Here is a 57,671-nt window from a genome sequence, read left to right on the forward strand (position 1 = left end):
TGCAGCTTTAACTCTCTTGGCTAGGCTCTCCCCTTCCTGATCACCATCTACCAGCACCACATCGGCACCGGCTTCCAGCATTGGCTCGATCAGTGAGGATCTGCGAACTACATTGACTACCTTCAGACCACGAATTTTTGCCAGACTTGTCAGATAAGTTCCTACCGCAGAGTTTGCTGCGTTTTGAATCACCCAGTCTCCCTCTTTCAGATCGACAAACTCACTGAGTAGGAGATAGGCCGTTGGGGGATTAATGGTAATCATCGATAGCTGTATGGGGTCTACTTCATTCGGCAGAGGGATAAGTCCCTTAGCATTTGCCACCATGTGCGTGGCCCAGGTGCCACTGCCAACGGGCAACAGAACAGTTTGGCCAATATCAAGGCCTGACACATTCGGACCCTGCTTAACTACCTTGGCAACACCTTCGTTCCCGCCAATGGCAGGCAGAGGCGGTAACATGCCATATTCACCGGTCAGCGTGAGTACATCTGAGGGGTTGATAGGTGTAGCCAGCATTTCCAGTAATACCTGCCCCTCTTCCAGTTCCGGCTCATTAAACGGAACCGCCTCAATCACATCCTGCGGCACAGGGCCGCGCTCACGATACTCTGCCTTTAGCATATCGACATATCCTTTAAGAAAAATAGCTTTCACTAAGCCGTAAACAATTTCTCTCACCGCCTCTAGAGTAACACTCGTATTTACCGGCCATTTCGAATTGTTCAGTCTACTCACCATGGGAGAGAGTTCAAGAATATCCACCAAACAGCTGTAGGCTAACTGTAACCGTGCGATAGGAACAGGACTGAATCGTTAAGTCAAAGAATCTCTTGAAAGCAAGTTGCTTTGCAAAAGCTCACTGATCACTCAAACAAATATCTTTGGCACCCTGTATCTACTAGGTTGAATTTTTTAAAATTTAATAAAGGCCTCTTATCTCCTCAGACCCTTACATAATCTTGTATCAGGAACGCAACAAACACTCCAAGATTAAAAAGAAATAGAGGTAAGCCTTAGAGAACATTACCGGAAAGCAACTCACCAGCAACTTATCCAAATGTCAACATGGAACCGGTTGCCCCTCTATCAATAACTGACAAATATTGAATATGGATAGGGCTCAATTACTTACGCAGAAAAATACTCTTCTATCTTTTTGATGTACAGAATCTCGATGAGCCGCTATTATCAGCAGTGGCTCTAGTTGCGCTCATAGCAAACTTGGTGACCTTTACACCATGACTAAGAAATTTAATTTGAAACAACCCTTTAGCTCTATAGATGTTTACCTACACACTGATTAAGCATACCCATATCACAGCCGCAGTACTTAGCCTCTCTCTTTTTCTGTTGCGAATGGGGTTGGAGTTCTCAGGAAAGCCTCACTGGAGAAAAACCTTCCTCCGCTGGATGCCCCATGCCAATGATACCCTGCTGTTATCTGCGGCTGTAGCGCTGGTTGTTATCGGAAGCTGGAATCCGGCTGTTTTTCATTGGCTTGCGGTAAAGGTTGCACTGGTATTCGGTTATGTGATTGCCGGATTCTTCGCACTGCGCCAATCCATGCCTCAACGCACACGCATCATTGCGGCTCTTTTGGCCATGGTGCAGGTTGGCTTTATTTTTTATCTGGCAATTCAAAAGCCTACTCTCTAATACAACTTTTTATTCAATTTGCCCACAAAGCCAGTGCTCACAACTCAGTGGGCAGCGAGCTCAATTCCGATCCCATACTGTGTGATCTATCCCTTTAATATCGTATTTTCTCGCATCAAACACCGGCTCCTTAATTCCTTGATTAAGCTGTGCTTCATAGTCTCCCAGCACTTTGAAAGCGACACCGGAGAGCAAGGTAATAGCCAATATATTGGTAGAGGCCATAAATCCCATCGCCACATCTGCCATGCGCCAGAGCAAGGTAAAATTCTCAGTACTTCCACTGTAAGAAACCCAGGCGCCAAACAGGATAAAAATTAAAAAAATTATCCGATAACAAAATATAGAAGTGGGAGTATGGTAAAGATAAAAAATATTGGTTTCACCGTAATAGTAATTACCAATAATCGAAGTAAAGGCAAAAAACAGCAGTGCAAACGCCACGAAACCACTTCCCCAGGAACCCACCACGCTAGACAGAGAATCCTGAGCTAATTTAACTCCCTCCACATTGCCCACCATATACACATCAGCAACTAGAATAATTGCCGCGGTACAGGTACAGATAACAATGGTATCCAGAAAAACGGAAGCCATTTGCACATAGCCCTGCACCAGTGGATGCTTAACATCCGCTGCTGCACCCACATTCGGTGAAGAGCCAAGCCCCGCCTCATTGGCAAATAGCCCACGCTTTATTCCATTGGAAACTACCGCCCCCAGGGCTCCTGCGCCAGCCTGTTCCAGTCCAAAAGCATTCCTTAATATCATACCCAGAATCTTGGGCAACTCCCCCAGGTTCATCAGCAAAACCATAAACGCCACTGTTAAATAGGCGATAGCCATAAAAGGCACCACCACTCCGGCAAAGCGCGCGATAGAGCGGATACCACCAAACACAATAATGCCCGCAATCACAGCTACCACAATCCCGACCAGCATGGGGTTGATTTCCCAGGCGTCGTTTAGGGCCGTGGCCATAGCGTTCGATTGAATGGAGTTGAAGACAAAGCCGTAGCACATCAGTAAGAAGATGGAAAAACTTACTGAAAGCCACTTCCAGTTAGGGCCTAGGCCTTTTTTGATGTAGTAAGCCGGTCCTCCACGGAAGGTCCCAGGTTGCTCACCTTTCTCTTTATAAACTTGCGCGAGGGTATTTTCGACCATGCTGGTGGCCATACCGAGCCAAGCCACCATCCACATCCAAAAAACCGACCCAGGACCCCCAGCAGTAATTGCCACGGCAACACCCGCCAAACTACCGGTGCCAATCCGTGCTGCGGCACTGGTGGCAAACGCCTGAAACGCGGAAATTGAGCCCGGATGATCCTTATGAATACCGCGCACCATTACCATCGCCATATGACCAAAGTGGCGGAATTGAATAAAGCGGCTGCGAATGGAGAAGTAAAGGCCAATAGGCAGCAAAGCGATAATCAGGACACCGAGCCACCACTGCCCTTCAATCCCCCCCCACAAAAGCCGGTTGGCCCAATCAATCGCCTTGATTATTCGGTCCAACAACTCTTGCATCCACCGCTCCCTGGCACAGCCTATATTTATGCATAGATCAACCGCTGGAAACGGCTATCCCCACTAAAGACTAGCAGCCTCTACAGTGCTAACGGGTAGGTAACCAAACGGACCTTTTGCAAGAAAAGTAAGAATCACTTGGTTCTACGGCGCTTAAAAAATCCAGACCGGCTGGAAAGGGAGGCGAAAAGGATTCTCGGCTCTTGGCACCCAAGCAAGATAGAGCAGGCATAAAAAGGGGAAAAATCGACAGAAGGTGGGCTCTGAGAGGTAGACCAGTGACACTGAGGGCCCACTGGTCTATGCACTGAAAAGAATTAGCAGAAGATTTCCCGCGCCCGCTCTGGAGACACCACCTTACGACCACACTCTTCTGCGATCACGGCCAAAGCCTCAATCAACTGGCCATTACCAGAGGTGCGCTCGCCACCGGGCAAATAGAAAGTGTCCTCTACTCCAGAGCGTAAATGGCCGCCCAGCTCCGCGGTCTTGCGGTGCACCGGCCAGATTTCCTCGCGCCCAATCACAGTACTCTGCCACAAGCTATCTGTACGCATATATTTAGGCAGCAACTCCAACAGCTCGGGATCCGCTGGCATACCAGAAGCCACCCCCATCACCAGGTTATAGTTGGGCTTATCTACCATACCCACATCGGCATACATACCAACGGAGCGGACAATACCTACATCAAAGCACTCAAACTCAGGCCTGGTACCCGTTTCACGACATACCGCCAGCAGCTCCTCCACCTTGTCTACCGGATTATCGAACACCATCGGCGGCCAGGCCCAGGTACCGTTGGAACGGGCTTTTAAGTAATTCAAGCTGCCCGCATTGCAGGCGGCGATTTCCGGCTTACCTGCGCGCACACACTCGAGAGGTCCGCGCTGGTCCCGACCGATAGTGCCGGTGGAAAAATTTAAAATAACTCCGGGGCACTTAGCCCGGATTGCATCGGCAATTTCCAACGCCACTTGCGGTTCCCAGCTGGGAAGATGCCCCTTGCTCGGCTCTTGAGCCCGAAAATGTACATGCATTACCGAAGCCCCGGCATCAAAGGCTTCACGGGCTGAGTTTGCCATTTGTTCCGGCGTTACCGGAACCGGGTGTTGTTGCGGATTGGTGAGCACCCCGGTTAGGGCGCAGGTGATTACCACTTCATCGGACATCGCAGGCTCTCCTGAATTATCTTTATTTGGGCCGCTTTAGGTTCGGCACACTAGGCTTTGCCGAATTCCGCTGATTGCCATGCTCTCAGTACCTGCGCCTCATCCGTGCGCGAAATACCCTGAGCCGCATCCATACTTTGGGGTTAATGAAGGAGGTATCAAACCCCGCCACCAAGCGCTTGCTTGGTCACCAAAGACTAACACAGGCTTTAACCCGTAAAAAGGCACCTTGTATCGCTAAAACAGGCCCGGCAGAATGCAAAAAAATCTAATTTAGGGAACCGGTATCCGATGAGTGATCACTCCATAACAAATTCCACCCCTTATGGCAGCTGGAAATCTGCAATCAACGCAGAATTATTGGTTGAAGGCAGTGTTCGCCTGGCGGAAGCCAGCTTGGTGGATGGGCGTTACTACTGGTTAGAGTCGCGTCCTTCAGAAAAGGGGCGTAATGTTCTGGTGCAGTATTGCCCGCAAAATGGCCGGTGCGATCTCACCCCCACCCCGCTGAGTATTCGTTCCAAGGCGCACGAATATGGCGGTGGTAGCTACCTTGTCCACGGCGACACCCTGTACTTTGTACTTGCGGAAGATCAGCGTATTTACCGGATGGAGATCGGTAGCGACCTGCCTGAGGCCATTACTCCAGAAAGTGAATCCCGCTATGCAGACCTGCACCTCGACACAAAAAGAAATCGTCTGATTTGTATTGAAGAAGACGACAGCGGCCACGCTCAGGGTCAGGAAGCACGTGCGCGAATTATCGCCATCGACCTACAGTCTCCGCTGACTACCCCCCCAAGGGTTTTGGTTGAAGGCGCAGACTTCTACTCAAACCCCACCTTGAACACCAGCGGAGACCAGTTGAGCTTCTTGCGCTGGCATCACCCCAACCTGCCTTGGGATGGCACCGAACTGTGCCTGGCCACTCTGAGTGAGCAAGGAGAGGCCATTGAGATCACTCAAGTGGCCGGTGGAGATAACGAATCCATCTTCCAACCCCAGTGGTCACCGCAGGGGGAGCTTTACTATGTCTCTGACCGCAACAACTGGTGGAATTTATACAAGCTGGGGCAAGATACTCCGCTATGGAAAAAAGAGGCTGAATTCGCCACACCGCAGTGGGTGTTTGGAATGTCCACTTATGGCTTTATCAGTACAGAGGAAATTCTCTGTACTTACACCGAGAATGGTCTTTGGTATTTGGCCAGCGTAAATACCCTTACTGGTGAACACCAGCTGATCCAGCAGCCCTACTGTGATATCGAGAGCCTGCGCTGTGAAAATGGCAAAGCGATTATGATTGCCGCCGCAAGAGACAGCTTCCCTGCAATAATCACTTTTGATCTGGCAAGTGAGGCCCTTGAGACAATCGCCAGCAGTAACAAACGCTCACTGGCTGCCGAACTCTTCTCCAGCGCCCAGGCCATTACTTTCAATGTCGATGAGCGAGAGGTACACGGTTTTTACTATCCCCCGCACAACCCGGACTTCAAGGCACCAGAAGGCGAAAACCCCCCACTTATTGTTTTTAGCCATGGCGGCCCCACTGGAGCCACCTCTGCCGGCCTCAATTTGAAAGTACAGTACTGGACCAGCCGCGGCTTCGCCATTCTGGATGTAAATTATTCCGGTAGCACCGGTTATGGCCGCGAGTACCGCGATCGCCTTACCGATAAGTGGGGCATCTATGATGTGGAAGATGTCTGTGCAGGCGCCGAATACCTGGTCAATCAGGGTTTGGCCGATCCGGAGCGGCTGCTGATCAAGGGTGGCAGCGCAGGCGGTTATACCGTGTTAGCAGCACTGACTTTTCACAACACTTTCAAAGCCGGGGCCAGTCATTATGGAATCGGTGAATTGAGCAGTCTCGCTAAAGACACTCACAAGTTTGAATCCCGCTACCTGGACAAATTAGTCGGCCCCTGGCCATCCGCCGAAGCAATCTATCAGCAACGCTCTCCTATTCATCATGTGGAGCAACTGAGTTGTCCGGTGATTTTCTTCCAAGGTTTGGAAGACAAGGTAGTACCACCAAACCAGGCGGAAACTATGGTGAGAGCCCTGAAAGAGCGCGGTATTCCGGTTTCCCATATCACCTTTGCCAATGAAGGGCACGGCTTCCGTAGTGGAGACAGCATCAAAATGGCCCTGGAGGGAGAGCTGGAATTTTACAGCCGTATTTTCAATTTTCCCCTGGCTGAAGCCGGCCCCGGAATTACTATTGAGAATCTGTAATCAATCATCCCAAACCTTTAGAGGAAGCCATTAATACCATGGGAAGATGGAGACCACCGCGCCCGCGCGGCTCCCGCTATATCACTGCGGAGGGCGCGCAACGTATGCGCGCCGAAGTTAAGCATCTATGGGAGGAGGAGCGCCCCAGAGTCACCCAGGCGGTAAGTGATGCCGCTAAGCTGGGCGATCGCTCGGAAAATGCCGACTATATCTACGGTAAAAAGCGCCTGCGTGAAATAGACAGCCGTGTGCGTTTTTTGACCAAACGCCTGGAGGAAATCACCGTAGTAGATCAAGTGCCTGAAGACCGTGAAAAAGTCTTCTTCGGTGCCTGGGTCACGTTGGAAGATGAAGAAGGTGTAGTCATAAGCTACAGAATCGTTGGCCCAGATGAGTTTGATGTAAAAGCCGGCCTGATCTCTATGGATTCTCCCGTAGCTCGTTCATTGCTAGGGCGCAGACTCGACGATGAGATAGATATTCGTCAGGGGGAAAAATGGCAGACCTATTTTATTACTGAAATCCGTTACGAAGAGTAGAGGCCAACTCCTCATAACCCTAAGCATAACAGCAGGAAAAATAGATAGATTTTTTAATTGATAAATAAAAAAGGCTTATTTCCCTCGAAATAAGCCTTTGAATCAATATTGCGTTATCTATTTCTAGAGGCTGTTGTAGTACTGAATTACTCCAACCGCATTGCCACCGGCAAAAGCAGACTGAACCTGATCTGAGCTCATGCCAATTGTCAGATCTGCATCATTCACATTAAGCTCAAGATACAAGCTGCCCGCCTGGGAATAGGCATCATCCCATTCAGTAATCGCATCATTGAGGTCATTGATTACGGCCGAGAAGTTAGCGCCCTCCTCGTCAGAAATGGCTGTCTGAATGTCACTAATGGCTCCAGATACATCACTTTCAAGAGTTTGCCACTCTTGCAATACAGCCTGCAAATTATCTTCTACCTGCTGGGTCTCCTCAGCGAGCTGCCCAAAGCTTTGCGACAACATCTGAAGAGTTGATACATCTGCAGTTACCAGATTCATTTCTGCTTGCTTAGCCTTGATGCTCTTTTGGTCTGCAACAATTTTGGCAGCATCCAATGCAATAAAGGTGCTTGCCACTGCAGCCACTGGCCCCATAACGAACCAGGTTAACAGGCCTTCAGGGAAGGCTACTATAGAAGCGACAGTACCCAAAGAAATAGCCGTAGCATCCGCAATACCAAGAGCAACAATACTTGTTGTCAGTGATTTGATATCTGCCTGAAGATTTTTTATTTCTTTCTTTAAATCAGCAATTTGCTGTTCATCAGCCTGCGCATCCTGAACAGACTTATCGGCAATTGACTGCAATTGAGTCGCCATATCAGGCAATTTATCCTGAAAACCTTGAATTGCCTGAACTGCGCCGCTGATAAAGGTCGAAACAATACCCAGTTGAGAGGTGATTGAATCCAGGTCGTTCTTCAATATATTAAGAGCCGATGTATTACCTGGGTCACTATTGAGTGTATTCGCCTGGGTTAAAGCATCCTGCAACAACTGACTGATAATACCGTTGTAACTTTGCACCTCACTGGGCACATCCAGAAGCCTGGCCAGTACATTATTTACCCAATCGAGCGCGTCGGTATTGGCCTGTGTATAGGCCGCTACAAACTCACTCCAATCCGGCGGATTTCGATTTAAGGTAGGCAAGCTTGAGGACAAAACGCTAGTCACCAGAGTGTTTATTGCAACTACATTCTGCTTGTACGTATTCTGAGTTTCGCGAATAGATTGAGCACTATGCTTGAAAGCTTTTGCTAATGAAAGTTTCACCACCACTGGACTGGAACTTTTCTCCGCCACCAAATCTACGTCATCACTTACCTGTGACATATTTATTTCTCTCTTAATGAATATTTAAGATGAAACCTGAGATCTCCAAGAAACACCTTGATTAAGGCGCAGCCCAATATAGCAAGCTTTAACTATAACCAATATGCCACCCCTTATAATGAATCGGAAATAGAAATAAATTTATATTCACATCTCAAATAAAGAGCGCCAAACCCAGCGCAATGAGCACCTCAATAACCAGTGAAAATTGAAATAAGGGATGGATTTCTCAACAGTATGCCTGACGGGAAGCTCATATGCTCAGACCTATAGAACTATAAATACCGCACCCATTTTTCAATCCAATAAAATCGTTGAATTAAAGGGTTTTTAAAATACCCCCTGAAAACCTAAAATTTTAAACTTAATCAGACCGACCTATCTTTATATAAGCCCCAACCCCAAGTAAGCATCAAAGCAAATAAGCCGCCGAAAGTATATCCGCTCAACAATTTACTATGCTTAATAACATGCCAAATAGAAAAGGTTGCAATTCCGCCAATAGTAAATATTGAGCCACCCATCGCATCCAGGAGACACCGATGCCAATGGCCAATGAAAGCCCCTACCCACTCAAAGATGCTTTAAAGCGTGCCCGGTTTGATTTACTCCCTGCCTTTAACAAACAGCCTACTGAATTGTTGAAACTCTTTCGCGAGGCCCTGACTCTTCAACAGCCGATATTATCTCACTCATGGAAAGAACTAGACCAACAGGCACGACTCTGTATAGGGTTGGGCTATGGTGAGTATCGCAATCTTCAAGGCCACTTAGAAAGCACCAACTATCTGCACACTCTGCATCACCGTATGGGTTTAGAGTTTCTGTTTGTGCTGCGTGGCATTGCTATTGGTGAGAGTCGAAACCAATGGTCTGAAAACCTTGAGCGGCGAATTCGCAGCATGGACCCCGAAGATCGGTTAAATAAGATTCTCGTTAAAGCAGAAGAATTAGCTGGTAATAAGCTCTCAGAACAGACTCTCACGCGTTTACGCAAAAAAATTGCAGGCCTGGACGAGAGAATTAACCTGCAGGAATCCATGGCCAGATTAGCTAATGGGGAGATAAAAAATATAGACTTGTTAAAGGCTTATTTTCCAGAAAATACATCTTCAATGGCCCTGAGATTAAACAGTGCCGCTGATGCTGTCATCATGTGCCTAAGTCGAGGGCTACTCGCGCTAACACATGCTCAATTCAATATTGCTCTAGATACTGAAGCAGCTAGTACCGACTTTTCCAAGCGCAATATACATTCCATTAAAACGATTATAAAAGTATTTTCCAACCTACTTAAAAGTGGTCACAAGCATATTTACAGCGCCCTACTTCTTGGAAAATCAGTGGAGATCAAACAGGCGTGCTTGTTTCTGGCCGGAGATATTGAGAGCAAACTCCCCCAGTTCGCAAGCGCTCAAGCTGTAATACACAACACAATCACCGAATTATTGCGACGTGGTAGTGGCGGCCTGGCGGAGAGGCTTGGCGATCTCGCGGTGGATGCGCACTTTCTCACCCGCATCGCCATCGCTAGTCAGGCTGCCTGTTATCGACTTGCGCTTGGTTGCGAGGGCCTTAATTCCGATAGAGAGATCAAAAACCTTCAGAAAAATATCTACACCATGCCTTTTTCGACAACGCTTCCCAACGGTAAAAATATAGAACTATCGAAGCTAGAAGCCGGTCCAGAGGGAGAGTTTGTTGAAATCAGGGGCTTTGTCGAAGAGGTCACCTCCCCACCTCAGGAGGGCGGCATGCTATTAAGCCACCTGATATTGAAAGATCCCTCCAGTAATGCCGAGGCAAACGCCGTGGTACGCTTTGCTCACCTACCACATGCCGGTATTTGTCCAGGAGCTTTCTGCAGACTCAGTGGCACTTATAGACATCACTCAAGCCTGTTCGATGGTAAACCCGCCGTTGAGGTCGATTCCCTGGCCCTGGCCGAGATTGGTAAGTCCAGCTTCGAAGTAAGCTTTATAAGGCTCGCCAACCGTTGGTTCCAGCCCTGGCGTAGCAACGCCAATCTCTACTGGTCTCTTGGTGCCCACCAAGTTGATGAGCACTCTGAGGCCACCTTGGGGGCCGGAGAGCTACTATTTACGCCCCTAATTCGTCCGTAGGAGGGCTACTATGCCACCAGATGATGGATGCATGACAGAACTGGACAGAGTCCACGACCAGATTGCGGAATTAGATGTACTTCTGGCGATGGCACAGCTGGCAAAAGCGGAGTGGCACGCCGCCAAAGAGACAGTGCGCAGCGAATGCCTGGAGACAGCGATACCCAGCCTGCCCAACTTACATCAAAAGGATGAAATGGATTTTCCCATAGAGCCAATGGATCACGCAGTATCCGAGTGCATTGAAACTCACCCAGACGTGCTCGCTGCCTGGGACCTGTTCGAACAGATAGCCCTGGAGCTCGAAATTGAGCTGGAAGTAGCCCACGCACTACTCGATGAATACAAAGCCTGCTCCCACGCACTGATTTGAGGAGACTTTTACTGGCTAATGACCAGCATGCGATTTATCGCCAATTTACGCCGGCAGACACTGGATGCCTTTGCCAACCATATGATTACCGCCGAAGGCTACCTGCTATCTGCCCACCGGATTACCAATTCCAATCTGCAAATGGCGGCAGAAGTGCGCCGCAGAGGGTTGCCCCTGCTTGCCGATAACGGCACCAAACAACTGATTGATGCGGTCATCTCGCAGTTCTCTGAAGAAGCCCGACAAGTAACCCTGCGGGTAAAAGCTCTGCGCCGTCAACTGGGTCAACTGCCCCGCGGCAATGAAGTCCCAAAAGATTTGCGCATATTGGCAGATACACTGGCGGAGAGAGTACTGGCCAACTGTAATGAGCGTTCAAATAGCATTGATACCAATCTCCTGCTGCAGCGCCAGCTGTTAATGCACCCCACCCACCTGATCGCTCAGGAGGACTTTGCCACTACCTGCCTGGTGGCTTTGGACCTGGAGCGGGAAATTACCGGCTGGCGACCAGAGCGTATCGCCGCGCGCAATCGTCAGAGCCTGAGACTATGGGAAAAAATCGCTGAACACCCACTAAGCCAGGGCTTGACTGTTTATGCAGTACTAAGCGCAATGGATTACAACACCGGCCGGGACGCCGGTCGGCTAGCCGCACAAAGCGGGGTGCGTTCAGCTGCCATAGGACTGGCCAGTATTTGCGGGGATTTAAATGCGACAGACTTCTTTGTGCTCAACCGAGCCTCTTTCAAACTGGATAGGCCTGTACCACGCCGTTATGTGCGCTTGGCACAAGTGCTTAAAGGCATTACAGATGGCTACCAGGATCACAACATACCCTTGCAAAGATTCCACTGCCTCGGACTCGGTGCTCCATCACTGCTGCCGATTGCCGCAGCTGCCCTGCCGGCAAATACCCAGATTACCGCCGATGCCACCAGCCCAATACATGCCGCAGCTAAAGACCGTGTGCTCTACGATCCGGAGAATTTTGGCGACCGGGCAACCACCAGAGAAATCGTTGAGCGGATAGTAAAAGGGGGCAACTGGCCCTTCCTCAGCCCATTCACCCAATCTTTCAAACAACGTTTTGGACACGACCCCGAAGGCGCCCGAGACTGGTGGAAAGCCCAAGGGCAACCACCTATTAGCAGGGAGACCTTACAACAACCCAGCAATCTCAGCACGGCACTGCCCCTATTCTGCGAGGCAGACCCACAAATTCGATCTATCGCTCGGGATACCTGGATAGCACACAATCACTGGGTTCTGGGGGAATTAACTGAGAGTAGAAGCGGCCCGCAAAGACACGAACTTGCTTACCGCATTATTGATCACTGGCTGGAGGGGCCTTCAACAACGACCAGCCGGGGCTTGAAAGCCGCCAAGAGAATCCTGTTAATGTAAACCTATCAATAAAGGAACCAAGCGGAATTACTCAGCCCACTTTATGGTGAGCGCGGTAACAATCCCCCAGATCCAATTAAAAAATACTACAAAAATTGGGGTAAGCGCCCCCAGCTCAAGTCCTGCCATACCTTTACCGGCCATCACAGGAAAAACAACAAAAAGCTGGAACGCCGTGGGGAGTAGGCTCAAGATGCTTCCTTTCAACAACAGCTTTGATGGTAGGAAAGGAAGAATAAAAAACAGACCCCAAATGCCACCCCATACCACTCTGGGATATAGCCATTCAGCAGACAAGGTAGGGGTGATAGATACACCGAGAGATGGGGTTATTCCAAAATCCCCAAACAGCCAGACCACAACGCTATTTGCCACAGCACCCAAACAGCCGGCCGCAAAGAAAATTAGTAGTTTTTTCATTTTTTGCCCCAGAACCTGTAGAAGCCTAAACCTTAAACGCTGACTTTAAAGTAGCAAACTTAAATCCGCGCCAAGATTTCACTCCTGAATAAATTAGAGACCCCCAAGCCAATCTCCTTATCAACAGACCAACACCACCACTACAATTTTTTACGGCAGCAAAAAGTAGCAACCGTTCAACGCCTTTTATTCGAGCCTTTCTGCACAGCCCTCAAAAGACTACAAAACTCACCAACCTGTAATAGACCATCTACTCCCCAAGCAAATAGCAAACTTATTTTTAATACCACACCGTACCAATTAACAAAAAATAAAATTCATTGTTAAGACATAAAAAATAAACAATCAGACCCAAAAGAAACCTGAGTAACAATATATTTTAAAAGTGAGAACCAAGGGACCCAACTGATCGAATCGGCAACCTTCAGCGAGAGAAAATACCTATCGTTTAATCCAATAAATTCCTGTAATACACAAGTGGTACATTTATGGTGTTTAACACCAGAAATCAAAATCAATATAGGAACAAGTACTGATGAAAGTACCAGTAGTAGGAATGCTGTACCCGATTTTTTTAGGATTGGCGATACATTCAGCCAGTGTCAATGCGCAGTCTTTTGATGAGAGCGCCTATCAAGATAGGCAGCTGCAATATATTGAAGAGGGCGTTTCTTCCACTAATGATACCGCTGTCGTCTTACAGGCATACACCGGCGATGAGCTCAATTGGGAGGCGCTAAATAAGAATTTGGATGTCCTGCGTAATGGCGGCAAGAAGAATTCAGACTTCACCCTTACCAGACTCATCCGTATCCTGTTTTTCCGCCCAGAAATTAAAGATGAACTCTTTGCTGCTTTGGACGGATACCACTTCTGGTTTAAGGAAGGCGGCACTGGGGATCACGTCTTCGCCTCTGAAAACCATATGATCATGTACACATCTGCCCAGTATCTTCTACAGGAAAAGTACGGTGCATTTGAAGACGACAGAACTTACAAGCGCTTAAAGCGCTACCTGGAAGTAAAAAACCAGTATGGTTTCTATGAGTTTTACTCCCCGGTCTATTACCCCTACACCTTATCTGCGCTACTTAACCTCGTCGATTTTTCTGAAGATGCAGAAATTCGCGAGCTGGCCACGGGCGCTGCGCAACGCTTGCTGCAGGACATACTGCTGGTCACCAACGACCAGGGCATCCTTTTCTCAGCCGCAGGCCGCAGTAATGATGGCTACCGCAGGAACGGTTCCGGCGGCAACATCAACCGCATCATTTACCTGCTAACGGGTCTCGGTAAGGAATCAGTGAGAACACCGAGTCCCGCAGGTGTAATGCTGGCCACCTCAGGCTTGGAAATTACCGATGATATCTTCAAGTATTTCGGTAAAGACCTGAATATGAATTACTCGGTAGGCCACTCTCTCGGCGATGCCAGAAACGATATTTATGCTGACTTCCCCCGCGAAGAGCGCGTGCCTTTCTATTGGAGTCAAGGGGCTTATTTCCACCCGGATGTAGCTGCCGATACCGCTTGGTTCGTCAGTAAATATCAGCTTGAAGGCTATGAAGGACTGAAAGCCTTCGACCAGTTCCTGGGGCTTTCAGAAGCTGCCGCCCCTGCTGCCGCCAAGGCCGGAGCGGTATTCAGCCGCAGCTCCGTGCTCTCTGGCGCTAACTTTTCCATGTATAAGGATGGCGGTGTGATGATGCACTCCATTCAGAATTACTGGGGTGGTCGCCAGGGCTATCAGCAAACGCCCTGGATCGCCACTACCGGCACCCAATCGGTCTGGGCGAAGGTTGGCGATGGCAACAGCACCATGCAAAACGATCACCATCCCAAGATTAAGCAGGTGAATAATGTTGCCGTAATTCAATACAACCCCTATCCGGCAATTGAACTGTTCCATTCCGGCGGCTCCAACGTAGCATTGCAGTGGCCCGAAGGTTTCGAGGAGGAAAAGCGCAGCGGTAACTGGAAATTCGGCAAGGAAGACGACGGCTATATCGCTGTGCGTTATCCTTGTGGCAATGGCGACTCCAACACCGTTAGCTGCGACTGGAACGAACAAACCTGGGTAGTGATTATGGGTAGCGAGGAGCGCTATGGCAGCTTTGAAGCCTTTAGTCAAAAGGTGCTCAATGAGGTCAGCTACGATGCCGACTGGGAGTGGCACGGCTCCTTCTGGAAGGGCACATTGAAATATGTGTATGACTCAGACGTAAAGTTTGATGGAACCGATATCAGCTTAACCTGGTAAGCGCGATTCCTACCGCTCTTGGGGAGGGGCTCCCCCTCCCCTTTAGTCAGCTTTTTAGCTTTCAATACTCTGCGCCCAAAGGCGAAAGTTTTTGCAAAGCTCACACCCTAATTTCTCCCCCGCCGAAAAGCTTCTTTCGCCCCAAAACAATACCCTTCGATTTAGTTGACACAATCAACCACCTAAAATAAAGTTGATAATATCAATCAAGTTAACACGGCAACCCTGTGAGCTACTCAGTCAACGAAACCCTACACCAGCTGATCCACGCTTACAAAAAGCAGCTGCGGATCAGCATTCAGGAGCAAAGAATTGACCTTCCGGTAAATCATATTCGCGTGCTCAAGGGAATAGGCAAGTATCCGCAGAGTACCGCACGGTCAATTGCCCTGAGAATGAATCAAGATAAGGCCCAGATTACACGGGTACTTAATGAATTGGTTCAATCCAAACTTATCAAAAAAACAGACAACCCTAATGACCGCCGCAGTCAGTTCCTTACTCCCACAGCATCAGGAAAAAAGATTCTTGAAAAAGTGCATAACCTGGAAACAGAGGTTATCGCTGTAATGACTCACAACCTGAGCGAAAAAGAACTCAAGGCGTTTGCCCATATCGCCAGCGTTATGATCGAGAACCTGACCGAACATCCTACTTCAGATTAAGGAGCCTCAATACTATGGCTGAAAAACGCACACGAGAGCTGGTCGTTTTGCGCTCCACCAAAGTCTCAGAACACATGTTACGTATCACTCTGGGTGGCGAAGAGTTGGAATCCTTCCCCTGCGACCAGGAAAGCGCCTATATAAAACTGATTTTCCCCCAGGGTGAAGGTGAACGCCCACTGATGAGAAGCTATACCATCAGGCACCAACGGCAGGCAGAAATCGATATCGACTTCGCTTTGCATGAACATGAAGGGCCAGCCTCAAATTGGGCGGCCAATGCACAACCCGGAGACTCTATTTTGATAAGAGGACCAGGCCCCAAGAAGCTGGTTAACCCCGAGGCCGACTGGTTTTTACTCGCTGGCGATATGACCGCCCTACCCGCCATCAGCGTTAACCTGCCCCAACTACCTGATGAGGCCAGCGGATATGCTGTGATAGAAGTTTCAAGCGAATCGGATATTCAGCCACTGAAACACCCAAAAAACCTGCAACTGTACTGGGTGGTAAATTCCTTCCCCACCGGCGAATTACTGCTTCCTAAGATTCAGACACTGCCCTGGCTTCCAGGCCAAGCCGCCATTTGGGCCGCCTGCGAATTTAATAGCATGCGTCAGTTACGAAAATTTTTTAAGCAGGATAAAGAAATCCCCAAAACCCATATTTACATTTCCAGCTACTGGAAACTTGGGGACTCTGATGAAGGGCACAAGCTCGCGAAAAAACTGGATAACGAGCAGGCCTAAAGGGGAAAATTTGCAGATTTTAGAGGCCACAAAAGCAGCGGGGAGTAACCCCCTCCCCTAGGGCCTTTCCGGTACTAACACTAAGTACGCTAAACCCAAGTGCGCTAAACCCAAAATAGTTTGCCCACATTTCACAGCGGCGTTATGTTTTTACACCTCAGTAGCAGAAGCCCTCCATTACCATAAGGCAAACCACTTTCGCGAAAATTACTCTTTATCCTGATCGATCCATCCGATACCAATAATTAGCAATATAACCCCGCTCATCAACCTGTAGCGCCTGGCGGGTAATTTCTGGAACGCCATTCTCACAGTGCCATGCATAGATAGTCACCCGCCCAGTTACAACGGCTGGTATAGATTCCGACGCAGGGTTGCTCTTACAGTAAGCGGTAATTGCCTCACTAGGCTCCTTCGAAGTGTCCGCCTTTTCTTCACAGGGAAGATTGGCGCCGACAAAGCACGCATAGACTCCGCCATGCATACAACGCCAAAAAGTGCTCCCCGCAACCCAATCCCTCGGGGCACCGGCAGAAATACCAGCCGCCTGGTAAATACCCGATAACACTACCTGCGGTTTTGCCGGGCCGATATAGGGTTCTTCCGGGCTGTCTGCATTGACCACAACTCGGCAATAAGCCACCGGGTCATTAAAGGCCCCAAGATACCTTCCTTTATTTTGCTCCGCTTCGGCTAGACTCACACTCCCACAGAGCCCCAGAACCAAGCTCGCCAAGATACATGCAATAAGCCGAATCATATTTGACCTCCTCTCCCTGCTAACTAGCCCCAGCCACTGCTCTGGCGCCATTAGCGCCTCAACAGTCCTTCCGCGAACAGGGCTCTCTATAGATTAGCCAGCCCAGCCATACCGAAGGCCCACCACAGCAGCGCAAAAAACAATCAAGGAGAGTCTGTCGCCAACACGAGTTATCCGGTAGTGACTCCCACAGCCTAAGCCGCTGCATCACGCTCAGGATAGAAGAGTATAAATGCCCTTGACGCCATCCGGCAGCTGAATCACCATCCCCGACATCTAGGGATCCCGCAATTATTTTATTTTTCTAACTTTTCTTCTATTGGAAGACCATTTCCAAGATGGCACCAACCACCTGTAGGAATCCCCGCCCTTTTAGCGGGGGAGGATATTAAATTACAGACCTTTGCTTTAAGATCGCTTGAAACAACTGATTAAGAGGTTTTTATCAAGCCGAGTGGCCAGTTCTACCCTTCATCTCTGCCCTTTAGTGGACAGAAATATAACCAGCCACAAGGCCTCAATCTCATTTTTTGCAGCAATAGCCGCCATTGAATAGACCGTACCCGGCGAATAGAAAATAAATAAGCCGGCACATGGTAAGTCTTTACTGGAAAGTACTTAGCGTAAATAAAAAACTTATCCTTTCAAAAGGCTACGCATACTTTTTTCTGAAAACTGCCAACAAAAATGGCACCAAGGCTTCAGCTGGTTTATTAATTAATTATCCAATTAATTCACTTTAAGTCTTCAGATTTTAGTACCCCGAAGCACTAGAAAGCCCCGTTCCAAAAACCCAAAGGAGATTAATCATGGAAATGAACTTTAAAGACAGAGGATTCCTCTCAACGTGGCACTTAAATATGGTCACTTTTGATAGAGAAGATAACCTATGGTGTGTGGGAACTTCGAATAACATCGGAAAGTGGAATTCAAGAACTTTTGGCCTCGTTGACAAAAAAGAGTACAACCAATCCTGGGATTCCAAAATGATTGCATTTGACAAGTCAAATGCAATGTGGGGCGTTGGAACTAAAGGTAATCTTGCCAAGTGGAATACCACCACTGGAGCATGGGAGGAACCGGACATTGAAAAGCCCTGGGGCCTAAAAATGATTGCCTTCGATAACTCCGGAGAAATGTGGTGTGTTGGTGAAAAAGGTAACGTAGGCAAATGGAACCCCATTGACAACAAGTGGGATGATCAGGGTGATCTGGGCGGCTGGAAACTGGACTGGATTGCCTTTAGGCCCGGTGACCCAAGAGGTGATATCTACTGTGTGGGAACCGAAGGCAACCTGGGACTCTACGATCCTAAATTCCCAAATGACACTTTCCATATCTCATCCAACTTTGAATGTAAAAGCCTCTATTTCCACGAAATATTTGGATATTGTGTCGGCACTAAAGACAATATGGGTGTATCAATTTAGTAGTCAGTAATTTCAGCTAGTGGATAATATTAATTATTCACTAGCTATTTGGCAGCCCAACCCAAAAAGTGAACCTCTCGCATTTTTAGGGTGTGGCGCATTAACAATAAGTTTAATGCTCTAGCCGTGAGATTAGTACTCGGAAACTACGCACAGTCACTTACACCAAAGTCTACCCAGTCCCAAAACCACCGGATAGTAGAAACAACAACTTGCCCACTACTTAAAACAAGCCTGCAACCTCACAGGCCTCCAACCTATATCACCTGTAACACAAGCTCGTTAGTAGCGGACTGGCAATAGCAGTTTCTCAACAGCCCGGGAAAAATTTTATCCCAATAAGAAACAGATTTCCCTTTGGAGATATCTATTACCGTGGAATTGATTACATAGCCGTACCGAAACTACGAAAAGAATACGCACTGAAGATCCCCGCGCTGGCCATACTATGCAATCAGGATTAAGTTTCTGTCTCACTCCGAAGTCACGAAGCCCGCAATAGAAATCAGAGCCGGGTGTGCTCTCGTAAATACTGCGCCAAGAGTTGGCGCCAGTGGACCTTTCATTTTGCTGGCGAAAATTGGCCACTTTCACAAAAATCTAAAGACCACTTAACGGACATAGTGTGCAGCCCAGCACGGAACAAAGCACTGCCTGCAGAGAGCTGGTCCTGGGTGACAATGATCCAATGATCTACTGTTGATCAGCTAACCGACGCTCCAACCGCTGCTGAAAATGATCCCGCTACCGTACTCGACTCAGCAATAAAACCTGTAAGATCATTGTCTGTTACTGGCAGGTATTTGGCACTGTACGGCTACTAGAGCTTATTGTGCAGCTTGGCAGCGACGGTGGGTGGCATACATTGGCATACCGCAGATTTTGGCAAGCCCTTGACTATGGTACTACAGGCAAGGGACAAGGCGCTGAGCTTCCAGCCGGATCTCAAATCGAATCACCGGATTACTTCACCTTCAGTGCAGACCTGACTGCGCCTATCGATGAATGCGACCGTAGCAAGTGCGACGAAAACCGTATCCGTACTCGCCCACCTTTGTATCCTAATTTAGTAAAAGCACTGCCCCAGAGATTTTACCGCTTACTGGATCTAGTGATGCCCAAGTGGGAAGACACGAAATCAAACTGGATGCTATGGCGAATTTGATTCTGGATGATACCCTGCCCCATTCTTTTAGCCGATACTAATTTCAACTTTCGTATGGAACCTACTGCCACCTCAGGGAAAGATCATATGAGTAACACTGCGTGGGTGACCAGCGCCATCTCCGAAGCCGATGCCCTTTGGCAAAATTCGCGTACATCGATCGAAGGCAAGTCATTTAGTGATGTGCAGGACTCTAACGGCCTCCAGTATGTCGACCTGGTGATGGAAGGCGGTGGCATGCTAGGGATTGCCCTGGTGGGCTACACCTACATCCTTGAGAAGGCCGGTATTCGCTTTCGCAAGGTTGCAGGTACTTCTGCAGGTGCCATCAATGCACTATTTTTAGCCGCTGCCGGTACGCCGAGCTCACTTAAGAGTGCAAAGTTACTGGATATTATGGCTATGGCGGACTTTGCCAGCTTTGAAGATGGTGAGCGCTTTGCGCGTAAAACGGTGCAGCGCCTGCTCAAAGGCAAAGGGCTTTTTAGTAGCCTGGCCCTACACCCATTCGACTCCCTGCGTACCTGCAAACAGCTATTGCGAGATAAGGGCCTCAATCCTGGCGACGCTTTTAGCCAATGGTTGCAAGAAGAGTTACGCCAGCTGGGCATTACCAATACCGCACAACTTAAGCAGCGTATCAACCAGTTTCCCACTCTCCATTATCGGGGAGAACCCGATCATCAGGTGGGCGCTGCAGAAGTGGCGCTGGTAGCAGCGGATATTACCACTGAGACACGGGCTGTTTTTCCGGCAAAAGCCCCTCTCTACTTTAGCAACCCGGATGCGATAAATCCTGCCGAATTCGTACGGGCCTCTATGTCTGTGCCGGGCTTTTTCAAACCCTATACAGTGAAGAATATTCCCCAGCTGGATGAATGCAATTCAGTGGCCGAGAACTGGCGCAGTATCAAGGGAATTGGTGATCCCAGGCTGTTCTTTAAAAATGGTTTTCCTAAAGAAATTCAGTTTGTGGATGGTGGCCTGGTATCCAACTTCCCCTTTGATATCTTCCACAAGCCAGTCGGTACCCCCAAACTACCCACTTTTGGCATTAAGTTGGAAGTGGACCACTATCAACCCAAGTCTGACAAGGTGGGGCGCTTTGCCATGGGGCTAATCAATACCTGCCGTAACATGCTCGACAACCATGTGCGGGCCAGCCTAAATGCGGAATACCACACGCTGGTGAAAGAGATCGCTATAGAACCTATGGCCAACGGCGAGCATCCCCACTGGTTGGATTTCGCCATGCCAGGAGAACACTGCGAACACCTGTTCCTGTCCGGCGTAAGGGCGGCGATCGAGTTCCTAAGCAACGGATTTCAATGGGAGGATTATCTTGTTCTGCGCAGGCCGGAAGTTTTCTACTCTGGGGAGCAGTTGGCTTAAGGAAAGAAAGCCGGGTAAAAAGTACCCGGCATAGATTTTTTAAGGGTGATTAGAAGGAACGACGTCGATAACTGCGATAGTTTGCGTGCCAGAAGTTGCGCTTGAGAGACCTCTCTAACTGCTCGTGGCTCACCTTGGGGGCAACTCCATCAAGCTGTGCCTGAGCAGCTACCGCTCTGGCGATATCAATGCTCACCTCACGAATATCATCCAAGTTCGGCAGCAGCGCGCCCTCCCCCTGCTTCACCACTGGTGCCTGCTCCGCCAGGGCGTTGGAAGCTGCCATCAACATGCCATCGGTAACCCGCGTGGCGTTGGCTGCGATCACCCCAAGACCGATACCAGGGAAGATATACACATTGTTGCACTGAGCAACCGGATGGTGGCGCCCATCAATTTCCACGGCAGCAAAAGGACTACCGGTAGCCACCAGAGCCTCTCCCTTAGTCCAGGTATATATTTCCGTAGGAGTCGCCTCCGCGCGGGAGGTGGGGTTTGAAAGCGGCATCACCAGTGGGCGCTCATGGCCAGCTTGTAACGCCTCAATTACTTGTTGGTTAAACAACCCACCTTGCCCGGATACGCCAATAAGAATACTCGGCTTCACCCTACTGATCAGACTTTGCAGGTCTGACTCTGGCGCCCCATCGAAGATATCCGGTGACTGAGCCAGTGCAGCCTGGAAGTCGTGCAGCCCCTTCATATCCGAGGTGACCAATCCATAGCGATCAAACATAAAAATACGCGAGCGCGCATCCGTATCACTAAGCCCCGCCTGTACCATGGCGGACACCACCTGCTCAGCAATTCCGCAACCGGCAGAACCAGCACCCACAATCAAAACCCGCTGGGCTGTTAAGGGTTCCTGCCAGGTTTTACAAGCAGCCAAAATAGTGCCCAGGGTAACAGCGGCGGTACCCTGGATATCATCATTGAAACAGCAGATTTGATCCCTATAGCGCTGCAGTAACGGCATGGCATTCGTTTGAGCAAAATCTTCAAACTGCACCAAAACCTTGGGCCAGCGACGCTTCACAGCCTCGATAAACTGCTCTAAAAACTCATCGTACTCCTTTTGAGAGATACGCTCATGGCGCCAACCCATATACATAGGATCACTGAGCAGAGTGCGGTTATTGGTGCCAACATCCAAAGTGACCGGAAGTGTGTAAGCTGGGCTGATACCACCACAGGCGGTGTATAGAGACAATTTACCAATGGGAATCCCCATACCGCCAATACCCTGGTCGCCGAGACCGAGGATACGCTCACCATCGGTAACGACGATAACCTTGACGTTTTCCTTAGTGGCACTGCGCAAGATATCATCTATGTATTCTCGGTCTGGGTAGGAAACAAACAGACCTCGATGGTTGCGATAAATATTAGAGAATTCCTCACAGGCCGCCCCAACGGTAGGCGTATAGATGATCGGCAGCATTTCATCAATATGATGCTCAATCAGGTAAAAGAACAACGTTTCATTATCGTCCTGTATACCACGCAAAAAGATATGCTTATCCAGGCCAGTCTTACACTGTTGGTACTGGTAATAGGCCCGTCGAGCCTGTTCCTCAATAGTCTCTACATTGGTCGGCAAGAGACCCGCCAGATTAAACTCGAGCCTCTCCTCTAGGGTAAATGCACTGCCTTTGTTTAGCAGTGGCATTTCCAGTAGAGAGGGGCCAGCATGCGGGATATATAAGGGACGCTTTTCGTTGTTGCTCATAAACCTGCTTTTTCAATGCGGTGATAGACGAGACATATTGCGCAAAAAGCTTCCAACCTTACTGAATAATGCAAAGGGAGCCACTAATTTGCACAGACCCGCCAGTCCAAGGGGGCTTAAAGACTATCTAGTGTTATGGACTTTAACAAGGCCTACCCTCTGCACCTTGGGATCAGGATAAGTGCCTTTTAATCATGCTAGCTTGCTTTTTACCGATGCTCTCAGGGCTGAGACTAAACGACTCCAGGAACAACGAGAGTAAGAAAGAAACAACTGCGAAGCCTGTAAGGAGAAGTGTGCTGCCCACCTGTATTTCCCTCCTAGCCCCATAGTTTCATGGGAATTCTCAAGAGGAAGTTAGGGAAATGTGGTTAGAAAACTTGAGGGAGGAAGAGTTGGTACCTGCAAAGACAAAGTATCGAAGAGGTGGGAAATAGGATGTCACCAACCAGCACCTAGTGCACAAGCGAACCGAGACAGCAATAGTAGTACTGTCTATTTTGGCGCTGGGACATGTCCATAGTGACCATGCTGTCTATCTGGGCGTTTTGAAGTTTTGGTAAAGCAGGCGATCATTTTTCAACCATCAGAAAGCCTTTCGGCAAAAGCTCTTTGTAGAAGCAAAGCAAGATAGAGGGGCCCTAAACCTGTAGGCAGTCTTCTTAGGAACCCCCAGGCCACTATTTGATTGAAATGGCAACTCTTATCTCATTTGGGCTCAGGTAATGTTCAAAGTCTGTGGTGTAGGCTCTTTGGTGAGGACAATCCGGTGAAGAAAAGTAATTCCATATCTCACCCCATAAGTCGATAACCGTCTGCGGCATTTCCCCCTGGGCGGAAAACACCAGATACTTACCCGATTGCACATGTATCGGCTTGAAATCTTCGGACATATCTGTCGAAAGCAGATCTGAGCAAGCATAGATATCAAACAACCCACTATGGTCTGACTCATAGTTGGTATAAACCCCATAAATCTGGGGAGCTCCCGTAAACTTGGGAGCTGCCTCGGTACTAAACTTCTCCCACAGGGGGGCTATTTGCGCAGTAGAGGCATCCGCCTCATTCTCATTCTTTGTTCTTGCGCAGAGCCCCACCAGATCAAAGCCGGGAATTTGTTCAACGACCATAACTACCTCATTTTTATCAATTATTGATGTTACTTGTATTCCAAACACAGCTAAGTGCATGGATGAACAACTAAAGGGGTTCACCTTAAAACTAAGGGTAGCTACTTCCCTGTAGTAATTTCCTTGCTTTGAGCCCCAAACCGAAGAAAAATTCCACAACTACCTCTTGCTGAGTTAATCGAGTTTTTCTGGCCTGTAACGGTTGAGAAATTGAACCGCCTCGTCACGCTGTTCCAAAGAGAAGCACTGGATATCTATATTCCTAAATATCTTATCTTCAGCCTTCACAATCTTTTGTAGCCATTGCTTATCCGTCAGAATGGCTGCCGCAGAGATATTAGAAATACCAACATTAACCAAGTATTTCAATTTTTCTAGCACTGCCGAGAACTCAAGCCCCTTAAATGACTCAATTTCCTCATAGATAGTGATCCTCTTATACTTCTCACCAAGCAACTTTGCTTGAGCCAAAGTCTCAGAAACATCACTTTCTGTAATTGAATCAGATACCCTGAAAGCGAGGGCATTAGGAATACCGATATCTATCGCTTTGATCATCTCGTTAATCCCATTTCCAATAATCTACAGTCAGAAATTAATAATATGCTGTGGACAGTACCATCCTATTTATCACATTAAGCTTATTTTAAGCGCAGGATAAAAGTATCAGGAGGAAATACTCTACAACGCTCTACAGGAATCTGCTTTCTTTTTGATTTGCAAGGCAATCTCTTTCGTTAAGATTTGCCCACCTAACGACCAGTTTTCTGCCTCAACCAAGTCTAAAGAAACCCACACATGCTGCCTAAAACTCTCATCTCCGCCGCCTTCGACCTCCACCATAATATCACTGATTTTTTGCAGCAACTCCTTCTTCACACGCTCATCAACTAGCTCCTTAACTGTTGTAATTGTTACATGTGGCATAAAACCCTCCAATTGGTACTAAGTGAAATTTAGAAAATCAATCAAACTTAAAACAACTCTACAGAAGACAAAAAGGCATTAGATAGAACCATCTCTCAATGGGATGCAATAACTGCAGAGCTAAAAGATGCATAGTAGCAATGACTAAAAATTCATTCTTAAACTCAAACTCTCCACAGGTCAGCACTCCATCTACTACAAACCTATCAAATACTGTATATAAATACAATACTGGGTAAACAGCAATTAATTTCAACTCAGGATCTGGGATACCTCGCAATCCAGAGACTACGAGGCCGGCTTAAGGTACACGCAGAGAGTTGAGTCTTCTATTTTACTTGCTCATTACTATGAAAGAGATCTAGGGTCTTTAGAGCAAGGGCAACCAGATCCGCACTGGATTCCAAGTCCACATTCTTTATAACAGTCACTGCCCGCTGGTGTTCAGGACAAAGTATAAGCACACTTGTACTTCCTATACTTAGCCCCGTGTGGTATAGCAAATTAGGGTGTACTTGGAGAATACGCCTTATATCCGCATACTCTTCCGAATTATATCCAGCTAAGAAATCTTGCCCCCCAAGAAACCAACCAATACCAATATTGGTTTCTGTTCCATCTGAAAGTTTAGAGTTAGTAAATAGCTCAGAAATGGATTCCTCCTGCAGAAAACCAGGCTTCAGATGAGAAAGCGCAAATTTCACCACATCTTTTGGCGTGGATAATATTCCACCGCCAGCATACTTATAGCTACTATTCACCTCTGGAGAATTTATAAGCACACCTGTAAAAAAAGAATAAGCGCCCTGTCTACTTGAGATAATTGGTGCCGCATCATCAAAGGTAGTTCTCTTCAATCCTAGAGGTTCAAAAACTTCAGTACTAACTATCTCCTTAAAGGTTTCCCCTTTTGCTGACTCCATTGCCGCACTCAGTAGAGTCCAATTATAAGTAGAATAACTCTGATCCGAACCGGGAATAAAAAGCAAAGGGTCATTTTTAAAAATATTCAAAGCTTCTAAAGTGTTGTTGTATTGCACATTCGAGAGAAACTCATGCGGAATAATGTAGTCACGAATTCCAGCGGTGTGATTGGTTAACTGGCGCAAGCTTATCGCTGGGTGGGTTTCAGGCCAGTCTGGCACCAAAAGTCTTACCTCTGAATCCAAATTTAAAACTCCCTGCTCTACCAGACGCATCAAAGCAGCCGCAGTAATCACCTTAGAAACGCTTCCAATACGGAGTTTTGTTTTTTTGGTCATAGGAACTTTAGACTCAAGATCTGAATACCCAAATCCTTTAGCCCACAGAGTGCCATTAGTATCGCCAACGGCCACGCTAATACCAGGAACAGTATCTGAGGAAACGGCCTGTTCAAACAAAAGTTTTGCTTGCTGTGGAGCACTATCAGCGCCCTTTGATTGTAGGGGCAACCATAGAGCCGCTGAAGCGATCAATATTATAAATTTATACATATCACCAAATTCCATTTGTAAATTTCATATACAGAGACGCCGATAAGGCACCTGAGACACTATACAGGCATATAAAGGAAGTAAGCTAATTTAACTTTTGATCAGGCAGATAAGGTACGATAGAACCGAAAACAAGGGGAAAGATAACTTAAAATAACTTTTTAATTTTAAGAATTGAACACTATTCAAACTTTGGGGAAACGCCTTGTTTTAGATTAAAGGCAAAATCATTAGGTTACCTTTAAAACCCCAGCAACTATAATTGACACCCCTAAACCTGAATGACAATTTGTATCAAACCAGAGCGTTGTTAATTACAACAGCTTGTTGCTACGCATCAAAGTGCATCCAGGAAAAATCATCTATGTGTTTTACCTGACTTAAAGCGATTACTATAGACCTGAGCTTCCTACCCTCCTTCTCTATTTAGAGAGTAATTCATCACCTTTTCATGCCCTGTGACCTAATTTAGCGCCCTAGGAAAATTCAGTTACTACCCGAAGCTCCAGCCTCTAGCTGTTTTTGTACTTTTTCCAAATTGAAAGAGCCGGGAACTTGACTGGGGGGGTATTCCTTCATGGTGCTCAGGAACTTGGCAGCGAGCTGCTGCATAGGAACCAATACAAATGCACGATCAATAAACCAATCATTATAGGTATTAGAGCTATGTTGTGCTTTTTCGAAAGGATCCTGACGTAAATTAAACAGTAAAGGAATACGCAGTTCAGTAAAAGGTTCGCGCCAGACTTCAAAACCTTTACCACGATTCTCCAGGAAAATGGCTTTCCATGGCTCGTAACGCATAGCGACTATTTGACTATCATCATTAACATATATAAATTCCTTTCGTGGTGACAACTTGGCCTTACCAGAAAAGTAATCCAACATGTTATAACCGTCGACATAGTTGCGGTAGCGGCGACCGTTCAATTCCACCCCCTGCTTTAGTTGCTCTTTGATATTAGGGTTTCCGCCGGCGGCAGCCAGTGTTGGCAGCCAGTCTTCATGGGAAACGATGCCCGTCAGGGTAGTGCCAGCTGGGAATTTTCCAGGCCAGCGAACAAAAGCCGGTACCCGATAAGCCCCCTCCCAGTTGGAGTTCTTTTCACTGCGAAAGGGAGTTGTGGCCGCATCAGGCCAGGTATTAAAGTGTGGTCCATTATCGGTGGAATAAAATACAATCGTATTGTCAGCAATTTTCAGACGATCGAGTAAACTCAGTAATTTTCCCACCAGGATGTCATGCTCTACCATGCCATCCATATACTCGTTGCTGTTCGGTCCAGCCAGATTTTTATGCTCCTCTCGCACATGAGTACGAAAATGCATCCGAGTAGCATTCCACCAGACAAAGAAAGGCTTTCCGGCCTGATGAGCACGCTCTATAAAGTCAATAGCTGCAGCTAGAGTTTCATCATCAATTGTCTCCATGCGTTTTTTAGTGAGCGGGCCTGTATCCTCAATGGAGCCACCCGCATAAGACTTGATCACTCCGCGTGGGCCAAATTTTTTGCGGAATTCAGGATTTTTGGGGTAATCGCGATTCTCTGGCTCTTCTTCAGCATTGAGATGGTAGAGATTTCCGAAAAACTCATCAAACCCATGGTTAGTGGGCAGATGTTCATTCCGGTCACCCTGGTGATTCTTACCAAACTGACCAGTAACATAACCGAGGCTTTTCATAACCGTGGCAATTGTCGCATCACTCTCTTGCCAGCCTTCCTTGGCTCCTGGGAGCCCTACTTTGGTCATTCCAGTACGCACTGGCACATTACCTGCCAGGAAAGCGGCCCTTCCGGCCGTACAAGATTGCTGGCCATAGTAATCGGTAAATGACAGCCCCTCAACAGCCAATCGATCAATGTTGGGCGTGGCATAACCCATCATGCCTCGGCTATTAAAACTGATATTCCAAATACCGATATCATCCCCCCAAATCACCAGGATATTGGGCTTTGTAGGCAGGGTGTCCTGTACTTGAAGCTCCGGTGGGGCTTGAGTTTGCCCCTGCTCCTCCAACTGAGGCTGAGGCTGAGGCTGAGGCTGAGGCTGAGGCTGAGGCTGAGGCTGAGGCTGAGGCTGAGGCTGAGGCTGAGGCTGAGGCTGAGGCTGAGCAATAACGTGCCATTGTAAAAAACACAATACAATTGCACCCATGAACAATCGACGGAATACCAGAGTGGATGAAAACATATTGGGTCTCATAAATCATTTAACATCTATAGAGAATGCATATAGCGACAAATAAACCTCTATTGACAACAAAACCCTTTTAAAAATTACTGGTGTCAATAGATGTAAATTCACGCTTTTTTGGAAGGGTAATACAACAAGATTAGACAAACTTGTTTAAAGCGTTCATTAGAGAAGGTTTTGCGGCAATGAATTTAAGGGCATGAAAGATGGATGTTAACCACCATCCTCAACCGGTGTTTCAGATATTTCCTTTTCAGGTGTGGTGACTTTAGACTGAGGAAAAACCACTGCCCAGTCTTTTGCCATATCTACAACCGTCCACCCATAGAGTTTGGCAGCTTTTAAAGCCTTATCCAGGTGCCCTACCTTAGATCCACTATCATAAGACCACTCCCTCTTACTGTCGGTATGGTGAACTAACATGCCAAAACGAGGCCCTTTACCGGAAGTAGACCACTCCAACATCTGCAAATCACCGTCTGAATTTCCAGCAACAAAAATTGGGCGGAACCCAATAACCTGGCTTATGCCAATAGGCTTACCTACACCATCATTCACGAAGTCAAGTTTATCCGTTGTAATGATTTGAGGATGACCATCATCATCTTCATACCGTAATTTAAAACGACTACCAATAACCTGTTCCGGCGGGATACCGTAGAAGCTCATTGAGAGTGCCCTAATAAAATCAACTCCACCACCTGAAGATATATAGGTTTTAAAGCCATTTGCACGCAAGTACTTCAGCAATTCATGCATCGGCTGATAAACCATATTTCGATAAGGCTTTCCCGTAAGGGGATTTTTGGCGGCAGTAAGCCAGGAATTTACAACCTTATTAAATTCCGTATCTGTCATACCTGTTTGAGTCGTACTAATTATTTTTAACCTATCCGCTTTGCCAAGGGTCAATAAGCTGTGAAAATCTTCTTTTAGAATGGAGGCAAAAGGTTGCTCCTTCTGCCACTTCGGGTGCTCAGGTGCCAATCGCTTAATCTCGTCTATCGCAAAAAGTAACTGAACGTAAGCAGGCCTCTCCGCCCACAAAGTGCCATCGTTATCGAATACAGCAATACGTAGCTCTGGAGGAACAAAGTCGGAACTGCCTTCTTGCGTCACTTTCTTCACAAAACTTACGATGGCAGATTTTGTTGACGTATTATTCCATGATGGAAGATCTGCACTCACACCCGTGCTGGAAAAGAAAGTATTTATCAGAAGCAGCAAGCAAAAAACTGTCAATTTTCTTTGAGAGAAATCCATTAGGTTAAGAGACTCAAGTAAACATGGATTGCTTGAAGTGGCACACAATGAACTAATCTTGGCTTGTCAAAGCCAGATCAATCCAACAGTAAAGTCAATAAAACTAAATATATGATAAATATAGCTGGAAAAATTTACATAATTTTCATTGTTCTCGTTCTATTACCACTAGCTGGATGTGGCGGGCATAAGAATGAAAAATCCGAAATGGGTAAAAATGATGAAAACGAATCTATCTTAACCACTACCCATCAGATAAATCATTCGGAGAAAGAGCACGCAACATATACCGGTTCAGCCTCCTGCCAAAACTGCCACCAAAAAGAAAGCACTGCCTGGAAAGACTCCCATCACGCGCAAGCCATGATGCCAGCCAGTGAAGACACTGTCCTCGGCAACTTCGATGGAACCACCTTTGACCACGGCGGAGTAACTACAACCTTTTACAAGCGCAAAGGAAATTTTTTTGTCGAGACCGAAGGAACTGAAGGTGTTCTAGAAAAATTCACCATTTCATACACTTTTGGGGTAACTCCTCTCCAGCAATACTTGATTCAATTTCCCGGCGGGAGGCTACAGGCGCTCAGTATCGCTTGGGATAACCGCCCAGCAGTAGATGGTGGTCAACGATGGTTCCATTTATACCCTAATGAAAAGATCGAACATACAGACTACCTACACTGGAGTGGTATTAATCAAAACTGGAACTTTATGTGTGCGGATTGCCACTCTACTAATCTACAAAAAAATTACGATCTTCAAACCGATACATTTCAAACCAGTTGGTCTGAGATAAATATTGCTTGTGAATCCTGTCATGGGCCCGCCTCCAAGCATCTTGAATGGGCTCAGAATCAACAACAGAGCCTTCAAAATTTTGGCTTTACTCATGAATTACAGAGGATAAATACAAACCAGTGGAAAATGAACCTTGAAACTGGCATAGCGTCAAGCAAATCAACCAAGATCGCCAAAGAAATACAAACTTGTGCACAATGCCATTCCAGGCGCGCGACATTCTCACCTGGCGCAACTGCTGGGAGTCAATTTTTGGATCATTATAACCTCGCCCTACTACAACCACCTCTCTATTATGCGGATGGTCAAATTAACGAAGAGGTCTATGTCTATGGCTCTTTTTTACAAAGTAAAATGTATAGCGCAGGCGTCACCTGTAGCAATTGTCATGAGCCCCATAGTTTACAGTTACGTAGCAGTGGCGACGGGGTTTGTTCCCAGTGCCATCTATCTGAGAAGTTCGCTCAAACCGATCATCATCTTCACCCAATAAACAGCCCCGGATCGCGATGTATCAATTGTCATATGCCAGCAAAGAACTTTATGCAGGTAGATAGCCGCCGCGATCACAGTTTTCGCATCCCCCGTCCAGACCTTTCAGATCAATTAAAAACACCAAATGCCTGTATCAATTGCCATAAGAATCAAAGCAATCAGTGGGCTGCTGAAGTTCTGCGCAAGCGATTTGGCCCAGCAGAGACAAAACACTTTGGCGAGGCTTTATACGCAGGCCTCACAGGAGCATGGGATGCAGAGAAGAAACTAAGTAAATTGATCCTAGACCGAGAACAGCCAGCAATCGCCAGAGCAACCGCTATAACCTTACTGACGGAAAACCTCACCCGCAATTCTGTTCAATTATTGCAATCCATAGCACAAAGCGATGAACCACTACTCAGTCTGGCACTGGCACAGTCATTAGATAGAATACCGGAGCAATTACGACCAGCCCTGGGAATACCTCTACTCTACGAGCGAGAACGCGTCACCCGCTCTTTGGCCGCCAATGCTCTAGCAACCTTACCCCTGGGAAATTATCCTGCTCAGGTTCGCCAGCAATTTTCTCTGGCACTTCAGGAATATATAACCTCAGAATTGTTTAACAGTGATCGACCAGAATCCTTATCCAACTTGGCGGGTCTACATCAACAGAGAGATAACTCTCAGCAAGCAGAAGTATTCTATCATCGAGCTATAAGTAAAGCGCCCTATTACACAGCTGCATACATCAATCTGGCAGACCTTTATCGAATAAAGGGAAAAGAGAAAAGTGCAGAAGAAGTGTTACGAAATGCCCTGGATAAGGCCGAGAGGAAGGCAGTAATACAACACTCCTTAGGACTATCTTTAATACGACAGAAACGCTACTCAGAGGCTATCGATTATCTCAAACTGGCCGCTGAGTCTACACAAACTGATAGCCGCTATATATATGTCTATGCGATCGCACTACACTCCGCTGGCGACTCTACACAAGCCCTGGCAACGCTTGAGAAGGGGGTTGAGCAATTCCCTTCCTCAATAGATATCCTTCGGGCTTTAATCTCCATTAATCGAGAATCCGGCAACCTGGAGAAGGCAAAAAAATATGAAAACTTCCTTGCTGGAAGCAATCAGTAGTCCCAAAAGCCTCTTACTGTTTTAGTTGAAGATAAACAATTAGTAGATTACTAAAAATCGTAATAGAAACTTAAGCGGAGCAAGTGCTCATTCGGAATTAGACCAAACTCACAACTCTCACAGCCACTAAACACCTGGGCCTGAAGTCGAGTGCTGAAATGCTCTGTCCAATTTTGGATTAATTCCACGTTATGATACTGGCTCTGATCATCAAGGTTATATTGAATACTCTGACGATACTGAAACTTGCGTTCAATCCGGGTGTTACCCCACATAAAAAACAAATACTCCCGGCGCAACTGCCCCACCGATAACAGCTCATAGCTATCAATCAGGAAATTAAAGGCAGCTGGCGCCTGAACAGACAGTAAACCTTGCTTGGCAAGATCCACTTGTTCGATAACCTGGTCCCACTCTTCTGACTCATACCCATGTTCGTTGTATAGATATTCTGCCGTAATATCCCAGCCGCCTTTAAGGCTCATCTGAGCACCTAGCACTGCTTTTAGGTAACCGTGTTCCTGTAGACCTCCATAGGAGATATCACTAACCACTGGCAGCTCGCGCTGCTGTTCCCAGGCCCCCTCAAATCGTAGAGTAATATTATCACGTGCCAATGCACTCAAACCCAGGGCCGCATTCAGTTCTCCACCGTCCAACTGGTGTACTACCAACCTGGTATCCAGATCTCCCTCCCTATTCAGAACCAATGCATATTGATACTCGTGGTCAGCAAACGGATGATCCAGTTTCCGATCCAGATTATCTTCCACTTCAGCAATGTAGATACCCGCGTTCCAGTCACCGTAGCGAAGATCCAGATGCGCCATATCCCAACCCTGTTGTTGAGTCAGATCATCTGTATCCAGATTTGGTCGGTCATAGACAGGCTTGAGTAAGTTGGCAGGGGACCAATTGTAACCATTACTCCACTGAGGTTTGATCCTGCCAATATTAATACCCAGTCTCCGGTTAGATGTGTACGAAGATAAGTAGCCCTCCAATAAGTAGGCATTGAACTCTTCTGAAGAGGCGCCACCGTCATCCACCTTATAGTCTTGAATAAAGGCTAGGCGAGTAAAAGTAGAAAAGTGTGGCCCCGATAAAAACTGACTACTGAAATCCAGTGCTAGCAAAGATTCTCTTTCACCAAATTGTAGATTTCCAGGGTTAAAATACTGGTCTTCCCGCACGCTATTCTGCTGCTGATAGGCAATAGCGGAAATATCATAATTCCAATAATAACCACTTCCCCCATTACTGGATGAAAGATCTTGTGATTTAGAACTTTCGGAGAGCTCATTAGAGAAAGGGTCTTTATACTCTTGTGCACTAGCTAAAGCAGCTGAGGCAGAGACACTTAAGATTATGGCCAGTTTATGCTGGGTTAAATTTGGCATCGCCATGGTCTTTCTATATTAATTCAGCTTACCCAATGAAGCCTTCTGGAAAATAGCCTGATCCAATTCCTTGAGATGGTAATCATCGAATTTCATCCAGGTGTAGTTTTCCTGCAACAAGGCATCCACGAGAAGGAGCTTATGTAATTTCAATTCATCGCCAAAGGTTTTATATTCTTTGTAAAAAGCTGTTTTCAGTAGGCGATCTGACCGGGAATAGAATTCACTCTTAAAGGGTGGGTTTCCTTCTGTCTTTTCCATCCACACTTTCACTTTTGCATAAGCCACACCGGAAGCCGTTGAAGTTAACTCCAACAACCAGTAATCCTGCCCTTCGAGGGTTTCTTCTCCAATAATTTCTGCACGATAGTCTCTGGAGAAATTAGTCCCAACAACATCTCCATTACTGGTTTCCCCGATCAGCCGCTGAGACGGTGCAATACGAATAACTCGGCGAGTTCCGGGAATATAGAGCCACATATTGTTACCTTCCTTTAACATGGCCCTCCCCTTTTCACGAGCGGGAGATTCAAAGTGAATCAAAGACTTATCGTTAAACACTTTAACACTGAGCGTATTAGTTCGAGGTTCTTTATCTTTCTCATAGCTGATATTAGTAATATTAAAAACAAATCCTTGATCCTTATACCCCCTAACTTCATCTAATCGATTCACCAGGGATTCAGCCGTTACCTCAGCCACTGCTGGCACGACTAGGGAGAATAAAAACCCAACAAAAAAAATAAAACGGCTTCTTTTCATCTTTTTACCCTACACCTATAAACCTATTGCATTACCGTCAAGTGAATCTCAACGCATTCACTACCGGTATTCTGGAAGCCTTTACTGCTGGATAAACACTAGAAATTAAGGAGACCAAAAAACCCAAGGCAAAGGTTTTGATAAGAATTTCATTAACCACAAATACCCTTATCGGGTAATCCTGAGTACTGCCCGGCGGCCGCGGCATCATCCATTCGGCATAAGTAATGCCCTTTGCCGCAAGAATTCCGATAAGCAATCCTACGATGCTACCGATAATACCTAAAAACACAGACTCTAAAAGAATTAAGCCAACTACCTGCGTAGGTGTCCCGCCCATGGCTCGAATAGTCCCGATCTCTCGGGTGCGCTCCATCACAGCCATCAACATGGTATTGGATATGCTTAGAGCTACAATCACCAGGACAATTACGGTGATAAAACCAAACACTCCATTAAATAGGCCAACAACCTGATGATAATAAGCCGCCAAGTCCCACCAGCTTCTTAATTCCAGCCCTAGATTCTGTTGCTTAAATGCCTTACGCAAGGCGTCTACAGCCAGATCGGTTTGTTCAGTTTCTTCAAGCAATACAACCAGCCGGGTTAGATCCGAGGTATAAAGTAATTCCTGCGCAAGTGGCAAATTGACTCTGAGTAAGCGATCATCCAATTCCTTCACGCCAGTGGTCACCACACCGGCTATCTGAATGTCTACCGCATTTATTGCTCCATCCTGGGTGCTTGCAAGCAATGTTAGGTAGTCCCCTACCTGAGCGTCCAGGGAGTTGAACAACCCCTCTCCCAAATGCGCAGCAGCAACATCCTCAGGAAATAGATCTTCACCTTCTACAATATGGATTGCAGAGGAAAGTAGTACCTCTTTTTCAGCATCGATACCAATACCCGATATTGCAATTGACTGCTTCCCATCACTCAGAAGACCATTAAAATTCAGTCGCGGTGCAACAACCAAAGCCTGGCTCTTCTCTTCAATTAGTTGGGTAATCTGCTCTAAGCTGGCAGAGGGAATCAGGTACTTTTCTGGCTCGGCTTTACCATATTGGTTGTAGCCATCGGCATAAATCTGGATATGCCCTAGCTGCGAGCGAATCATGCTTTCACGCATGCCATCGTACATGGACTGAACAAAACCACCGAACACAATCAAGCTGGTACAGCCAAAAATAACCGCCGCAAGGGTGATTATACTGCGTCGACCGTTTCTAAGAATATTTAACAGCGCTACCTTCCAACCCAGAGTCATAACTAAATTTTCTCCAGGGCCAGGCGAGATTTTTTCGCCCACTCGGTTTCTGAAGCTGTCAACCTTGTCCAGAGTTCTCTGGCTTTATCTGCCTGATCATTACGTTCATAGGCCTGTGCAAGGTAGTAGTCGACAAATGCCTGGAACTCATCACCGTACTTACCACCAATTTTTTGTTGAACTAACTCCAGGTCTTCTACTGCATAGCGGGCCCGTTTCAAGAAGGCCGGCATATTTGCGCAGCTGATGCCCCTCTGCAATCTTGCCCCAAGATTGAAAGGGGCCTGCTTTACTGCCCTATCCATCATGCGATTTCCCCGCCTTGAAAATAAGGATAGCTTTGCCAATTGATCGAGATAGAAACTAGATCGAAAGGAAATTGCCGATCCTAGAGCGGCACTCAACTCTGGATCATTGTTCAGCGTGCTCTTCAATTTGGTCATTTTTTGTTCCAGGGATTCCACTTGTTCAACTCGTGTATCCCCTGAGGAAGTCAGCAATGCCAATTCGGCCAAATACGCAATTTTCTTTTGTTCTGGTGTGGATTCTTCATTTAAATCTTCAACCAGGCGAACTCTCTCGAGGTTAGAAGAGGGGATCTCTGAAGGGGGTGTGTACTCCTCAGCAATCACCTTTGGAAGGCTGACAAACAGAAAAAAGAAAACTGTAAGTACCTTCAGAAAATCCTGTGTGCTAAGTATTTTCATACCTCAACCCCCGAACTTGTAATACTGGATCTATCATACCCATTGGCTAGAACGCCACCACTAAGGCGATCACTCACTAACTCTCCATCTAAAATAGTAATCACTCTGGATGCCAGGCTAGTTACATAATCGTCATGTGTTGAAATAACAAAGGTTATGCCCTGCTCTCTATTCAACTTCTGTATCAGCGCCATGATCGTTTCTGAGGTTTTCGAGTCCAGATTTGCCGTAGGCTCATCTGCTAATACAATATCAGGCCGTGTGACAATCGCCCTGGCTATAGCTACCCGCTGCATCTGCCCCCCCGATAACTGGGTTGGTCTTTGCCCAGCCTGTTTTTCAAGGCCTACATCTTTCAGTGCCTGCAGAGCCCTTACTTTGGCATCCTTCACTCCCCTGAGAGTCAGTGGATACATTACATTTTCCAAGGCAGTAAGCACTGGTATCAAATTAAAGGACTGAAATACAATGCCAATGTGCCGGTTTCGGAATTTTGAACGCTTGTGCTCTCCCAATTTACCGATATTGACACCGCCAACCTGAACAGTGCCGGAATCGCACTGATCAAGAGCCGACAAAATATTAAGCAAAGTACTCTTACCACTACCGCTAGGCCCCTTCACAGCGAGAAATTCGCCTTTTCCCAAGGAAAGAGTGATATTTTTTAGGGCGTCTACCCAGATATCACCCATGGCATAGCGTTTAGATACATTGCGTAATTCAACCAACATTAGGCTTCGCCCAAAGTAATAGCCATTTGACTCAACTGCTCACAGGCATCCAGCATGGTAGAAGGACATTCAGCCAAACTTTCTGCTTTCTGGTAATAATCCAGAGCTATATTAAGTTCATTACTATTATCCAACCCTTTAATCCTGTAGGCATTAGCGAGAGCCAGATACACAAGTTGTTTGACTTCCCCAGGTAAAGCATCATTATCTTTTTCTATCAGAGCTATGAACCAGTCTTCATCTTCAAACACTCTGTCAAAGTGACCGCTAACTTCACCAACAAAAGAAAAAGTGAGCAGCCGAACCAGTCGCACATTAAAGTCAGAGCTAGCTTGTAGCGCCGCTTCATCCACTTGATTCATCGCTTGACGCAGACGATAAAGTTTATACAACCCCATGGCCGGATCGAACATGGCACCAGCCAACTTACCTTCATTGGAAAAATAGGCTGCTTTAATCAGCATATTTTCAGGATCTTGTTGGTAGGAGGTAGCCAGTAAATTATCCGCTCTATCTATTTCATTGTGGTAGCTGTACAGCTGCCCAAGTTGCAACATTAATTCAGGGTCAGATTGATTCTGATCCAGCTCAGCTGTCAGAAACTCCAATTGTTCAAATTCAGTTTTGCTATAGTCTATCTTTTTGAAGTCAATGGGAGCAGCCCCTGAAAACCAGGCAATAATGTTACCAATCAGAAGACTACTTATTAATATTGTTAGCATTTTCTTAAACATGGGCTACCCCCTAAAAAAGATTTAAATCTCAGCTGAATTTTCGAGCAACTGTGTATCCATTTCCTTTAGGGTAGTGTGCTCATCAAAAACCAGATTTTCTGGGTTCATCACACCAGGATAAAGCTGTTCACAAATCAATATCACTTCAACAATATTGAGTGAATCCACACCCAACTCAGCAATAGGGGTATCCGCATCAACAGAATCAACATTCAGCATAAGAGCGATCTGCTCACAGAGTTCCTGTACTTTGCTCTCTACGACTGCTGTAGACATACCTAATCTCCAGTTACATTACCAACTTTCAAGGGATAGAATCGCAACAAATAATCTAGGGTCAAAGCATATATACATACATGCTGCTCACCTTCAGAGTATTTCTGTTGCCGCTTAATAATCTTGGCGCTAATCATAGGGGGTATAAAAAACCAGATACGTGAAAGCCATCGGTTTCCGTAAAAAAACACCCTCTGAAAAGACTCATAAACATTAACTATAGGGTTGTCACACAAAGAGAAAATTTGATTCAGACCACCCTTTTCTTTCAAATTACTCTCGTCGACAAGCCTGACCTCCTTACCCAACTCTGCAGCCAGAATATTCAGATGAAAAAGAATAAAAGGATGATACAAATACTCTGCCAGGTAGACATCCCTATCCTGTTCCTTACCAGAAGCTTCCCAGCTCGATTCAAGCTGATCATTAATCTCTCTAACATAGTTTTTCAGATCAATACCTTCAACCTTTCTGGACTTGTGCGCCGCTTTAAAGATATCTGATCTTTGACGATTAAACCCAAATTTTCGCGGCAGGCTATTTTTACTAATTTCGCACAAAAGCTCTTCACAAGCTTCTACTTGCTCAAACACTTGGGCAAAGAACACATGATCGAAAGGTGTAAATAATTGTGAAGCCACCTTAGGGAGAAGATTGTATAAGGACTCCCCTCTACTTTGAGGCTTTACCAAAGCAGCTTTCAAATTAGGTTCTGTAGCAAGAGTATCATCCAGCCAGATTAATGACTCAGCTGTGATCGTCACCTCATCACCCGGAAAAATCATTCTGACATTTTCCAGCAGGCTTTTTCTTTCAGTAGGAAATCCGAAATATTCAAGCTCAACCAAATAGTTCAGATCGACTTTATCTGCACCTACGGCCAAAAATGAGGACAATTTCGCACTGATGAACAGTTGCTCATTCAGGGTAAAGTAATACAGGGGCAAATTGAACAAATCTGTAACTTTAATGTGAAAGCAATTGCGATCACTTCTCTGGATAACACCCTTATGCTTAACCTCTGATGTGCTCAATAATTTTTTATATTTATCGGGGTATAAGTCCAACACAGAGAACTCCGCACCCACTGCTAGTGTTACAGGCTTCACCCCAGAAATATCATAAACCATTTGCTTCACAAAGCAGCCTCCAATCGCCTCTCTACCACCTTATCGAGCCAGCTGGAGATCGGTTTAGCCGAAGCTGAGATAGCTGACATATGGGTAGCATTGGGAATCTCAGTTAAATAGGATTCTACTTTAGGTGAGATATACCAATTCATTACCGTATATAAGGTATGTGCATCGACTACTTCATCGTACTGGCCCACGGTGATATGACACGGGATATCAATACTGGCGAATAGATCGGTATATCTCTTAATAGTGTAAGCACTAAGTAAGTTGTAGCTACAATCAAGTACCCTACCCTGATTACCAGCAGCTGAACCTACTGGAGGGAAGCTTAAAACAGGCACCCGCCTGAATGCAGGAATAAGCATCGCCAGCCAATATTTCCAAAGATTTATTTTGGGCAAATTTTGCTGCTCTGGGCCCGCCATTGGTCTGCTGTGTCGCCGTTTACGAAAATAGCGGATAAAGTACTCAAGTCCTGAAGTGGCAATATCATACTTTCGAGTTTCTTCTGCCTGGGTTAGCGGTGGTGCTATAGCAAAAAAACCCACGATGTCCTTGGTACCATATATTCCGAGGTATCTCAGAGAGGCAAGAGAGCCGGCGCTATGCCCACCGAGTACAAAACGGCGAACTCCTCTCTCCTTGAGGTGCGCTATCAGATCCTGCAGGTCATCTTGTAATTGGTTCGGATAATCCAGATCTCCAGGACGCCCCTCACTTTTCCCATGCCCTCGCCAATCCGGTAAGCAGATGGTCATTCCTTGTTTGTGTAGCATTCGCCCAAACATTAAATACCACTGACTGCTAAAAGTGCTGCCGTGCATACATATAAGCGCGGTCTCTGTATCTTCTGCTGGCAGCCAGCGAAATGCCAGATTTTTACTATCACGCGCTTTGAAAAACTCTTGAATCACAACGCCTCCACTACAGAACTTTCTGAGGCTTGTTGATCCATTCCCATAGCTTTTCTCTGATCAATTACAGAATCCATAATGCTGTCGGGTTGGCTACGTGCAAATGCCAAGAAAACCGGTACCATACCTGGCATCGCAATGTATTCCTGATTTTGAGACCAGAGCGATTTGGCTTTTTTAGCGAGCTTGTCAAGTTCATCTATAGTTAGCTCTCCCGAAGAATCCTTAATTTCCAGTGCTTCCGTATGAAAAGAACCTTCCGTGACTCTAACTTGAACAGGGCGCTCCGCTTCATCTGACAGTATTTCTGAGAATTTTTCAGAAATTTTCCCCAGCAACCACCCCTTGTCGGCAGTGCTTAAATTGGGCCTCCCCAATAAATCTGGCAACAATATACTTTGCTGAACTACCATTTTGTTAGCTAGCCCAGGGAAATCCAATTTGGCCTCAATCACCTTGAGAAATATCTCAACCCACAGCTTTACCCTTAAATCAATGCGCCAACCATCCCGACCAGCAGTACCCATCAGGTAGACAAAATACTTGTAATGATCCGCTCCAGACTCAAAAAATCCTTCATCATTCCTACGGTAATAACGACCTTCCGATTTAAGAACTTTCGCGGTATCTATCAACTGCCTCTGCAATATAAGCTCCAATGCCATATAACCTCGGCGCAGGTAACTTTTACGCTGCCAGTACTCCTGATCCAGGTAGCTGCCTGACATATAGTCCCAGGCGATTTCAAGAAAATAAGCAGCAGTGTTGTATGCCAACAGAGGTGAGCAGAGCTCAGCAGAATCAATAACCGGGTATACATTGGCCACATGAGCATAGAGGCCTTGATAAAACTCTTTTACGGTCTGATTCGCAATGGCTAGCTCCTGATTCAGTATATTCTGGGCTTTGTCTCTATCAGGTTCAGCGAGATCCATCAGGATATATTTACAGATATGATCATTAAATAAAGCGATCATATCACCACCACCACTGAACAGGGGATCAAGAAACATAGAGGCAAAACCAGAGGTGGCCCAACGATCGGGGAAAATAAATTCATCCGCACGATAGGCAAGCTGCCCCCAAGCTTCAAAATCCACCAGCTCAGCGCCATCTAACAATTCTGAAATTGCCTGATAATTCATCAGGAAATCCAGGAAGCTTTCACGCTTGGTGGGTGGTTTTTCAAACTTATCCTTTTCACCGACAATTCCGACACTGGTATAGCCACCACTCAGTGGAATAAACCACACCCAATAGCCATCTCCGGAAAAATGATTGGTAGATAAGAAGCGGCCAAAAGCCCGTTTTCTCCAAGATTCATCTCCCATGGAGTCAATATCCCGGATATTCTTGAAGCGTCCCCAGGAAGAGAAGTGCTCGGGTACATTCTCCTGGCGTGTTAACTTTTTATGCTTCTTTGCAAAGCGATTGCGCCCACTACAATCCACCAACCAGCGGGCTGCAATCTCAGTGTTGCAATCAGCCACAGACAGCTGAATGGAATGACGGTTATCGTCAGACTCAATACTGAGGCCCTTGGCTTTCACACCCATCAGAACTTGAATACCATCTTCCCGGTTCATTTCAACCAGATCCGCCTCCAAGCGAGCTCTGTCCAGCTGGAAGGCTGGATGAGGCGGAATACTAGTAGTTCCGTGCTCACTCATTTCGGTTAGAGACAAGCTATGATCAGGTTTATCAAAGAAAAAGCGCAAACCGTTTTTCGGAAGGTGGTTCCTATAGAGATAATTAACCAAGCCCAACTGCTTCATAAAGTAATGGCCGGTCATCTCAACAGTAGCTTCCCCCACTTTTGCACGGAAACTATCACTGGCTTCTACAACCAAAATTGAAACATCCTGGCCACCGCGTCTAATTTGCCGAGCCAGAGTCAACCCGGCCCAGCCACCGCCAATGATGACAACGTCATATTCTTTTTGTATTTGATCGAAAGCATTCATCACAGCGATTCCACCCCAGTGAGAAGAGAATCCCATACGGGAGAGTCAACCTGACAAAATGAATCATGATCCTGAATAATGTCCATCACCATCTTGGTTCTGGGTAATTCATTCCTGATAAAGAATTTAGCGCTAGTGACCTTCGACTCGTAGAAAGCTTTATCCCCCTCTCCTTTACTCAGGCGACTGGATGCACTACAGGCAGCTTCTAACAACAACCAGGCAAGAGTAATGTCCCCCATCATGTGCAGAATACGAGTACTGTAAGCCGGAATTTTGAACATCTCTTTGGTCCTGACCCACACATGTACGGTTGTCAGGACAGTCTCCAAGTGCTCAAAGGATTCTTGAAGGCGGCTAAATTCGGTTTTGAAATTGGGGAAATCACCCGCTCTATTAATAAATGATTCAAACTCACTCTTATAAATTTGAAACAGCTTGCTGGAGTTGCCCAGCCCTAACTTATCTCGGATAAGATCCTGGCTCTGGATATAATTAGTCCCTTCCCAAATGGCGAGTACCTTGATATCCCGAGCATACTGTTCAATACCTAATTCTTTCAGGTAACCCTGGCCACCACAGGTCTGAATGGCCAGTTCACAAATGCGCCATGCCTGATCACTGATATAGGCTTTCACCACGGGAGTCAGCAGGTTTACCAGCCCCTGATGATAGGTAGCCTCAGTTTTCTTAGCCTCATCCCCCTCGAATGTCTTGAGTAAGCTTTCAGATAGGGTCAGCTTGGCGATCAAGGCCCTGCAGCCCTCAACCTTGGATTTCATTTCCAGTAACATGCGCTGCACATCTACATGCTCAACAATATTGACCCTGCTTGCCGTAGCGCTGAAGCTTTCATGAAAACGTTTACCCTGAATGCGTTTACTGGCATAGGCTAGAGCGTTGTAGTAAGCCGAGGAAGCCATTCCCAGGGCATAAACCCCTGTGCTAATTCTTGCCTGATTCATCAGGGTCAAGAACTGCAATAATCCAACATTTTCCCGATCACCTAGTAAATATGCACGGCATTGGCCATTCTTGCCGAAGGTAAGGTGAGTATTGGCACAACCTTTAAAACCCATTTTGTCAGCAAGGGAGATACATTCAACATGATTAAACTCTCCTAGGCTGCCATCTTCTTCAACCCAGTATTTGGGTACGATAAAGCAAGACAAGCCATAGGTTCCCGAGCCACTCTTCTCCCCTCTACCCATCACAAAGTACAAGGTATTATCTGTTAGGTCGTGCATACCAGCACTGATTAGGTACTTTTCACCGGTGAGTAAATAGGTACCGTCTGCTTGCCGCGCGGCCTTGGTATCGACCAGGGAAACATCACTGCCAGCCTGTGGCTCAGTCAAACAAAGGCAAGAAGTCCACTCAGAAGTAGCCAATTTGTCCTTAAATAGTGCTTTTTGAATTTCTGAACCATATTTTTCTACCAGGGTAGAAGATGGCAAACAAAAACCACCATAGGTCATAAAGCTGGGGTTGGCCCCCATAAACATTTCTAACAGCATTTGCATTATAAAGGGCGGAAGATCGGTTACCTGACCGCCACTGCTAGAAGATAAGTCTCCCCATTCCTCTTTAAAACGACTCCACATCTCCGGAAAAGAGGAAGGCAGCTGTACCTTGCCATCAACCAAGTGGCAACTTTGTTCATCTGCCTCTTGATAACCTGGCCCCAATACCTCGGTAGCAAATTTTTTCGCACGCTGCAGAACATCATCTACGATTTCAGCAGAGCAATCACTATAGCGAGGGTGCTCAAATAGTGTTTTGGCCTGATGAAACTGGTCTTCAATAAGAAATTTAAATTCCCGCAAATCAGACTTATAGATATTTCTACCCATGTTTGGCTCCTTGATTTTCCAAGAGTGACCGCCAGCTGCCGGAACCCAGCACCCAGTGAAATATTTGATTATGTCTTCCCCGGTATTTTTTCTGGGGATAAATCATGGCGCCGCGAACATGAGGAAGGTGATCCTGGCCATATGCATTTTCGAGACTTTGTGCTGCATTAAAGCCCTGATAAGCCTCTTCAAGAGAAACGGTCTCTGTGTTCACCAGACGGGAAAGCAGCTGTCCATTTGCTTGTGGGGTTCTGTGTACCCGGAGGCAACCAGCCCTACCACCGCCACCAAGAGTGATTATCCAGAGACCTTCAATTTCGTCTCTCAAACAATATTTATCAATCTCTGCAAGAGGCTTAATACTAAGATAGTGAAGCCCATCAAGCTCAACACTAGGCAGCCAATGAGTTTTATCCTCATGAGAAAAGCCTTTCAGCAATCCTTTCGCCCAGCGAGATTGAATATCAAAGGACACTACACGGCAGGAATTGTCCAGATCAGTCGCCATTAATTTCTTGAGGTTTTGCACCAGCTCAGGCGCCCCATTGAGTGATGGCGCTTGCGATAAAATATCACAACTGGAAATTTGGCATAAACTCCGTTCGTGGTAATGCCTACATAACCAGGAAACTGCCACTCCTGTAATCACATCCAAACCGTCCTGCCCAGGCTTTACTCCTATACCCAGGGCATCCAGGCATTCCTGCTGCCGCTCTTTACCCAGCTCTAAATTTATAACTAGGGCGTCTTCTTCATGACGTTTGGAATAACTTAAAAGCGCAGCATGAAAACTGGTACATGCACTACCTACAAATTGAATGTTATGCCCAGCTTCTTCCAGCTGAACTAGAAACTCAACAACCGGCCGCTCCAGTAACACATTAGCCTCGCCGGCTGAAACGATATATACAAGCTCTGGGATATAATCTAATCCCGAAAGGTAATGGTTTAGGGAGTTCAACAGTTGCTCTGTTTCCCCTTTATGATCAACCCAGAGGCTTCTTATATACATTTTATGCGGTTCCTTCCCTGGCCATTTTTTCAATGGCACCAAAACCTAATTCCAATAATTTTTCAGAGTATAAAGAAACTAATTTTTCACAGTTCTCTGTAGCAGATATCCTGATGTGAATACTATTATTGCCTGCTTCCAGAGGGTGTCGTACCAAGTTATCCTCAATAACCAGATACGGTTTGCCCTCCCTTTGTAAGATATATTCCTCAGCCTGAATATCCTGCAACATTAAGACGCGCTCATGTAGAAATACTTTTGGCATTCTTCCACCAGCAGGCATCTGCATTCTCATCAAGATTATTTCGATCAGAACCCCAGATTGATCCAAGCACTCCAATAGCTCAACCAAGAGTTGATAGTGCTCAGCAAAGCTTAAAAGTACTGGAGTTGTACCCACCGGTAACTGAGAAATTGCTAGAAAATCAGATTCACCTTTCAAGGGCAATGTCTGGGCTGCGCAGAGTTTAGGGGTTTGCGGATAGGGATTGCGCAGTAACCTACTGGAAAGCTCTATCACTTTACTCATACCGCCTCCGCCAAGCAAAAAGTACTACCCTGGTCAACCCTAACTTCAGCCGTACAGTAATAGCCATTGAGAGCAATAGAACATACCAATAGCTTCTCTTCCTCTTGGAATCTACCCTCAACTCCGTGGCTAATAATGTTTAACCAGGGATCACTACCAAAACAGTGCCCCCACCTTTCATGAAGATCGGGAAGCTGCTGGAAACTACTGAGTAAACGGGTAAATATTTGTCGTATGTTTTCTGGGAAAAATGGCAAAGATAAAGTTAGATCCTTCCCAGCACTGGCCATCTTTCTGATAATTGTTGCAAACTCTGGTGTTGTGTTATAGGTAACCGCACAACCGGCTGTAATATCTTCCACTCTGAATGAGTCGACTTCCAGGAGCAATGTGCATAAACCAAAGCCGCTCTTGCCCCAATTTTCATTACTCTGCCAAAAGCTTAAATCCAGCAGATTGGCATCCAGAATACTGACTAGTACATAACGTACAGCGGGATTTTGTCGCAAGTAATAGCGCAGGCTGTAACCCCAGGATGCACACTCATAAGTGTTCACAAAACTGGTCACAGGAATACTTGGTCGATTTTTCAGAGAGTTTAAATCGTCCGTATTAACGGCCCCAGTCGTAAAAGGTAGCTCAATCATGGTTGAACAAAGAAAGTGTCGGTTAATCTCAGCCCTTACCTCCTCTGGAATAACCTCTGTTACACGAGCACTCTGTTCAGATATAATTTCACCGATTTGTGCGAAGGCTTCTTGCAAGCCTCCACTCTCTGCAAAAGTAATATTTTCTATGGGGGTAAATGCCGCTGACTTCAGGTATAAGCTCATAGCCGATGCCCTTTCGCCTTACTATAAATCTCGAAAAAGCAGCGGTAGGAACTTCCTTCCATCTTGGTAAACGCCAGCAAATCCCGCTGGCGAGTTTTGCTTTGTACCTTACCCGAAGATACCAAGTGCAAAAGTAATTCATTACTGGCAAATTTTGTTGCCAGCACTCTATTCACACTATGCATTGAGAAGATGGTGGCCGAGGTTTGCTCATTACAGAGATAAATCAGATACTCGACAATCTCCTGATCCGCAACAGACAACTCAACCTCCCCTTGATCTCGTAACCAAAGCACAAAGTGCATCAGAGACTTCACAAAACGGGGACGCACAAGTGTCAGGAAGCGATTAACACTCCCCAGACCACCTTTGCTAAGCAGCATCTCTTTAGTAACTGGGACACGACCACGGCAGTTCCCCAGTTGCAGCTTGCCATCCAGGAAGGGCTCACCAACAGATGACTGCTTCAATTCAGCACAGAGTTCAGGAGGCAGCATCAATGTAACTGGGAATGGCCTTGCTGCCTGTTTGGCAACAACCATGGCAAACCCTAGCTTTTGTGCCTCTATACCATGAATTTTATTGATATTAAGCTGCAAAACACCATCATCATCCTGTATCTCAGTATTCCAGCTCTGCAGGCTTGGGCCACCGGGGTCTGTCATCAAGAAGTGACCAAAAATCCCCTGCTCCACCCAGTTATTCACTTGAGCCAGCTGATCTTCAGTCGCCGTCAGGCTCATCATGATGGAACCAAACAGTCCTATCATTTCATGAAAATGGTGGGCCAACCCCTCATCGCGCACCTTGTCAATAATTTGATCAATAACAAAAGTTTGTTCAAATTGTTCTAGTGGCTGCTTGACCGATGGCTCTCGAAGAGGGGCAGGCTCTGTCAGAGGGTCTTCAATGATCATTGAAGCGTCGAACAGACGCACACAGGCCTCCTCAAGAAGCCCTTGCAGTGAAGCTGGCACTGGAGAAACGGAAGAAAGCTGATTGATTACAAAGCTGCCGGCAATAGATTGCAGTTCCATAAGTTACTCCATGAGGTAGGATTTAGCAGAAGGTAAACTCAGGAATGGAGCAACGGTATAGCTCGCGTTATAGGCTCCGCAATTGCTGAAAACAGCCAGGTCGCCAGGCTGTACAGGCCCGCCTTTTATTTCACCGATCACATCTTCCTTGTTACAGGAAGTACCTACCAGCAAACAGCTCTCTGTACTGCTCTCAAATTCCAATATTTCATCGCCACGCAATATCAGTGGCTGACTGAAGCGTTTAAAAGTACTTTCCGTTTTCGCTAAAAGAAAGTTCTGCGCCATGCCGCCATCACAGATTCCGTACTGCTGCCCTTCTATCGATTTCACGTAGCGAATCTGAGTTACAAAATATCCCGCACTGGCAACCAGAGCACGTCCACTTTCGTGGGCGATTTTTATGTGAGAGGGAAATTCACCAAGTAATTCCCTATATTGTTCAAAATTAAAATCAATACTTTCCCAATCCAGATCAAAGCCACCGCCAAGGTTAACTAAATCAATGGCATAGCCGAGCTGCCTCTCAAATTTCTCAACTATTTGCAAAGATGCTTGCGCAGTATTAAAAGCGAGCTTTGCGAAATTATAGGATCCTCGGAACACATGGAATCCAGCAACTTTCAACTCATGTTTTTTACAGAATGCCAAGGCCGTTTCAACATCACTCCAACCAAAGCCAAAGTGGTCTCTTCTCGTGGTTACCGGAGCCTTCTCAAATTGATCCAAGGTGCTGGGGTTCAAACGAAGTATCAGCGGATTAATCGGACGCTTCCCCAGAAACTCCTTAACGATTTCTAACTGGGATAGATTATCGATCACCAGTGTGCACTTACTTGCAATTGCCGCTCTGAGGAAACTTTTATCTGCGGAAGGGTTATTGATATAGCGAGGGCTTTCACCTCGAGGGAGAAGATTCAACTCCCCCACAGAGGCAATTTCAACTCCATCTTCAAAAACATGACCACTACGTACGACAAGATCAAGGCAGCTATTCGCCTTTAGGGAATATATTAGAGATGTTCCCAGGCGGCCTTTCAGTTTTTGGTAGTTATCGGCAATATCTTTTAGGGAGTAGACATAGCACGGTGTTGAAAAGTGTTGCCTTTGCTGGCTCAGCTGGGCAACGAGCTTTTCCAATGAAGCTTTCATGATATCACCAGGATAAATTTAAATTCATTCTTATATAGGGCACAAATATTTCAGCCGTATTTACGACTTACCGGTCTAAAATATTATTTATTATTAAGCTAGTACGCTGCCCGCCGACCAAATAGTCTCAGTATTTCCAACTGAGAAAACTCATGCTTGAAGCTCTTGTTCAAGTTTTTTCTTATCAATTTTGCCGTTTGCTGTCAGGTCGATTGATTCAACAAATCGCACTTCCCTCGGAGTGTAATCAGCATCCAGATTCTCTTTCAACCACACTTTGAGCTGCTGTTGATTTTCGGGCGTGTTTTCCTGCAGTTCAACTACACAAACCGCAACCTCATTTTGAAACTTATCTAAAGAACCGAGCACTACACTGAGGTGTACCAACGGGCATGTATCAATTACGGCTTCCAAATCTTTGGGGAAAAGGCAAAAACCTGCTTGCTTGATCAGATCCTTGGAGCGCCCCCTGAAGTAATAGAAACCCTCCTGGTCCCGACTAAATAAATCGCCAGTAGCAAGCCAGTTATCATCCCGGTACAGACCATTAAAGATTTGTGCCCCCCCTTGAGCACAGGGATCGTAATATGCCTGCATAACTCCGGAGCCACGCACGAAAAGCTCACCAATTTCATTGACCTCGGCCTCTCTATAGGCGTTGGTACCGGCATCCATTAGAAAAATTCGAGCATCTAGGCCGGGAATAGGCTTACCCACAGACCCCATCTTCTGCTCCCAAAGCTCCGGTTCCAGGTAAAGGGCCCTTTTACACTCAGTGAGACCATACATTGAGAAAACATCGAGCGCCGGACAATATTCTTTCCAAGTGCGAATGACATACTCAGGTAGGTGCCCACCAGTATTGGTTAAAGCGCGAAGTACAGAAAGATCAGGTTTTACCAGTGTCAAAAGTTTCGCCAAGGCAGCCCCCATCGCCGGAACAATGGGTAACACTGAAATTTTCTGATCAGATATTACTTTCAAAGCATGAAGAGGGTTGAACGTTTTATCGTAAAGAATTGTTGAGCACCCCGTTTTGAGGGCAAACAACACCTGGTATAAACCGTAATCAAATGACAATGGTGAAAGGCAGAGTATGCGATCCGTCTCAGCCAAGCGAAGATACTGCGAGAGTGAATCCAGAGAAGTAAGCACATTCTGGTGGGTGAGCATTATGCCCTTTGGCTTACCGGTACTTCCCGAGGTGTAGATAATGAGGGCCAGGTCAACACCTGTCACCCTGACAGGTGTGCTGAGTTCAAATAATCGCTGCTGCGATCGATAAGTAGCCAGCGAAATAACTTTTTCACCTTCCACAATGGCCTTGGCATTGCAGTCGCTTGCTATTGCACTCACTGCGGATTGTGAGGCATCACCCTTGACGGGAACCACCACCAAACCGAGGTGCCAGGCCGCCAACATTGTTGCCACTGTAGGAATATCGTTTTGCGCTCTGATTACCAGCCTGTCTCCATGGACCAACGGAGTATCGGCCAACTGCAAAAGAGACAGAGCCCTCTCACAGCATTGATTTGATAAGTTTTCCCCAGTCAGATTTTCAAGGCTTCCACTCCAGAAGCCACTAATAACCCTATCGAACAGGTCGGCAAGCGAGAACATCATTAGTCCAAATATTTTTTTTAAAAATTATTCTATAGCTCCCGACTTCCCCCCAAAAAAGAAACTGGAGCTACCTAGATGGCACGATCATTTTATAAAGTGAGCTCTCCATAATGACAAGCATTATCTTGAAATCCTGTGATGAAGTTTTCATTCCGGCTCATGCAGTTCAGGAAAGTCATAATTTCCTAAATTTTTTTTATGTTGACTTTTGATTATTATTGAACAGGACATTCAGCAGAAAAATAATTTTATTGGTGAGCAGCAAGGGGAAACTATTTTTTAGTGACACCTTGAACTCCGCAAATCCGTTATTAATGTGCAAATTATTTCCATTATTAATGAGGTTTATCTCTAAAGTATCTCACCACTCTCAATAGTCACATGGCCAACCTAATCTTTTGAAATTGACATTATATCTTTAAGTTGTTGACCTTTTGTTACATTAAACATCTAACAAAAAAATTATTTACTGTGCTTCTCGGCATTAAATGCATCAAGCACCACGAACTCAGAACCAACACAGCCATTCCAGTGCGCTCTTTGAGGAGTTATTGGCGACACTTCCATCAGGCTAATGGCCAAACCCTTAACAAGAATTGGTGGAAAATTAAGCCAAAAAAGGCTTTTAGAAGTAGCGGCTAATATAATCAGACCAACGCTTGGTTTTGATCATGAAGAGTCTTGCGGGATTCACTTGGCTTTTAATTTCATGCGGCACAAATAGTTTCACTGGAAACAATATAGGCAAAGCAGAAGTCGATTTATTGGCTTCCAGCCGCCGCAAAAACCTGAACCGTCAGTCACTAAATATTTCCCAGGATGTGCTTGCGTCGATAGTTTTTTGAATCGCATTCCGGTCAATGCATCTCGCTACAGAAGTTGTAAACGATAAAGATGATTTATGTGATTTGCAGCCCGAGTTTTTACTGCATCAGTCTTATGAGCTGTCATAGAAAATCAAAGAGGAATTGAGATTGAACAGTTGGCCATTGCCGCTCACCCACCAGCCGCAAAAATCCAACATAACCTCGCGGATGATTTTTCTCACTCCATTAATCCTCATTGCGCTATTGCATCCTAACCTAAGCGCTGATGTGAGTAGGGAGTCTGTAGAATCCATCAGTACACCAGATAAAGTAGAAAGCAGCATTGGGCTGCTCAAGTTTCGCGATGGCGCCCCTTATCCCGATACGGCAGAGAAACTCTACGACTACCTGGATCATATGCGTGCAGTAGATAGCTTCTTAAAAGGCATTCAAGGGGCCTCGGTGCACGGATTAATGAAAGGCGCTCGTGAGCTGGGAGCTAAAGCCGCCAATGAGGTTTTAATCTTTGATCGGCTGATGAATTCTGAATCTCTATTTCTAACCGGAAACACATCGACGATTTACACCCTCGCCTTTCTGGATCTCAAGCGCGATGGCCCCACTGTGCTGCATTCACCACCAGGGGTTTCGGGAGCATTTAATGATGCCTGGTTCCGCTATGTGGAGGACATTGGTCGCTCCGGGCCAGATAAAGGGCGCGGCGGTAAATATCTGGTTCTTCCGCCAGACTACAAAGGCAATCTGCCCTTTGGGTATTTTCCCGTCTACCCTCGCTCTTTTCGAGTATGGGTATTTATGCGCTCACCAGGGGAACAGCCATTGGAAGCCGCCGCCCAAAGTGTCAAAGACCACCTCAGGATTTACCCCCTCTCCAGAAAGGGAACCCCCCCGCCGATGGTGTTCATTAGCGCTTCGGGCAAGGCCTTCAATACCATTCATCCCAACAACTACAAATTTTATAAACACCTCAATGAAGTCATTCAGTACGAATGGATTGGCATGCTGAACCCAGAAACCCGCGGCCTGTTTGCCTCTATTGGTATCGAAAAAGGCAAAGCGTTTAGCCCCGATGAACGCATGACCAAGATCCTTACCGATGCCGTTGCCATCGGCAATGGCATCGCCCGCTCTATCGTCTGGTATCCCCGCACCGACAAATCCCTTGCCGATATCAAGATCTACCCCGGCACCGACAGCGCCTGGGTAATGGCATTTCCCGGCAAGAATATTTTCTTTAATGGCCCCGATGGCAAAACCATCAATAGCGATGCACGGGTCAGCTATTTCTACCCCTACACTGGAGTAAGTCCGGCAATGATTGCCCTTGAGCCCGGCAAGGGCTCTGATTACGCCATCGCCTTTGTCGATGAAAATAAGGAGCCCTTCGATGGTGCCAAGAAGTACAAACTGCACTTACCGCCGGAGGTGCCTGTCAACGCTTTCTGGGCCGTTAATATCTACGACAGCCAGACCCGCTCACAGCTCAAGACAAGCCAGAAATTCCCCTCGGTAAGCAGTCAGAGCAAAGGGATCAAACAAAATTCCGACGGCTCTTACGATATCTACTTTGGTCCCCAAGCCCCCAAGGGCTTCGAACACAACTGGCTGGAGACAGTACCGGGCAAGGGTTTTTTTGTGATATTGCGACTCTATGGCCCCCTAGGGCCCTGGCTGGAGAAGACCTGGCGCCCAGGAGAGGTTGAGCCCACAGACTATTGATCGGCAGGGGCCAGCCGGCGACGGTAGTTACGCGGCGTATCCGAAAACCACCGCCGACAAGCGCGCTGAAAAGTGCTCTGCTCAGCATATCCCAGCAGCCCGGTAATCTGCCCCAGAGCCAGCCCGGTATTTGCCAAGTACTCCGCAGCCATCTCCCTGCGCACCAGGTCCAACAAGGCATCAAAGCGCAAACCCTCACCTGCCAGACGTCTCTGCAGAGTACGTGGGTGCAGGCTTAAGTGGGCCGCGACCACCCCCACCTGATACTGGCCAATAGGCAGCAATTGCCGCATCAAGTCCCTAACCTGTGTACTCAGAGAGGCATCAGAAGAAACCGACTGCTGCTCTAAATAATTGATGGCCAACCGTTTGGTAACCGGATCTGCACAAGCGAGCGGAGTATCCAGCTGCTCTGCCGGGTACTCCATGGCGCAGTAACCGGAAAGGAATTCCACCGGGCAGGAAAAGTATTCAAAGTAATCGGCGGGATCGGTCAGAGCGGCATGTGGCAACAGGACTCGCTGCGGTGCCACATTCGCGCCCATCAGCATTTGCAACATCACCAGCGCATTCCCCAAGGTTTGCTCATGGATCTGGTGAAAGCACGATAAAGCCGGATCGAGTTGATCGAATACCAGGCGCTCTAAAGTACCACCAGGGACCGATTCAATCCGCAAGTGAATAGCGGGGCTGTGCAATGACATAAACCTAGCCACCGCCAGAATCGCCTCTCTGGCCGAAGTGGAGTTGCAGGCTATCACCGCAAGCCCCCCCAATCGATCGACCCCCTGTCTTACTGCCAGACGAAGGGCAAAGTCAGCGCACTGTAACCGCTCGGCGGTTAGCTCCAGCAAGCGCGCTACATCCAAGTGTGACAGCAAGCGGCTATCCGATATGACAATATCCTCAGGAATGCTGAATTCCGTAAGAAATGTGCGGGCATCTCCTCCAAGCTCCGATGCCAGTTCGCTATACCCCGTAAGCACACTGGCTCGTATCAAACTACCCATTGCTCCTCCAGGGCGCCAGCTGACGCCTCAAGATAATTTTTTGTCGCAATGTAGCAATAAAAAAGCTTCACATCTACGCAGTCTATTGCGTCTAAAGACACAAAAAGGATGATGATTTTGCAACCACTTCACTTTGATGTGCTAATTATTGGAGCCGGGCTTTCCGGTATCGGAGCCGCCTGCCACCTGCGCCGCGAATGCCCCTCCAAGAAAATTGCCATCCTAGAGCGTCGCTCTCAAATTGGAGGCACCTGGGATTTATTCCGCTACCCAGGTATTCGTTCGGATTCAGATATGTTCACCTTTGGCTTCGACTTCCGCCCATGGCCGGGACTGAAGGTACTGGCTGATGGACCCTCTATCCGCCAATATCTCATTGATACTGCAAACGAGTATGCAGTTAGTAGAGATATTCACTTTAATGTCGACCTCCACAGCGCCAACTGGGATAGCCAAAAAGAACTATGGGTTCTGCAGGGAAGCAATACTCAGAGCGGCAAGCCCTGTTACTACAGCTGTAAGTTTTTAATCTCATGTACCGGGTATTACGATCACTCCCAGGGATATCTCCCAAAAATTCCTGGTGCCGAACAGTTTCAGGGTGACTACATCCACCCCCAGCACTGGCCGGAAGAACTGGATTACCAAAACAAAAAAATTGTTGTGATTGGCAGTGGTGCCACCGCTATTACCCTGGTACCCGCCCTGGCTGATCAAGCCAAGCATGTCACCATGTTACAGCGATCCCCTAGTTATGTTATTTCCGTACCCGCGTTCGATAAACTCTCGGCACTGTTACTAAAGTTTCTACCAAAATCCTGGGTGTTTAATTTTGCGCGCTGGCGAAATTTAAAAATACAACGCTGGCTCTTTAAGGCTTCTAAACGCTGGCCACATTTTATGCGCAAACTGTTCCTGCGGGGTGTTCGCAAAAGCCTACCCAACGACTTTGATATGCGTCACTTCACACCGAGCTACAGCCCCTGGGATCAACGTATTTGCGCAGTGCCCGATGATGATTTCTTTGCAGCAATAAAATCAGGCAAAGCCTCAGTAGAAACCGGGGAGATAAAAGCCATTGACAAACAGGGTATCGAGTTGAAATCAGGGCAACAGATCGATGCGGATATCATTATCACAGCCACCGGATTAAATATCCAAGTGCTCGGAGGCATGCAGCTGAGTATTGATGGCAAGAAAGTACCCATCAGTGAGAAGCTCACTTACAAAGCTGTGCTCTTGGAAGGTGTCCCCAATATGTCTTGGGTGTTTGGATATACTAATGCCCCCTGGACCCTAAAAGCAGATATCTCTGCCCGCTACATCTGCCGTTTAATCAATTATATGGATGAACATCAGTATGAGATTTGTTTGGCGGAAGATAACGAGGCCTGTGCTGAAATCAATTCTGTGATGAGCAGCCTGAGTTCCGGTTATGTCAGAAGAGGAAATCATGCCCTTCCCCGCCAGGGCAATAAATATCCGTGGCGCCTACTGAATAATTACGAACAAGATTGCAAAATTTTACTACAGGAGCCTATTAAGGATGCTTATCTTACCTTTCAATCAAAAAAGGCTTCCGCAAACTTAGAAAAAGAAACAGCTAACACTAGCATAACAGAAGATATGGCCACCCATTAAACAAGAGAGGATCGTTAAGCGATGCCCCAGTTTTATGTGGAGTAGCAAGGTGCTTAGCTAAGCTAATAAACGAAGGTTTATACAAAATTCAAGAATGAAAACTTAGTCGTCCATTACTTTATTGTAGCCATAACTATCTGTCCCATATACTTGAAAATTGGGTACGTCTGGAAGCTTGTATTCAACTAACCCTTCTGCCGTTGAATACACATCAACTCCTGATGGAGCCACCCTAACATGATTTGGTGTACATCGAGCCACAACAGAAAACCGTGAATCATCATTACTGGTGTTTGGATATGAAGCGTGCATATTCAAGGAGGAAAAAATCAGGCATTCACCAGCCTTCATATGGAGGTCAACAACTTTAAACTTATCAAAGTAGTCCTCACCTAACAGCTCAACTGCTGTACGAAAAAGTAGTGTACTCTTAACAAAAATAGTTCCATAGAGCGCTATCTTGAGCAACGCATATAAATGAGAAATAGAAAATGGCAACAATGACAAGTAAAAGATTTGATTGTCCTGAACATAACCATAGAGATAATCCATCCGAGCGTCGCCCATTGACCCCGGCAATATACGCAAACAACCATTTTTCTCCGTGCAGTCTGTAAGCGCCACCCAGGCGTTCAACTGAATAACAGCTGGGTCCATCTTCTGGCTTGGCTGTAACTTGGCATACTTCCCTGTCTCTCGGAAAGTAGCATTTTGATGCCATATCGTCCCCCTTGCACCAGGGAACTTATGAAACATTTGGCTCCGCCAACACATAACTTCACCACCCAACAAGCTAGCTAGGCGCTCGGTTATTTGCGGCCTGCGAAATAGTGCTCTTAGTGACTTTATTCTCAATGCCTGATAAAGCCCGGCCACCTCTATCGACCACTGATCGTGCCTTTCAGCAATGTCTTTAACTTTTTCGCTCATGTAATTTTTCCCATGAAAATCACATGAAAACTCGTCCAGTAGCTCACCCCTAAGTTGCTCTGCCTCACTTTTAGAAATAACCTGAAACGGAGGCAGATAACCATTCTTCTCAAAAAAGTCTAAATCTTTTTCATTAAGAAAGCAGCCCCCCTCCTTTGGCCTATCCAGCTTATCTCGAGAAATAGTTACAGTCAGGTTTTTAAGTGAATCCAGATCATCAAGCAATCGTTTTTTCTTTTTCCCTTGCCATGGCAGAACAAATACTTTATGAAGCATTACCAGTGCCACCATCGCCCATACCCGCAGGGATTGCAGACTTGTTATTTCAAACCCACCAGCAACCTCCTCTATAGAGCCAAATCCTTTAAGCATTTCCGCCAAAGTGCCCTTTTTCATAAGCATTCCGACTTATAGTTACCAACGAAAATGAAACCCCATAATTTCTAATATCAGCCAGAGAAAAATGGTTAAGGGTGTTCCGCTGGAGTATTTATATTCATAGGTTCTGGAGTAACCAGATTCCACCAAAAATCAAACCTATCCATAAGGGAAAGCAATACCTTTAATTGCCCCACATCCCCATCAATTTTCACCGCACCTTCATTCAGTTTTTCCTGTATAGAGGATGCCCCCAGGATAATATCGTTGAGATCATTGCGATTAATAGTAACGAAGCTTTGGGGCTTTTCTATTGGGGGGCCGTAGTTGAGCACAGCATTCTCAAGCACAAGAGAGTAAGCTTCCTGTATGTCCGGCAAACTAATATTAATAGCAATCTGCTTCCCGGTGGCCTTGGGTCCATTTAATCGAATTCCCAAATAATCAAAAATAAGCACAGTAGGCATACTGCGAATGGTATCGGCACTGGCAGTTAATGGCACTGGCAATCGCTCTATGCCATCACGCAACTCCCTGGCGCCACTTAAAAAAAAGTTCCTCCAGGTACCATTCTCTTGTTGGTAACCCATCTGTTCCAGCGCATTCGCCAACAGGTCACGGGCAGCACGGTTGTTGGGTTCAGCGGAAACCAGCTTGTCCAGCACCTCCGCCACCCAACGGTATTCTCCAGCCTCATAATCTTTCATGGCTTGCTTTATGAGATTGGCCGCACCCCCCATATATTGAACGTATTTTTTTCCCGCAGCCGTGGGTGGCATTGGATAGAGCCGCGCTGGATTTCCATCGAAGAACCCAAGGTAATAATTCCAGACCGCTCGGGTATCGTGATTGACACTGCCATAATA

48 protein-coding genes (2 of these 48 running past the window's edge) are annotated in these 57,671 nt (G+C 46.5%); 15 read left to right on the forward strand and 33 right to left on the reverse strand.

Annotation, left to right across the window (positions count from 1 at the left end; genetic code table 11):
* On the reverse strand, positions 1-624 hold the 5' portion of the coding sequence (locus ACJJIV_RS02155) for a zinc-dependent alcohol dehydrogenase family protein (RefSeq protein ID WP_444890587.1). Its footprint begins 384 nt before the window's first position; 624 of the gene's 1,008 nt are visible here — the first part of the coding sequence; its start codon is at positions 622-624; its stop codon lies beyond the left edge, outside the window.
* Between the two features lie 660 nt (positions 625-1,284).
* Here ACJJIV_RS02155 and ACJJIV_RS02160 point away from each other — a divergent pair.
* Positions 1,285-1,659 carry a SirB2 family protein gene (locus tag ACJJIV_RS02160; RefSeq protein WP_252085573.1) on the forward strand — a complete coding sequence of 125 codons (375 nt, stop codon included), beginning with the start codon at positions 1,285-1,287 and terminating at the stop codon, positions 1,657-1,659.
* A gap of 60 nt (positions 1,660-1,719) precedes the next feature.
* On the opposite strand, the gene ACJJIV_RS02165 is transcribed toward ACJJIV_RS02160, so the two are convergent.
* Together ACJJIV_RS02165 and ACJJIV_RS02170 are read right to left on the reverse strand one after the other, a co-directional pair.
* Positions 1,720-3,192, reverse strand: coding sequence for an alanine/glycine:cation symporter family protein (locus ACJJIV_RS02165; RefSeq protein WP_444885250.1), 1,473 nt, complete (start codon positions 3,190-3,192; stop codon positions 1,720-1,722).
* Positions 3,193-3,509: 317 nt separating this feature from the next.
* Positions 3,510-4,364 (reverse strand): beta-keto acid cleavage family enzyme, encoded by an 855-nt coding sequence (locus ACJJIV_RS02170; RefSeq protein WP_444890588.1) that lies wholly within the window; start codon positions 4,362-4,364, stop codon positions 3,510-3,512.
* A 291-nt stretch (positions 4,365-4,655) separates the two neighbouring features.
* Between ACJJIV_RS02170 and ACJJIV_RS02175 the strand changes: the two genes are divergently transcribed.
* Positions 4,656-6,602 (forward strand): S9 family peptidase, encoded by a 1,947-nt coding sequence (locus ACJJIV_RS02175; RefSeq protein WP_444890589.1) that lies wholly within the window; start codon positions 4,656-4,658, stop codon positions 6,600-6,602.
* Between the two features lie 38 nt (positions 6,603-6,640).
* On the forward strand, positions 6,641-7,141 hold the full coding sequence (gene greB, locus ACJJIV_RS02180) for a transcription elongation factor GreB (RefSeq protein WP_252085569.1): 501 nt from the start codon (positions 6,641-6,643) through the stop codon (positions 7,139-7,141).
* 123 nt (positions 7,142-7,264) lie between these two features.
* Here greB and ACJJIV_RS02185 read toward each other — a convergent pair whose 3' ends face one another.
* Positions 7,265-8,488, reverse strand: coding sequence for an enterotoxin (HBL) (locus ACJJIV_RS02185; RefSeq protein ID WP_444890590.1), 1,224 nt, complete (start codon positions 8,486-8,488; stop codon positions 7,265-7,267).
* A 542-nt stretch (positions 8,489-9,030) separates the two neighbouring features.
* Here ACJJIV_RS02185 and ACJJIV_RS02190 point away from each other — a divergent pair.
* From ACJJIV_RS02190 to ACJJIV_RS02200, 3 genes are read left to right on the forward strand one after another with little or no spacing between them, the layout of a single operon-like run.
* Complete coding sequence (locus tag ACJJIV_RS02190; RefSeq protein ID WP_444890591.1) at positions 9,031-10,611, forward strand: hypothetical protein; 1,581 nt, start codon at positions 9,031-9,033, stop codon at positions 10,609-10,611.
* Positions 10,612-10,621: 10 nt separating this feature from the next.
* Entirely contained in the window at positions 10,622-10,984 is a 363-nt protein-coding gene (locus ACJJIV_RS02195; RefSeq protein WP_444890592.1) for a hypothetical protein, read from the forward strand.
* Positions 10,985-11,002: 18 nt separating this feature from the next.
* Entirely contained in the window at positions 11,003-12,391 is a 1,389-nt protein-coding gene (locus ACJJIV_RS02200; RefSeq protein WP_444890593.1) for a hypothetical protein, read from the forward strand.
* 27 nt (positions 12,392-12,418) lie between these two features.
* Here ACJJIV_RS02200 and ACJJIV_RS02205 read toward each other — a convergent pair whose 3' ends face one another.
* Positions 12,419-12,811 (reverse strand): hypothetical protein, encoded by a 393-nt coding sequence (locus ACJJIV_RS02205; protein ID WP_444888761.1) that lies wholly within the window; start codon positions 12,809-12,811, stop codon positions 12,419-12,421.
* 535 nt (positions 12,812-13,346) lie between these two features.
* On the opposite strand from ACJJIV_RS02205, the gene ACJJIV_RS02210 reads away from it, so the two are divergent.
* The 3 genes from ACJJIV_RS02210 to ACJJIV_RS02220 all read left to right on the forward strand — a co-directional run bounded on the left by ACJJIV_RS02210 (position 13,347) and on the right by ACJJIV_RS02220 (position 16,485).
* Positions 13,347-15,071, forward strand: a complete 1,725-nt coding sequence (locus ACJJIV_RS02210) for a hypothetical protein (RefSeq protein ID WP_444890594.1) — start codon at positions 13,347-13,349, stop codon at positions 15,069-15,071.
* Positions 15,072-15,298: 227 nt separating this feature from the next.
* A complete protein-coding gene (locus ACJJIV_RS02215; protein WP_444890595.1) occupies positions 15,299-15,736 on the forward strand; it encodes a MarR family winged helix-turn-helix transcriptional regulator in 438 nt (145 codons plus the stop codon).
* A 14-nt stretch (positions 15,737-15,750) separates the two neighbouring features.
* Entirely contained in the window at positions 15,751-16,485 is a 735-nt protein-coding gene (locus tag ACJJIV_RS02220; RefSeq protein ID WP_444890596.1) for a siderophore-interacting protein, read from the forward strand.
* Positions 16,486-16,699: 214 nt separating this feature from the next.
* On the opposite strand, the gene ACJJIV_RS02225 is transcribed toward ACJJIV_RS02220, so the two are convergent.
* Positions 16,700-17,245, reverse strand: coding sequence for a hypothetical protein (locus ACJJIV_RS02225; protein ID WP_444890597.1), 546 nt, complete (start codon positions 17,243-17,245; stop codon positions 16,700-16,702).
* An 809-nt stretch (positions 17,246-18,054) separates the two neighbouring features.
* Here ACJJIV_RS02225 and ACJJIV_RS02230 point away from each other — a divergent pair.
* The 3 genes from ACJJIV_RS02230 to ACJJIV_RS02240 all read left to right on the forward strand — a co-directional run bounded on the left by ACJJIV_RS02230 (position 18,055) and on the right by ACJJIV_RS02240 (position 21,232).
* Entirely contained in the window at positions 18,055-18,675 is a 621-nt protein-coding gene (locus tag ACJJIV_RS02230; protein ID WP_444890598.1) for an NHL repeat-containing protein, read from the forward strand.
* 865 nt (positions 18,676-19,540) lie between these two features.
* On the forward strand, positions 19,541-19,840 hold the full coding sequence (locus ACJJIV_RS02235) for a hypothetical protein (RefSeq protein WP_444890599.1): 300 nt from the start codon (positions 19,541-19,543) through the stop codon (positions 19,838-19,840).
* Positions 19,841-19,927: 87 nt separating this feature from the next.
* The gene (locus ACJJIV_RS02240) at positions 19,928-21,232 is read left to right on the forward strand and encodes a patatin-like phospholipase family protein (protein ID WP_444890600.1); all 1,305 of its coding nucleotides are present in this window, start codon (positions 19,928-19,930) and stop codon (positions 21,230-21,232) included.
* A 49-nt stretch (positions 21,233-21,281) separates the two neighbouring features.
* On the opposite strand, the gene ACJJIV_RS02245 is transcribed toward ACJJIV_RS02240, so the two are convergent.
* The 7 genes from ACJJIV_RS02245 to ACJJIV_RS02275 all read right to left on the reverse strand — a co-directional run bounded on the left by ACJJIV_RS02245 (position 21,282) and on the right by ACJJIV_RS02275 (position 29,952).
* The gene (locus tag ACJJIV_RS02245) at positions 21,282-22,961 is read right to left on the reverse strand and encodes an NAD-dependent malic enzyme (RefSeq protein ID WP_444890601.1); all 1,680 of its coding nucleotides are present in this window, start codon (positions 22,959-22,961) and stop codon (positions 21,282-21,284) included.
* A 680-nt stretch (positions 22,962-23,641) separates the two neighbouring features.
* On the reverse strand, positions 23,642-24,091 hold the full coding sequence (locus ACJJIV_RS02250) for a GyrI-like domain-containing protein (RefSeq protein WP_252085556.1): 450 nt from the start codon (positions 24,089-24,091) through the stop codon (positions 23,642-23,644).
* Between the two features lie 174 nt (positions 24,092-24,265).
* Positions 24,266-24,649: a SpoIIAA family protein gene (locus ACJJIV_RS02255; protein WP_444890602.1), complete on the reverse strand. Its 384-nt coding sequence runs from the start codon at positions 24,647-24,649 to the stop codon at positions 24,266-24,268.
* A 123-nt stretch (positions 24,650-24,772) separates the two neighbouring features.
* Positions 24,773-25,018, reverse strand: coding sequence for a tautomerase family protein (locus ACJJIV_RS02260; RefSeq protein WP_444890603.1), 246 nt, complete (start codon positions 25,016-25,018; stop codon positions 24,773-24,775).
* 329 nt (positions 25,019-25,347) lie between these two features.
* On the reverse strand, positions 25,348-26,508 hold the full coding sequence (locus tag ACJJIV_RS02265; RefSeq protein WP_444890604.1) for a serine hydrolase domain-containing protein: 1,161 nt from the start codon (positions 26,506-26,508) through the stop codon (positions 25,348-25,350).
* A 471-nt stretch (positions 26,509-26,979) separates the two neighbouring features.
* Positions 26,980-28,686 carry an arylsulfatase gene (locus ACJJIV_RS02270; protein ID WP_444890605.1) on the reverse strand — a complete coding sequence of 569 codons (1,707 nt, stop codon included), beginning with the start codon at positions 28,684-28,686 and terminating at the stop codon, positions 26,980-26,982.
* Positions 28,687-28,902: 216 nt separating this feature from the next.
* On the reverse strand, positions 28,903-29,952 hold the full coding sequence (locus ACJJIV_RS02275) for an HAD family hydrolase (protein ID WP_444890606.1): 1,050 nt from the start codon (positions 29,950-29,952) through the stop codon (positions 28,903-28,905).
* A gap of 207 nt (positions 29,953-30,159) precedes the next feature.
* Between ACJJIV_RS02275 and ACJJIV_RS02280 the strand changes: the two genes are divergently transcribed.
* Positions 30,160-32,370 carry a multiheme c-type cytochrome gene (locus ACJJIV_RS02280; RefSeq protein ID WP_444890607.1) on the forward strand — a complete coding sequence of 737 codons (2,211 nt, stop codon included), beginning with the start codon at positions 30,160-30,162 and terminating at the stop codon, positions 32,368-32,370.
* A 50-nt stretch (positions 32,371-32,420) separates the two neighbouring features.
* Here ACJJIV_RS02280 and ACJJIV_RS02285 read toward each other — a convergent pair whose 3' ends face one another.
* The 17 genes from ACJJIV_RS02285 to ACJJIV_RS02365 form a co-directional block, all read right to left on the reverse strand.
* A complete protein-coding gene (locus tag ACJJIV_RS02285) occupies positions 32,421-33,770 on the reverse strand; it encodes a hypothetical protein (RefSeq protein WP_444890608.1) in 1,350 nt (449 codons plus the stop codon).
* An 18-nt stretch (positions 33,771-33,788) separates the two neighbouring features.
* Entirely contained in the window at positions 33,789-34,532 is a 744-nt protein-coding gene (locus ACJJIV_RS02290; RefSeq protein ID WP_444890609.1) for an outer membrane lipoprotein-sorting protein, read from the reverse strand.
* A 37-nt stretch (positions 34,533-34,569) separates the two neighbouring features.
* Positions 34,570-35,799 (reverse strand): ABC transporter permease, encoded by a 1,230-nt coding sequence (locus tag ACJJIV_RS02295; RefSeq protein WP_252085547.1) that lies wholly within the window; start codon positions 35,797-35,799, stop codon positions 34,570-34,572.
* A gap of 2 nt (positions 35,800-35,801) precedes the next feature.
* The gene (locus tag ACJJIV_RS02300) at positions 35,802-36,506 is read right to left on the reverse strand and encodes a hypothetical protein (RefSeq protein WP_444890610.1); all 705 of its coding nucleotides are present in this window, start codon (positions 36,504-36,506) and stop codon (positions 35,802-35,804) included.
* A complete protein-coding gene (locus tag ACJJIV_RS02305) occupies positions 36,503-37,237 on the reverse strand; it encodes an ABC transporter ATP-binding protein (protein WP_444890611.1) in 735 nt (244 codons plus the stop codon). The genes ACJJIV_RS02300 and ACJJIV_RS02305 overlap by 4 nt, the downstream gene beginning before the upstream one ends.
* On the reverse strand, positions 37,237-37,971 hold the full coding sequence (locus tag ACJJIV_RS02310) for a tetratricopeptide repeat protein (protein WP_444890612.1): 735 nt from the start codon (positions 37,969-37,971) through the stop codon (positions 37,237-37,239). Before ACJJIV_RS02310 ends, ACJJIV_RS02305 begins: the two co-directional genes overlap by 1 nt.
* Before the next feature lie 21 nt (positions 37,972-37,992).
* A complete protein-coding gene (locus ACJJIV_RS02315; protein ID WP_444890613.1) occupies positions 37,993-38,247 on the reverse strand; it encodes an acyl carrier protein in 255 nt (84 codons plus the stop codon).
* Between the two features lie 2 nt (positions 38,248-38,249).
* Positions 38,250-39,386 carry a hypothetical protein gene (locus ACJJIV_RS02320; protein WP_444890614.1) on the reverse strand — a complete coding sequence of 379 codons (1,137 nt, stop codon included), beginning with the start codon at positions 39,384-39,386 and terminating at the stop codon, positions 38,250-38,252.
* A complete protein-coding gene (locus tag ACJJIV_RS02325) occupies positions 39,383-40,297 on the reverse strand; it encodes an alpha/beta fold hydrolase (protein WP_444890615.1) in 915 nt (304 codons plus the stop codon). Before ACJJIV_RS02325 ends, ACJJIV_RS02320 begins: the two co-directional genes overlap by 4 nt.
* The gene (locus tag ACJJIV_RS02330) at positions 40,294-42,261 is read right to left on the reverse strand and encodes an NAD(P)/FAD-dependent oxidoreductase (protein ID WP_444890616.1); all 1,968 of its coding nucleotides are present in this window, start codon (positions 42,259-42,261) and stop codon (positions 40,294-40,296) included. Before ACJJIV_RS02330 ends, ACJJIV_RS02325 begins: the two co-directional genes overlap by 4 nt.
* Positions 42,261-44,114, reverse strand: a complete 1,854-nt coding sequence (locus ACJJIV_RS02335; RefSeq protein WP_444890617.1) for an acyl-CoA dehydrogenase family protein — start codon at positions 44,112-44,114, stop codon at positions 42,261-42,263. Before ACJJIV_RS02335 ends, ACJJIV_RS02330 begins: the two co-directional genes overlap by 1 nt.
* Positions 44,107-45,168 (reverse strand): hypothetical protein, encoded by a 1,062-nt coding sequence (locus ACJJIV_RS02340; RefSeq protein WP_444890618.1) that lies wholly within the window; start codon positions 45,166-45,168, stop codon positions 44,107-44,109. The genes ACJJIV_RS02335 and ACJJIV_RS02340 overlap by 8 nt, the downstream gene beginning before the upstream one ends.
* Positions 45,128-45,655, reverse strand: a complete 528-nt coding sequence (locus ACJJIV_RS02345; protein WP_444890619.1) for a hypothetical protein — start codon at positions 45,653-45,655, stop codon at positions 45,128-45,130. Before ACJJIV_RS02345 ends, ACJJIV_RS02340 begins: the two co-directional genes overlap by 41 nt.
* On the reverse strand, positions 45,652-46,488 hold the full coding sequence (locus ACJJIV_RS02350) for a hypothetical protein (protein WP_444890620.1): 837 nt from the start codon (positions 46,486-46,488) through the stop codon (positions 45,652-45,654). The genes ACJJIV_RS02345 and ACJJIV_RS02350 overlap by 4 nt, the downstream gene beginning before the upstream one ends.
* Positions 46,485-47,525, reverse strand: a complete 1,041-nt coding sequence (locus ACJJIV_RS02355) for a hypothetical protein (protein WP_444890621.1) — start codon at positions 47,523-47,525, stop codon at positions 46,485-46,487. The genes ACJJIV_RS02350 and ACJJIV_RS02355 overlap by 4 nt, the downstream gene beginning before the upstream one ends.
* Positions 47,526-47,528: 3 nt before the next feature.
* Positions 47,529-48,677 (reverse strand): type III PLP-dependent enzyme domain-containing protein, encoded by a 1,149-nt coding sequence (locus tag ACJJIV_RS02360; RefSeq protein WP_444890622.1) that lies wholly within the window; start codon positions 48,675-48,677, stop codon positions 47,529-47,531.
* A gap of 150 nt (positions 48,678-48,827) precedes the next feature.
* Positions 48,828-50,300, reverse strand: coding sequence for a class I adenylate-forming enzyme family protein (locus tag ACJJIV_RS02365; RefSeq protein WP_444890623.1), 1,473 nt, complete (start codon positions 50,298-50,300; stop codon positions 48,828-48,830).
* Between the two features lie 974 nt (positions 50,301-51,274).
* On the opposite strand from ACJJIV_RS02365, the gene ACJJIV_RS02370 reads away from it, so the two are divergent.
* Positions 51,275-52,846, forward strand: a complete 1,572-nt coding sequence (locus ACJJIV_RS02370; RefSeq protein ID WP_444890624.1) for a DUF1254 domain-containing protein — start codon at positions 51,275-51,277, stop codon at positions 52,844-52,846.
* On the opposite strand, the gene ACJJIV_RS02375 is transcribed toward ACJJIV_RS02370, so the two are convergent.
* A complete protein-coding gene (locus tag ACJJIV_RS02375; protein WP_444890625.1) occupies positions 52,840-53,856 on the reverse strand; it encodes an AraC family transcriptional regulator in 1,017 nt (338 codons plus the stop codon). The genes ACJJIV_RS02370 and ACJJIV_RS02375 overlap by 7 nt on opposite strands.
* A gap of 111 nt (positions 53,857-53,967) precedes the next feature.
* Here ACJJIV_RS02375 and ACJJIV_RS02380 point away from each other — a divergent pair, with 111 nt between their 5' ends.
* Entirely contained in the window at positions 53,968-55,497 is a 1,530-nt protein-coding gene (locus tag ACJJIV_RS02380) for a flavin-containing monooxygenase (RefSeq protein ID WP_444891686.1), read from the forward strand.
* Between the two features lie 102 nt (positions 55,498-55,599).
* On the opposite strand, the gene ACJJIV_RS02385 is transcribed toward ACJJIV_RS02380, so the two are convergent.
* Together ACJJIV_RS02385 and ACJJIV_RS02390 are read right to left on the reverse strand one after the other, a co-directional pair.
* Entirely contained in the window at positions 55,600-56,823 is a 1,224-nt protein-coding gene (locus ACJJIV_RS02385) for a phytanoyl-CoA dioxygenase family protein (protein WP_444890626.1), read from the reverse strand.
* 71 nt (positions 56,824-56,894) lie between these two features.
* On the reverse strand, positions 56,895-57,671 hold the 3' end of the coding sequence (locus ACJJIV_RS02390; protein ID WP_444890627.1) for an alkyl/aryl-sulfatase. Its footprint extends 1,236 nt past the window's final position; only the last 777 of its 2,013 coding nucleotides appear in the window; the start codon falls outside the window, past its right edge; the stop codon is at positions 56,895-56,897.

It is taken from the genome of Microbulbifer mixtoriginis (SeqCode), assembly GCF_052466765.1.

Bases quoted from the DNA above. Each gene is read 5' to 3' on its own strand.
- ACJJIV_RS02285 (WP_444890608.1), bottom strand. From the start codon at position 33,770: ATGCCAAATTTAACCCAGCATAAACTGGCCATAATCTTAAGTGTCTCT.
- ACJJIV_RS02315 (WP_444890613.1), bottom strand. From the start codon at position 38,247: ATGTCTACAGCAGTCGTAGAGAGCAAAGTACAGGAACTCTGTGAGCAG.
- ACJJIV_RS02225 (WP_444890597.1), bottom strand. From the start codon at position 17,245: ATGATTCGGCTTATTGCATGTATCTTGGCGAGCTTGGTTCTGGGGCTC.
- ACJJIV_RS02185 (WP_444890590.1), bottom strand. From the start codon at position 8,488: ATGTCACAGGTAAGTGATGACGTAGATTTGGTGGCGGAGAAAAGTTCC.
- ACJJIV_RS02265 (WP_444890604.1), bottom strand. From the start codon at position 26,508: ATGGAATTTGGTGATATGTATAAATTTATAATATTGATCGCTTCAGCG.
- ACJJIV_RS02190 (WP_444890591.1), top strand. From the start codon at position 9,031: ATGCCAATGGCCAATGAAAGCCCCTACCCACTCAAAGATGCTTTAAAG.
- ACJJIV_RS02250 (WP_252085556.1), bottom strand. From the start codon at position 24,091: ATGGTCGTTGAACAAATTCCCGGCTTTGATCTGGTGGGGCTCTGCGCA.
- ACJJIV_RS02220 (WP_444890596.1), top strand. From the start codon at position 15,751: ATGGCTGAAAAACGCACACGAGAGCTGGTCGTTTTGCGCTCCACCAAA.
- ACJJIV_RS02260 (WP_444890603.1), bottom strand. From the start codon at position 25,018: ATGCCACATGTAACAATTACAACAGTTAAGGAGCTAGTTGATGAGCGT.
- ACJJIV_RS02355 (WP_444890621.1), bottom strand. From the start codon at position 47,525: ATGGAACTGCAATCTATTGCCGGCAGCTTTGTAATCAATCAGCTTTCT.
- ACJJIV_RS02335 (WP_444890617.1), bottom strand. From the start codon at position 44,114: ATGGGTAGAAATATCTATAAGTCTGATTTGCGGGAATTTAAATTTCTT.
- ACJJIV_RS02255 (WP_444890602.1), bottom strand. From the start codon at position 24,649: ATGATCAAAGCGATAGATATCGGTATTCCTAATGCCCTCGCTTTCAGG.
- ACJJIV_RS02330 (WP_444890616.1), bottom strand. From the start codon at position 42,261: ATGAATGCTTTCGATCAAATACAAAAAGAATATGACGTTGTCATCATT.
- ACJJIV_RS02165 (WP_444885250.1), bottom strand. From the start codon at position 3,192: ATGCAAGAGTTGTTGGACCGAATAATCAAGGCGATTGATTGGGCCAAC.
- ACJJIV_RS02300 (WP_444890610.1), bottom strand. From the start codon at position 36,506: ATGAAAATACTTAGCACACAGGATTTTCTGAAGGTACTTACAGTTTTC.
- ACJJIV_RS02230 (WP_444890598.1), top strand. From the start codon at position 18,055: ATGGAAATGAACTTTAAAGACAGAGGATTCCTCTCAACGTGGCACTTA.
- ACJJIV_RS02385 (WP_444890626.1), bottom strand. From the start codon at position 56,823: ATGAAAAAGGGCACTTTGGCGGAAATGCTTAAAGGATTTGGCTCTATA.
- ACJJIV_RS02195 (WP_444890592.1), top strand. From the start codon at position 10,622: ATGCCACCAGATGATGGATGCATGACAGAACTGGACAGAGTCCACGAC.
- ACJJIV_RS02200 (WP_444890593.1), top strand. From the start codon at position 11,003: ATGACCAGCATGCGATTTATCGCCAATTTACGCCGGCAGACACTGGAT.
- greB (WP_252085569.1), top strand. From the start codon at position 6,641: ATGGGAAGATGGAGACCACCGCGCCCGCGCGGCTCCCGCTATATCACT.
- ACJJIV_RS02290 (WP_444890609.1), bottom strand. From the start codon at position 34,532: ATGAAAAGAAGCCGTTTTATTTTTTTTGTTGGGTTTTTATTCTCCCTA.
- ACJJIV_RS02280 (WP_444890607.1), top strand. From the start codon at position 30,160: ATGGGTAAAAATGATGAAAACGAATCTATCTTAACCACTACCCATCAG.
- ACJJIV_RS02380 (WP_444891686.1), top strand. From the start codon at position 53,968: ATGATTTTGCAACCACTTCACTTTGATGTGCTAATTATTGGAGCCGGG.
- ACJJIV_RS02365 (WP_444890623.1), bottom strand. From the start codon at position 50,300: ATGATGTTCTCGCTTGCCGACCTGTTCGATAGGGTTATTAGTGGCTTC.
- ACJJIV_RS02310 (WP_444890612.1), bottom strand. From the start codon at position 37,971: ATGTTTAAGAAAATGCTAACAATATTAATAAGTAGTCTTCTGATTGGT.
- ACJJIV_RS02360 (WP_444890622.1), bottom strand. From the start codon at position 48,677: ATGAAAGCTTCATTGGAAAAGCTCGTTGCCCAGCTGAGCCAGCAAAGG.
- ACJJIV_RS02305 (WP_444890611.1), bottom strand. From the start codon at position 37,237: ATGTTGGTTGAATTACGCAATGTATCTAAACGCTATGCCATGGGTGAT.
- ACJJIV_RS02175 (WP_444890589.1), top strand. From the start codon at position 4,656: ATGAGTGATCACTCCATAACAAATTCCACCCCTTATGGCAGCTGGAAA.
- ACJJIV_RS02345 (WP_444890619.1), bottom strand. From the start codon at position 45,655: ATGAGTAAAGTGATAGAGCTTTCCAGTAGGTTACTGCGCAATCCCTAT.
- ACJJIV_RS02270 (WP_444890605.1), bottom strand. From the start codon at position 28,686: ATGTTTTCATCCACTCTGGTATTCCGTCGATTGTTCATGGGTGCAATT.
- ACJJIV_RS02240 (WP_444890600.1), top strand. From the start codon at position 19,928: ATGAGTAACACTGCGTGGGTGACCAGCGCCATCTCCGAAGCCGATGCC.
- ACJJIV_RS02350 (WP_444890620.1), bottom strand. From the start codon at position 46,488: ATGAGCTTATACCTGAAGTCAGCGGCATTTACCCCCATAGAAAATATT.
- ACJJIV_RS02160 (WP_252085573.1), top strand. From the start codon at position 1,285: ATGTTTACCTACACACTGATTAAGCATACCCATATCACAGCCGCAGTA.
- ACJJIV_RS02375 (WP_444890625.1), bottom strand. From the start codon at position 53,856: ATGGGTAGTTTGATACGAGCCAGTGTGCTTACGGGGTATAGCGAACTG.
- ACJJIV_RS02205 (WP_444888761.1), bottom strand. From the start codon at position 12,811: ATGAAAAAACTACTAATTTTCTTTGCGGCCGGCTGTTTGGGTGCTGTG.
- ACJJIV_RS02275 (WP_444890606.1), bottom strand. From the start codon at position 29,952: ATGGATTTCTCTCAAAGAAAATTGACAGTTTTTTGCTTGCTGCTTCTG.
- ACJJIV_RS02295 (WP_252085547.1), bottom strand. From the start codon at position 35,799: ATGACTCTGGGTTGGAAGGTAGCGCTGTTAAATATTCTTAGAAACGGT.
- ACJJIV_RS02210 (WP_444890594.1), top strand. From the start codon at position 13,347: ATGAAAGTACCAGTAGTAGGAATGCTGTACCCGATTTTTTTAGGATTG.
- ACJJIV_RS02245 (WP_444890601.1), bottom strand. From the start codon at position 22,961: ATGAGCAACAACGAAAAGCGTCCCTTATATATCCCGCATGCTGGCCCC.
- ACJJIV_RS02170 (WP_444890588.1), bottom strand. From the start codon at position 4,364: ATGTCCGATGAAGTGGTAATCACCTGCGCCCTAACCGGGGTGCTCACC.